Origin of the sequence: Cellulosimicrobium sp. E-16, from assembly GCF_049913115.1 — a bacterium.
Taxonomy (GTDB): domain Bacteria; phylum Actinomycetota; class Actinomycetes; order Actinomycetales; family Cellulomonadaceae; genus Cellulosimicrobium.
Genome location: NZ_CP183974.1, coordinates 2,967,550 through 3,023,517 on the forward strand (window position 1 = coordinate 2,967,550; position 55,968 = coordinate 3,023,517).

General features: G+C 73.8%; 55 protein-coding genes and 1 tRNA gene (2 of these 56 cut by a window edge). 26 read left to right on the top strand and 30 right to left on the bottom strand.

Features of this window, described 5'->3' with window-relative positions; all coding sequences use genetic code 11:
• Positions 1–194, top strand: partial view of a helicase HerA-like domain-containing protein gene (locus ACN9MS_RS13155; RefSeq protein WP_426308994.1) — the final stretch only. 1,738 nt of this gene lie to the left of the window's left edge; the window shows 194 of its 1,932 coding nt (coding positions 1,739–1,932); its start codon lies off the left edge, out of view; its stop codon occupies positions 192–194.
• A 145-nt stretch (positions 195–339) separates the two neighbouring features.
• On the top strand, positions 340–1,254 hold the full coding sequence (locus ACN9MS_RS13160) for a hypothetical protein (RefSeq protein ID WP_426308995.1): 915 nt from the start codon (positions 340–342) through the stop codon (positions 1,252–1,254).
• A 63-nt stretch (positions 1,255–1,317) separates the two neighbouring features.
• Here ACN9MS_RS13160 and leuS read toward each other — a convergent pair whose 3' ends face one another.
• Entirely contained in the window at positions 1,318–4,317 is a 3,000-nt protein-coding gene (gene leuS, locus ACN9MS_RS13165; protein WP_426308996.1) for a leucine--tRNA ligase, read from the bottom strand.
• Positions 4,318–4,385: 68 nt separating this feature from the next.
• On the opposite strand from leuS, the gene ACN9MS_RS13170 reads away from it, so the two are divergent.
• Positions 4,386–4,829 (top strand): YbjQ family protein, encoded by a 444-nt coding sequence (locus ACN9MS_RS13170; RefSeq protein WP_047233741.1) that lies wholly within the window; start codon positions 4,386–4,388, stop codon positions 4,827–4,829.
• A gap of 49 nt (positions 4,830–4,878) precedes the next feature.
• On the opposite strand, the gene ACN9MS_RS13175 is transcribed toward ACN9MS_RS13170, so the two are convergent.
• The 6 genes from ACN9MS_RS13175 to ACN9MS_RS13200 form a co-directional block, all read right to left on the bottom strand.
• Entirely contained in the window at positions 4,879–5,535 is a 657-nt protein-coding gene (locus ACN9MS_RS13175; RefSeq protein WP_378232901.1) for a vitamin K epoxide reductase family protein, read from the bottom strand.
• A gap of 134 nt (positions 5,536–5,669) precedes the next feature.
• Positions 5,670–6,965, bottom strand: a complete 1,296-nt coding sequence (locus ACN9MS_RS13180; protein ID WP_426308997.1) for an MFS transporter — start codon at positions 6,963–6,965, stop codon at positions 5,670–5,672.
• A gap of 126 nt (positions 6,966–7,091) precedes the next feature.
• Positions 7,092–7,826 (bottom strand): metal-dependent transcriptional regulator, encoded by a 735-nt coding sequence (locus ACN9MS_RS13185; protein ID WP_426308998.1) that lies wholly within the window; start codon positions 7,824–7,826, stop codon positions 7,092–7,094.
• A 35-nt stretch (positions 7,827–7,861) separates the two neighbouring features.
• Positions 7,862–8,566 carry a YceI family protein gene (locus ACN9MS_RS13190; protein ID WP_426308999.1) on the bottom strand — a complete coding sequence of 235 codons (705 nt, stop codon included), beginning with the start codon at positions 8,564–8,566 and terminating at the stop codon, positions 7,862–7,864.
• A 54-nt stretch (positions 8,567–8,620) separates the two neighbouring features.
• On the bottom strand, positions 8,621–10,480 hold the full coding sequence (locus ACN9MS_RS13195) for a metallophosphoesterase family protein (RefSeq protein WP_426309000.1): 1,860 nt from the start codon (positions 10,478–10,480) through the stop codon (positions 8,621–8,623).
• A 97-nt stretch (positions 10,481–10,577) separates the two neighbouring features.
• Positions 10,578–12,146, bottom strand: coding sequence for an MFS transporter (locus tag ACN9MS_RS13200; RefSeq protein WP_426309001.1), 1,569 nt, complete (start codon positions 12,144–12,146; stop codon positions 10,578–10,580).
• A 220-nt stretch (positions 12,147–12,366) separates the two neighbouring features.
• Between ACN9MS_RS13200 and ACN9MS_RS13205 the strand changes: the two genes are divergently transcribed.
• On the top strand, positions 12,367–12,993 hold the full coding sequence (locus ACN9MS_RS13205; protein ID WP_426309002.1) for a TetR/AcrR family transcriptional regulator: 627 nt from the start codon (positions 12,367–12,369) through the stop codon (positions 12,991–12,993).
• A gap of 80 nt (positions 12,994–13,073) precedes the next feature.
• On the opposite strand, the gene ACN9MS_RS13210 is transcribed toward ACN9MS_RS13205, so the two are convergent.
• From ACN9MS_RS13210 to ACN9MS_RS13220, 3 genes are all read right to left on the bottom strand, one after another.
• Complete coding sequence (locus tag ACN9MS_RS13210) at positions 13,074–14,807, bottom strand: hypothetical protein (RefSeq protein ID WP_426309003.1); 1,734 nt, start codon at positions 14,805–14,807, stop codon at positions 13,074–13,076.
• A gap of 135 nt (positions 14,808–14,942) precedes the next feature.
• The gene (locus ACN9MS_RS13215) at positions 14,943–15,395 is read right to left on the bottom strand and encodes a VOC family protein (protein WP_378232892.1); all 453 of its coding nucleotides are present in this window, start codon (positions 15,393–15,395) and stop codon (positions 14,943–14,945) included.
• Positions 15,396–15,520: 125 nt separating this feature from the next.
• Positions 15,521–16,534 (bottom strand): Ku protein, encoded by a 1,014-nt coding sequence (locus ACN9MS_RS13220; protein WP_426309004.1) that lies wholly within the window; start codon positions 16,532–16,534, stop codon positions 15,521–15,523.
• Positions 16,535–16,658: 124 nt separating this feature from the next.
• Between ACN9MS_RS13220 and ACN9MS_RS13225 the strand changes: the two genes are divergently transcribed.
• Positions 16,659–16,961, top strand: coding sequence for a DUF1905 domain-containing protein (locus ACN9MS_RS13225; RefSeq protein WP_277514962.1), 303 nt, complete (start codon positions 16,659–16,661; stop codon positions 16,959–16,961).
• A gap of 6 nt (positions 16,962–16,967) precedes the next feature.
• On the opposite strand, the gene ACN9MS_RS13230 is transcribed toward ACN9MS_RS13225, so the two are convergent.
• Positions 16,968–17,636, bottom strand: a complete 669-nt coding sequence (locus tag ACN9MS_RS13230; RefSeq protein WP_426309005.1) for a response regulator — start codon at positions 17,634–17,636, stop codon at positions 16,968–16,970.
• Positions 17,633–18,835: a sensor histidine kinase gene (locus tag ACN9MS_RS13235; protein WP_426309006.1), complete on the bottom strand. Its 1,203-nt coding sequence runs from the start codon at positions 18,833–18,835 to the stop codon at positions 17,633–17,635. The genes ACN9MS_RS13230 and ACN9MS_RS13235 overlap by 4 nt, the downstream gene beginning before the upstream one ends.
• A gap of 171 nt (positions 18,836–19,006) precedes the next feature.
• On the opposite strand from ACN9MS_RS13235, the gene ACN9MS_RS13240 reads away from it, so the two are divergent.
• Both ACN9MS_RS13240 and ACN9MS_RS13245 read left to right on the top strand, forming a co-directional pair.
• On the top strand, positions 19,007–19,978 hold the full coding sequence (locus tag ACN9MS_RS13240) for an ABC transporter ATP-binding protein (RefSeq protein WP_426309007.1): 972 nt from the start codon (positions 19,007–19,009) through the stop codon (positions 19,976–19,978).
• The gene (locus ACN9MS_RS13245; protein ID WP_426309008.1) at positions 19,975–20,781 is read left to right on the top strand and encodes an ABC transporter permease; all 807 of its coding nucleotides are present in this window, start codon (positions 19,975–19,977) and stop codon (positions 20,779–20,781) included. The genes ACN9MS_RS13240 and ACN9MS_RS13245 overlap by 4 nt, the downstream gene beginning before the upstream one ends.
• 48 nt (positions 20,782–20,829) lie before the next feature.
• On the opposite strand, the gene ACN9MS_RS13250 is transcribed toward ACN9MS_RS13245, so the two are convergent.
• On the bottom strand, positions 20,830–21,528 hold the full coding sequence (locus tag ACN9MS_RS13250; protein ID WP_378232986.1) for a GTP pyrophosphokinase: 699 nt from the start codon (positions 21,526–21,528) through the stop codon (positions 20,830–20,832).
• A 256-nt stretch (positions 21,529–21,784) separates the two neighbouring features.
• Between ACN9MS_RS13250 and ACN9MS_RS13255 the strand changes: the two genes are divergently transcribed.
• The 7 genes from ACN9MS_RS13255 to ACN9MS_RS13285 all read left to right on the top strand — a co-directional run bounded on the left by ACN9MS_RS13255 (position 21,785) and on the right by ACN9MS_RS13285 (position 30,245).
• Positions 21,785–24,427 (top strand): ATP-dependent DNA ligase, encoded by a 2,643-nt coding sequence (locus ACN9MS_RS13255; RefSeq protein ID WP_426309009.1) that lies wholly within the window; start codon positions 21,785–21,787, stop codon positions 24,425–24,427.
• Between the two features lie 83 nt (positions 24,428–24,510).
• Entirely contained in the window at positions 24,511–25,020 is a 510-nt protein-coding gene (locus ACN9MS_RS13260; RefSeq protein WP_426309010.1) for a nitroreductase/quinone reductase family protein, read from the top strand.
• 100 nt (positions 25,021–25,120) lie between these two features.
• Entirely contained in the window at positions 25,121–25,876 is a 756-nt protein-coding gene (locus ACN9MS_RS13265) for a class I SAM-dependent methyltransferase (protein WP_426309011.1), read from the top strand.
• Between the two features lie 284 nt (positions 25,877–26,160).
• Positions 26,161–27,414 (top strand): hypothetical protein, encoded by a 1,254-nt coding sequence (locus ACN9MS_RS13270; RefSeq protein ID WP_426309012.1) that lies wholly within the window; start codon positions 26,161–26,163, stop codon positions 27,412–27,414.
• Positions 27,411–28,658, top strand: coding sequence for an amidohydrolase (locus ACN9MS_RS13275; RefSeq protein WP_426309013.1), 1,248 nt, complete (start codon positions 27,411–27,413; stop codon positions 28,656–28,658). Before ACN9MS_RS13270 ends, ACN9MS_RS13275 begins: the two co-directional genes overlap by 4 nt.
• A 130-nt stretch (positions 28,659–28,788) precedes the next feature.
• On the top strand, positions 28,789–29,196 hold the full coding sequence (locus ACN9MS_RS13280; RefSeq protein WP_378232879.1) for a VOC family protein: 408 nt from the start codon (positions 28,789–28,791) through the stop codon (positions 29,194–29,196).
• A gap of 113 nt (positions 29,197–29,309) precedes the next feature.
• On the top strand, positions 29,310–30,245 hold the full coding sequence (locus tag ACN9MS_RS13285; protein ID WP_426309014.1) for an NADP-dependent oxidoreductase: 936 nt from the start codon (positions 29,310–29,312) through the stop codon (positions 30,243–30,245).
• Between the two features lie 80 nt (positions 30,246–30,325).
• Here the strand turns inward: ACN9MS_RS13285 and ACN9MS_RS13290 are convergent, their stop codons facing one another.
• Entirely contained in the window at positions 30,326–30,706 is a 381-nt protein-coding gene (locus ACN9MS_RS13290) for a cupin domain-containing protein (RefSeq protein WP_426309015.1), read from the bottom strand.
• Positions 30,707–30,830: 124 nt separating this feature from the next.
• Here ACN9MS_RS13290 and ACN9MS_RS13295 point away from each other — a divergent pair, with 124 nt between their 5' ends.
• Positions 30,831–32,009, top strand: a complete 1,179-nt coding sequence (locus ACN9MS_RS13295; protein WP_426309016.1) for a M24 family metallopeptidase — start codon at positions 30,831–30,833, stop codon at positions 32,007–32,009.
• Positions 32,010–32,024: 15 nt separating this feature from the next.
• Here the strand turns inward: ACN9MS_RS13295 and ACN9MS_RS13300 are convergent, their stop codons facing one another.
• Positions 32,025–33,452: an MFS transporter gene (locus tag ACN9MS_RS13300; protein WP_426309017.1), complete on the bottom strand. Its 1,428-nt coding sequence runs from the start codon at positions 33,450–33,452 to the stop codon at positions 32,025–32,027.
• 94 nt (positions 33,453–33,546) lie between these two features.
• Here ACN9MS_RS13300 and ACN9MS_RS13305 point away from each other — a divergent pair, with 94 nt between their 5' ends.
• The 4 genes from ACN9MS_RS13305 (at position 33,547) to mqo (ending at position 37,280) form a co-directional block, all read left to right on the top strand.
• Entirely contained in the window at positions 33,547–34,119 is a 573-nt protein-coding gene (locus ACN9MS_RS13305) for a TetR/AcrR family transcriptional regulator (RefSeq protein WP_426309018.1), read from the top strand.
• Entirely contained in the window at positions 34,116–34,805 is a 690-nt protein-coding gene (locus tag ACN9MS_RS13310; RefSeq protein ID WP_426309019.1) for a pyridoxine/pyridoxamine 5'-phosphate oxidase, read from the top strand. Before ACN9MS_RS13305 ends, ACN9MS_RS13310 begins: the two co-directional genes overlap by 4 nt.
• Positions 34,802–35,629 (top strand): maleylpyruvate isomerase family mycothiol-dependent enzyme, encoded by an 828-nt coding sequence (locus ACN9MS_RS13315; RefSeq protein ID WP_426309020.1) that lies wholly within the window; start codon positions 34,802–34,804, stop codon positions 35,627–35,629. Before ACN9MS_RS13310 ends, ACN9MS_RS13315 begins: the two co-directional genes overlap by 4 nt.
• A gap of 130 nt (positions 35,630–35,759) precedes the next feature.
• Positions 35,760–37,280, top strand: coding sequence for a malate dehydrogenase (quinone) (mqo, locus tag ACN9MS_RS13320; RefSeq protein ID WP_426309021.1), 1,521 nt, complete (start codon positions 35,760–35,762; stop codon positions 37,278–37,280).
• 80 nt (positions 37,281–37,360) lie between these two features.
• Here the strand turns inward: mqo and ACN9MS_RS13325 are convergent, their stop codons facing one another.
• Positions 37,361–37,759, bottom strand: a complete 399-nt coding sequence (locus ACN9MS_RS13325; RefSeq protein WP_426309022.1) for a hypothetical protein — start codon at positions 37,757–37,759, stop codon at positions 37,361–37,363.
• Between the two features lie 90 nt (positions 37,760–37,849).
• Between ACN9MS_RS13325 and ACN9MS_RS13330 the strand changes: the two genes are divergently transcribed.
• The gene (locus ACN9MS_RS13330) at positions 37,850–38,803 is read left to right on the top strand and encodes a helix-turn-helix domain-containing protein (protein WP_426309023.1); all 954 of its coding nucleotides are present in this window, start codon (positions 37,850–37,852) and stop codon (positions 38,801–38,803) included.
• A gap of 154 nt (positions 38,804–38,957) precedes the next feature.
• On the top strand, positions 38,958–40,067 hold the full coding sequence (locus tag ACN9MS_RS13335) for a fatty acid desaturase family protein (protein ID WP_426309024.1): 1,110 nt from the start codon (positions 38,958–38,960) through the stop codon (positions 40,065–40,067).
• 42 nt (positions 40,068–40,109) lie between these two features.
• Here ACN9MS_RS13335 and ACN9MS_RS13340 read toward each other — a convergent pair whose 3' ends face one another.
• On the bottom strand, positions 40,110–40,943 hold the full coding sequence (locus tag ACN9MS_RS13340; RefSeq protein ID WP_426309025.1) for a siderophore-interacting protein: 834 nt from the start codon (positions 40,941–40,943) through the stop codon (positions 40,110–40,112).
• A 170-nt stretch (positions 40,944–41,113) separates the two neighbouring features.
• Between ACN9MS_RS13340 and ACN9MS_RS13345 the strand changes: the two genes are divergently transcribed.
• Complete coding sequence (locus tag ACN9MS_RS13345) at positions 41,114–41,332, top strand: SCO4848 family membrane protein (protein ID WP_426309026.1); 219 nt, start codon at positions 41,114–41,116, stop codon at positions 41,330–41,332.
• On the opposite strand, the gene ACN9MS_RS13350 is transcribed toward ACN9MS_RS13345, so the two are convergent.
• The 4 genes from ACN9MS_RS13350 to ACN9MS_RS13365 form a co-directional block, all read right to left on the bottom strand.
• Complete coding sequence (locus ACN9MS_RS13350) at positions 41,319–42,239, bottom strand: RNA polymerase sigma-70 factor (RefSeq protein WP_426309027.1); 921 nt, start codon at positions 42,237–42,239, stop codon at positions 41,319–41,321. The genes ACN9MS_RS13345 and ACN9MS_RS13350 overlap by 14 nt on opposite strands.
• Positions 42,236–42,829 carry a carboxymuconolactone decarboxylase family protein gene (locus ACN9MS_RS13355; RefSeq protein WP_426309028.1) on the bottom strand — a complete coding sequence of 198 codons (594 nt, stop codon included), beginning with the start codon at positions 42,827–42,829 and terminating at the stop codon, positions 42,236–42,238. The genes ACN9MS_RS13350 and ACN9MS_RS13355 overlap by 4 nt, the downstream gene beginning before the upstream one ends.
• 186 nt (positions 42,830–43,015) lie before the next feature.
• Positions 43,016–44,302 carry an MFS transporter gene (locus tag ACN9MS_RS13360; RefSeq protein WP_426309029.1) on the bottom strand — a complete coding sequence of 429 codons (1,287 nt, stop codon included), beginning with the start codon at positions 44,300–44,302 and terminating at the stop codon, positions 43,016–43,018.
• The gene (locus tag ACN9MS_RS13365) at positions 44,299–45,252 is read right to left on the bottom strand and encodes a LysR family transcriptional regulator (RefSeq protein WP_426309030.1); all 954 of its coding nucleotides are present in this window, start codon (positions 45,250–45,252) and stop codon (positions 44,299–44,301) included. The genes ACN9MS_RS13360 and ACN9MS_RS13365 overlap by 4 nt, the downstream gene beginning before the upstream one ends.
• Before the next feature lie 155 nt (positions 45,253–45,407).
• Between ACN9MS_RS13365 and ACN9MS_RS13370 the strand changes: the two genes are divergently transcribed.
• From ACN9MS_RS13370 to ACN9MS_RS13380, 3 genes are all read left to right on the top strand, one after another.
• A complete protein-coding gene (locus ACN9MS_RS13370; RefSeq protein WP_426309031.1) occupies positions 45,408–46,268 on the top strand; it encodes an aldo/keto reductase in 861 nt (286 codons plus the stop codon).
• 43 nt (positions 46,269–46,311) lie between these two features.
• On the top strand, positions 46,312–47,244 hold the full coding sequence (locus tag ACN9MS_RS13375) for an aldo/keto reductase (RefSeq protein ID WP_426309032.1): 933 nt from the start codon (positions 46,312–46,314) through the stop codon (positions 47,242–47,244).
• An 80-nt stretch (positions 47,245–47,324) separates the two neighbouring features.
• Positions 47,325–47,771, top strand: a complete 447-nt coding sequence (locus ACN9MS_RS13380; RefSeq protein WP_426309033.1) for a hypothetical protein — start codon at positions 47,325–47,327, stop codon at positions 47,769–47,771.
• A 95-nt stretch (positions 47,772–47,866) separates the two neighbouring features.
• Here the strand turns inward: ACN9MS_RS13380 and ACN9MS_RS13385 are convergent, their stop codons facing one another.
• A complete protein-coding gene (locus ACN9MS_RS13385; protein WP_426309034.1) occupies positions 47,867–48,712 on the bottom strand; it encodes an aldo/keto reductase in 846 nt (281 codons plus the stop codon).
• Positions 48,713–48,883: 171 nt separating this feature from the next.
• Here ACN9MS_RS13385 and ACN9MS_RS13390 point away from each other — a divergent pair, with 171 nt between their 5' ends.
• Positions 48,884–49,864, top strand: a complete 981-nt coding sequence (locus ACN9MS_RS13390; RefSeq protein ID WP_426309035.1) for an SH3 domain-containing protein — start codon at positions 48,884–48,886, stop codon at positions 49,862–49,864.
• Positions 49,865–49,873: 9 nt separating this feature from the next.
• On the opposite strand, the gene ACN9MS_RS13395 is transcribed toward ACN9MS_RS13390, so the two are convergent.
• The 8 genes from ACN9MS_RS13395 to ACN9MS_RS13430 form a co-directional block, all read right to left on the bottom strand.
• Positions 49,874–50,743 (bottom strand): hypothetical protein, encoded by an 870-nt coding sequence (locus ACN9MS_RS13395; protein ID WP_426309036.1) that lies wholly within the window; start codon positions 50,741–50,743, stop codon positions 49,874–49,876.
• A gap of 656 nt (positions 50,744–51,399) precedes the next feature.
• A tRNA-Ala gene (locus ACN9MS_RS13400) sits at positions 51,400–51,472 on the bottom strand.
• Positions 51,473–51,551: 79 nt separating this feature from the next.
• Positions 51,552–52,232 (bottom strand): histidine phosphatase family protein, encoded by a 681-nt coding sequence (locus tag ACN9MS_RS13405; RefSeq protein WP_426309037.1) that lies wholly within the window; start codon positions 52,230–52,232, stop codon positions 51,552–51,554.
• Positions 52,229–52,675 carry a ribosome silencing factor gene (gene rsfS, locus ACN9MS_RS13410; RefSeq protein WP_426309038.1) on the bottom strand — a complete coding sequence of 149 codons (447 nt, stop codon included), beginning with the start codon at positions 52,673–52,675 and terminating at the stop codon, positions 52,229–52,231. The genes ACN9MS_RS13405 and rsfS overlap by 4 nt, the downstream gene beginning before the upstream one ends.
• Positions 52,676–52,700: 25 nt before the next feature.
• Entirely contained in the window at positions 52,701–53,810 is a 1,110-nt protein-coding gene (locus ACN9MS_RS13415; protein ID WP_426309039.1) for a hypothetical protein, read from the bottom strand.
• Positions 53,803–54,408 (bottom strand): nicotinate-nucleotide adenylyltransferase, encoded by a 606-nt coding sequence (gene nadD, locus ACN9MS_RS13420; RefSeq protein WP_047233692.1) that lies wholly within the window; start codon positions 54,406–54,408, stop codon positions 53,803–53,805. Before nadD ends, ACN9MS_RS13415 begins: the two co-directional genes overlap by 8 nt.
• A 43-nt stretch (positions 54,409–54,451) precedes the next feature.
• On the bottom strand, positions 54,452–54,607 hold the full coding sequence (locus ACN9MS_RS13425; RefSeq protein WP_021483496.1) for a hypothetical protein: 156 nt from the start codon (positions 54,605–54,607) through the stop codon (positions 54,452–54,454).
• 191 nt (positions 54,608–54,798) lie between these two features.
• On the bottom strand, positions 54,799–55,968 hold the 3' portion of the coding sequence (locus ACN9MS_RS13430) for a glutamate-5-semialdehyde dehydrogenase (protein WP_426309040.1). The gene runs 177 nt beyond the window's last position; the window shows 1,170 of its 1,347 coding nt (coding positions 178–1,347); the start codon falls outside the window, past its right edge; the stop codon is at positions 54,799–54,801.

Below are 55,968 nucleotides of genomic sequence, written 5' to 3' on the forward strand. Positions count from 1 at the left end.
AGCGCGCGGCCAAGAAGGAGCAGGCCGAGCTCGAGAAGATGCGCGCGAAGCTCGAGCGCGACGCGGCGAAGAGCCGCTCGGGGTCGGGCGGGTCGTCGCGGTCGTCGAGCCCGCTCGACTCGTTCCTCCGCTCGGCCGGCACCCAGCTCGGCCGCGAGCTCACCCGCACCATCTTCGGCACCCGCCGCCGCTGACCCTGACCTTGACCCGCTGAGTGCATGAAATAGTCGCGTCCGGGGCCTGGTGAGCGCGACTATTTGATGCACTCACGGTGTGGTTGTCCACAGCCGCGGGGGCCGGGGTTTCGCTGGGTCGCAGCGGGCGGCATCCTCGGTCGGCATGGTGACCAGGCAGAGCCCGACCGGCCCCTTCCGTACGCGCACGGCGCAGACCTTCGGGATGACGCCCGCGTCGCTGCGCAGCCCCTCGCTCGAGGCACCGTTCGCCGGGGTGCGGGTCCCGCGCGGGAGCCTCGTGTCCGTCCTCGACGTGTGCAGGGCTGCGGCCAGGGTCCTGCCCGACGGCGCGGCGTTCAGCCACGTCACGGCGCTCCGGCTGCTCGGGATCGAGGTGCCCTGGCGGCTCTCCGACGACCACCGGATCCACGTCGTGGCGCCGCGCCGCGACCAGAGGCTGCAGCGGACGAACGTCGTCGCGCACTTCTGCGGCCAGCGTGCACTGGAGACGACCACCGCTCACGGGCTCCCGGTGACCTCCCCAGGCCAGGCCTGGCTGCACCTCTCCCACACGCTCCCGCCGGACGACGTCGTCGTGCTCGCAGACTCCATGACCCGGCGAAAGGACCCTGCCACGACCGTGCGAGAACTACGCCGGCTCATGGACGTGACGTACAAGATGCGCGGCATCGTGCGGTGCAGGGAGGCGATCGACCTCGTCCGGCCGGGGACCGACTCGAGCATGGAGACCCGGACGCGGCTTCTCCTCGTCCAGGCGGGACTGCCATGCCCGCAGGTGAACGTCCCGGCGCACGACGGCGCCGGTCGGTTCCTCGCCCTGCCCGACCTCTCCTACCCCGAGCTGCGCATCGCGATCGAGTACGACGGCGACGTCCACCGGACCGACCCCGCGACGTGGCGGCGTGACGTGGAGCGGCGGCAGAGCCTCGAGGACGCCGGCTGGATCATCGTCACGGCGACGGCCGACGACGTTCTCCGTCACCCGGAGCGCCTGGTGCGCCGCGTGCGCGCGGCGAGGGGACGCCGTCTGGCACCGGGCCGACGCGTGAGTGCATGAAATAGTCGCGCCCGAAAGCCTCGGACGCGACTATTTCATGCACTCAGCGGGTCGGGGTGGGCGTCAGACGACGATGTTGACCAGCTTCGGGGCGCGGACGATGACCTTGCGGACCTCGGCGCCGTCGATCGCGCGCACGACGTTCGGCTCCGACAGCGCGGCGGCCGTCAGGTCCTCCTCGGAGATCGACGGCGGCACCTCCAGGCGGGCGCGGACCTTGCCCTTGACCTGGACGACGCACGTCACGGTGTCCTCGACGAGGTAGCGCTCGTCGGCCGTCGGGAAGGGCTCGTGCGCGAGCGAGCGCTCGTGGCCCAGGCGCTGCCACAGCTCCTCCGCGATGTGCGGGGCGACCGGGGCGGTCATGAGCACGAGCGGCTCGACGGCCTCGCGCGGCACGCGGTCGAGCGACGTCAGGTGGTTGTTGAGCGTGATGAGCTTCGCGATCGCCGTGTTGGGGCGCATGTGCTCCATCTCGACCTGCACGTCGGCGATGGCGCGATGCACGGCACGCAGGGTCGCGGCGTCGGCGGGCTCGTCGACGACCGTCAGCTCGCCCGTCTCCTCGGAGACGACGTTGCGCCACAGCCGCTGGAGGAACCGCTGCGACCCGACGACGGCGCGCGTCTCCCACGGGCGCGACAGGTCCAGCGGGCCCATCGACATCTCGTAGACGCGGAACGTGTCGGCGCCGTACTCGGCGTACATCTCGTCGGGCGTCACGACGTTCTTGAGCGACTTGCCCATCTTGCCGTACTCGCGCTGCACGACCTCGCCGTTCCAGCGGTACACGACCTCGCCCGAGCCGTCGGAGGCGGGCTCCTCCGAGACCTCGGCGGCCGGCACGTACTGGCCGCGCGCGTCGGTGAACGCGTACGCCTGGACGTAGCCCTGGTTGAAGAGCTTGTGGAACGGCTCGACGCTCGTCACGTGGCCCAGGTCGTAGAGGACCTTGTGCCAGAAGCGCGCGTACAGCAGGTGCAGGACGGCGTGCTCGACGCCGCCGACGTACAGGTCCACTCCCCCGGCGCGGCCCGCGCTCGGGTTGTGCTCCGGGCCCATCCAGTAGCGCTCGAGCCCCTCGTCGACCACGACGTCTTCCGCGCCGCCGTCCCACCGCGGGTCGAGGTAGCGCAGGTAGTACCAGCACGACCCCGCCCAGTTGGGCATGGTGTTGGTGTCTCGGCGGTACTGCTTCGGGCCGTCACCGAGGTCGAGCGTGACGTTGACCCACTCGTCGTTGCGGCCGAGCGGCGCCTCGGGCGACGAGTTGGCGTCGTCGGCGTCGAACGTGCGCGGCGCGTAGTCGGGCACGTCGGGCAGGTCGACGGGCAGCAGGGCGTCGGGGATCGCGACGGGCTGGTCGTTCTCGTCCCACACGATCGGGAACGGCTCGCCCCAGTACCGCTGGCGGCTGAACAGCCAGTCGCGCAGGCGGTAGGTCGTGGTGCCCTCGCCGAGGCCCTTGCCGACGAGCCACTCGGTGATGCGCCGCTTGGCCTCCGCCACGTCGAGGCCGTCGAGCGACACCTCGTCGTTCGACGAGCCGACGGCGACCCCGTCGCCCGTGTACGGGCCCGTGAAGTCCTCCGGCAGCCCGCCCGCGGGCTCGACCGTGCGCACGACCGGCAGCCCGAACGCCTCGGCGAACGCGAAGTCGCGCTCGTCGCCACCCGGGACGGCCATGATCGCGCCGGTGCCGTAGCCCATGAGGACGTAGTCGGCGGTGAACACGGGGATCGTCTGGCCGTTCACGGGGTTCACCGCGAGGTGCCCGGTGAACACGCCCGTCTTCTTGCCGGCGTCGGCCTGGCGCTCGACCGCCGTCTTCGCGGCGGCCTCGCGGCGGTAGGCGGCGACCGCCTCGACCGGCGAGCGGTGCCCACCCGTCCACGCGCTCGAGGTGCCGTCGGGCCAGTGCGCCGGGACCTCGTCGAGCAGCGGGTGCTCGGGCGAGACGACCATGAACGTCGCGCCGAACAGCGTGTCGGGTCGCGTCGTGAAGACCTCGATCTCGCCGCCGGACTCCGCTGCGGCGTCGTTCGCGCCGTCGGGCGTGCCGAGCACGGCGAACCGCACGAGCGCGCCCTCGCTGCGACCGATCCAGTTGCGCTGCATCGCCGTGACCTTCTCGGGCCAGTCGATGAGGTCGAGGTCGTCGGCGAGGCGGTCGGCGTACGCGGTGATGCGCATCTTCCACTGGCGCAGGCTGCGCTGGAACACCGGGAAGTTGCCGCGCTCGGAGCGGCCGTCGGCCGTGACCTCCTCGTTCGCGAGGACCGTGCCCAGGCCGGGCGCCCAGTTCACCGGCGACTCGTCCACGTACGCGAGGCGCTGGGAGTCGACGACGGCGCGGCGCTGCTCCGGCGTGAGCGTCGCCCAGTCCGCGCCTTCGTCGACACCGTCGACGTCGCCCGGCACCGGCCGCGCACCGGAGGCGAGCTCGGCCTCGAGCTCGGCGATGCGGCGCGCACGGCCGCGGCCGCCGTCGGGGCGCAGCGCGTCGGCGTCGTACCAGGAGTCGAAGATCTGGAGGAAGATCCACTGCGTCCAGCGCACGTAGTCGGGGTCGATCGTCGCGAACGTGCGACGGGAGTCGTGCGCCAGGCCGAGGCGGCGCAGCTGGCGCCGCATGTTCGTGATGTTCGCCTCGGTCGTCACGCGCGGGTGCTGGCCCGTCTGCACGGCGTACTGCTCGGCCGGCAGGCCGAACGCGTCGTACCCGAGCGCGTGCAGCACGTTCTCGCCACGCATGCGCCGGAAGCGCCCGACGACGTCCGTCGCGATGTACCCGAGGGGGTGCCCCACGTGCAGGCCCGCGCCCGACGGGTACGGGAACATGTCCATGATGAAGTACGGGCTCGCGCCCTCGGGGCCGTTGCCGTCGCCGTCCGTGAGCTCCCCCGTGGGGTTCGCGGCGAAGAAGGTGCCGCGCTGCTCCCAGAGCTCCTGCCACTTGAGCTCGATCTGCTCCGCGAGCGCCGGCGTGTAGCGGTGGGCGGGGCCGCCCGCGGCGGGGGCGTCCGGGGCGTGCGGGATCGAGGTCGTGTCAGGCGTGGTCACCCGGCCGAGTTTACCGGCCGGCGGGAGGCCCGACGGCGGCCCGTCCACCCCGTGCGAGGATGTGCGCCGTGATCATCGTGACGACCAACGAGGTGCCCGGCTACCGCATCGACGCGGTGCTCGGCGAGGTGATGGGCATGACCGTGCGCAGCGCGAACATCGGGGCGAACTTCGTCGCGTCGTTCCGCTCGATCGGCGGCGGCGAGGTGACCGAGTACACGAAGCTCGTCTACGAGTCCCGCCAGGAGGTCATGCACCGCATGGTGCAGGAGGCGCAGCGCCGCGGCGGGAACGCCGTCGTGGGCATGCGCTTCGACACGGGCGAGATCGCGGCCTCGTTCTCCGAGGTCTGCGCGTACGGGACCGCGGTCGTGGTCACGCCGATCCCGGCGGGCCAGCCCGGCGCGACGGCGCAGTCCGCCCACCAGGCGCAGGGCGCCCCCGCACCCCAGCAGCCGGGCGGGCACGGCTACCCGCAGGACGCCGCGCCCGACCAGCCGGCCTGGCGCTGACGCACGACGCGGTGCGCGCCGCCGGACCCTCGCGGGGCCGCGGCGCGCGTCAGAACAGCGTCATGATGATCGGGCCCTTGACCAGCAGGATCCACGCGACGAGCGCGACGTAGCCGATCGCCAGGAACAGGTGCCGGTTGCCCACGAGGGTGCGACGCACGCCGTCGCCCGCCGGCAGGTACCCCTCCTGGACCGCGTGGACCACCTGGTACCAGAACAGCGGGAGCATGGCGAACCACACGACCATGCAGTAGGGGCACATCGCCGAGATCTCGTACATCGTCGTCCAGATGAGGAAGACGATCAGGCCCATCCCGAGCGTCGTCCCGCCGAGGAGCGAGAGCCAGTACCAGCGCGGGAGCCGCGCCCCCGCGAGCAGCACGACGCCCGTCGTGATGACGACCGGGAACGCCGCGATGCCGAGCAGCGGGTTCGGGAACCCGAGGAGCGAGCCCTGCCAGGAGTCCATCGCGTCACCGCAGTCGAGCAGCGCGTTGAAGCTGCACGACGGCACGTGGTTCGGGTCCGCGAGCTTGAGGAACTTCTCGATCGCCAGCGCCGCCGAGCCGAAGAGGCCGATCACGCCCAGCACGACGAGCAGCCAGCCCATCGTGCGCGTGCTGATCGGGCGGGGACCCGACGACGGCAGCGGCTCGTCGTCGTGGTCGGCGGACACGCTCGCACCGGCGGTGGCGCTCTTGCTCACGGGGACGCTCCTCGTGGGTCACCGGCTCCCGCCGGACGTGACGGCGCGCACGGCGGTGCACGCACGGCACAACCTACCGCGCGTCGCTGGATCCCGGCTGGGAGTCCGCCGAGGTAGAGCCCCGGTCCGCGGCCCTACCTCGGCGGGCTGACCGGCTCCATGGCAGGCGAGCGGGCGTCGTCGGGCAGGGTGGCGACGACGACGCCGGCGGGGCGGCGGGCGACGAGGAGGATGATCGCGAGGCCTGCGACGGTGAGGACGACGCCGGTCCAGGCCGGGGCGAGGTAGCCCCAGCCGGCGGCGATGACGAGACCGCCGAGGAACGCGCCGTTCGCGTTGCCGACGTTGAGCGCGGAGTGGCACAGCGCGGCGCCGAGCGAGGGCGCGGCGGGCGACAGGTCCATGAGGCGCGTCTGGAGCGAGAGCCCGAGGACCTGGGAGGTGACGCCGAGCAGGAAGAGCGAGAGGACCGCGGGGACGGGGTGGTGGCCCGTGAGGGCGAACAGCGCGAGCGTCACGCCGGTGGAGACGAACCCGAGGTAGACGGTGCGCATGACGGAGCGGTCGGCGAGCCGGCCGCCGAGGACTGTACCGACGGTCATGCCGACACCGAAGATCGCGAGGACGAGCGGCACGGCGGCGGACGACAGGCCCGTGACGCGCGTGATGGTCGGCTCGACGTAGGAGTACACGGCGAACATGCCGCCGAACCCGACCGCGGCGCCGACGAACCCGAGCCACAGGGGCCCGTTGCGCAGCGCGCCGAGCTCGCGGCGCACGCTCGAGTCCTCGTTCCCCGCGCCGGCCGGGACGAGCCGCCACAGGGCGGCGAGCGTGACGAGGCCGAGCGCGCCGACCACGACGAACGCGGCGCGCCAGCCGAGCTGCTGCCCGGCGAAGGTCGAGAGCGGGACGCCGACGACGTTCGCGATGGTCAGCCCGGCCATCATGGTCGCGACGGCGCGTCCGCGGCGCCCGGGGCCCGCGACGGCGGCGCCGACCGCGGCCCCGACGCCGAAGAACGCGCCGTGCGGCAGGCCCGCGAGGAACCGCCCGGCGACGAGCGTCTCGATGCTCCCGGCGGTCGCGGAGAACAGGTTCCCGAGCGTGTAGAACGCCATGAGGGCGAGGAGCAGCGTCTTGCGCGGCAGGCGTGCGGCCACGACCGTGAGCAGCGGCGCCCCGACGACGACGCCGACGGCGTAGGCCGTGATGGCGTGACCCGCGGTGGGGATCGAGACGTCCAGGTCGGTCGCGATGTCGGACAGCAGGCCCATCGTCGCGAACTCGGTCGTGCCGATCGTGAAGCCGCCCATGGCGAGCGCGAGGAGCGCGGGGCCGGCTCCGCGCAGGCGCCCGGCGCTCGCGGAGGGCGTCCCCGTGGGGGGTGCGTCCGCGGCGGGAGCGGGCGTGGCGGTGCTGTCGGTCATGGTGTCCTCGGGCGTCGGGCGTCGTGGGCAGGGCAGCGGTAGAGACCTCGGACCGAAACAGCGGTCGAATCGATTCGAGGGGTGTCGACGACGTCGGCGACGAGAGAACAGGGGCAGGCGGCCAGTCTAGGCGGAGACGGGCTCCGCGCGCACGACCCACACGTGGTCCGCGGCGCGCAGGCCGAGCTGCGCGGGCGGCGTCGGGCGCGCGGCATCGGGGCCGGAGCCCGGCCCGGCAGCGGCGGGCGGCGACCAGACGACGGAGAGGATGCCGGCGTACTCGCGGCGCTCGCGCACCTCGACGCCCGTGTCCAGGCCGACGCCGATCTCCGCGAGGTAGCGCAGGACGTCCGGGTCGGCGTCGGAGATCCGCGCCACGGTCCCCCGGTCTCCCACCACGAGGTCCGCGAGCGGCACCGCGGGCGGACGCACGACGCTCCCGTCCGCGCCGGGGATCGGGTCGCCGTGCGGGTCGCGCGTCGGGTGCCCGAGGCGTGCGTCGATCCGCTCCATGAGCAGGTCGGAGACGGCGTGCTCGAGCACCTCGGCCTCGTCGTGCACCTCGTCCCAGCCGTAGCCGAGCTCGGACACGAGGTAGGTCTCGAGGAGCCGGTGGCGTCGCACCATGGCGAGCGCGAGGCTGCGCCCGCGTTCGGTGAGCGTGATCGCCCCGTAGGGCGCGTGCTCGAGGAGACCCTGGGCGCTGAGACGGCGCACGGTCTCCGAGACCGTGGAGGCGCCGACGCCGATGCGCTCGGCGAGGAGCTTGGTCGTCACCCTCTCGTCCGACCACTCCTGGGCGGCCCAGACGACCTTCAGGTAGTCCTGGGCGACGGGCGTCAGGTCGGTCGGGTGGTCCACCCGTCCACCCTAGGTCACGGGCTCGTGCGCGGTCCTCAGGGTGTCGCGGGTCGGACGAGCTGGAGCCGCACCTCGACCGTGCCCTCGTCGCGCACCTGGACCGGCGCGACGGGCGGCACCGCGATGCCGAAGTCGGAGAAGCGGACGCCGATCGCGCCGGTCGCGAGGACGCCGTCGCCGGACCGCTGCGCCTCGAGCGCAACCGTCACGGCCTCGGTCTCGTCGCGGATCGTCAGCGCACCCGACGCCTCGAGGCGCACCGGCGCCGTCGTGGACGAGAGCTCGCTCACGTCGAGCGGCGAGGTGAGCGAGAAGAGCGTGGTCGGGTAGAGGTCGGTCTCGAGCGCCTGCTGGAGCTGGCGGTCCGCGACGGAGGACCCGGTCCGGAGCGTCGTCGTCTCGACCGTCACGGTCGCGGCTTCCAGCGACCCCGACCGCACGCGGAACGTCCCGGTGACGTCCGGGGTGACGCCCAGGAGCACGGCCTCGTCTGCCGGGACGTCCAGGACGTCGGCGCGGAAGCCCGCCTCGGACCCGGGGCCGACGACCCACTCGCCGTCGACGTCGAACGGGCCGGGTACGGCGGGCGCGGCCGACGCCGTCGACTCCCCCGGCGACTGCAGGCCCAACGGCGGCGGCGTACGGCCCTCGCGCACCTCCGAGTACACGAAGGGTGCGAGAAGCACCACGACGAGCGCGAGGACCACCGACACGACGATCCAGCGCGTGGACCTGCTCATACGGCACATCCTGCCGTGTCCGGCGACGCGCGGCCAGGACCGACGCGCGCCGTCTCAGCCCTCGGTGGCGGGCACGTCGTCGGTGGGCTCGTCGGCGGGGACGTCCCCGCCCTCGATGCCCTCCTCGCCGCCTTCGTCACCGGCCGGCTCCTCGACGACCAGCACGCCCGACGGCGTGGGCCAGGCGATGCGCGGCCAGACCTTCGCCGACTCGTCGGTCCCGATCTGCACGAGCTGCCAGTCGACGATGCGGCGCCGCTCGGGATCGAAGCGCAGCACCGTCATCTCGGCCGTGCCCTTGAGCGGGCCGATGCGGAGCTGGTCCTTGACCGCCCCCGCGGTGCTGCCGCTCACGTAGCGGACGCCGCCGCCCATCCGCTCCGGGCCGGACCGGGTGTGCATGTGGCCGGAGATCTGGTTCGGCACGCAGCCGGAGTCGAGCGCCTCGTTCCCCATGCGCGGCGTGTGGATGAGGAGGAGGTCGATCCCGTCGCCGTCCTCCTGCTCGGCGCACGCGACCTCGGTGAGCCGGGTCGCATACTCCTCAGGGGTCTCCTCGCGCGGCGGCTGGCTGCCCAGGCCGAGACGCGTCTCGAGCGGGTCGCGGTCGCCGAGGATGCGGATCCCCTCGACCTCGACGACCTTCCCGTCCAGCACCGTCTGTCCGTTGGCGCGTTCCTGTGCCGAGGTCTCGACGCTGTCGTGGTTGCCGTCGGAGACGACCATGGTCGCGCCCTTCGGCACCGCGGACGCGAACGAGTCGACGCAGAACGACTCGACCGCCGTGCCGTTCATCGTCGTGTCCCCGGCGTTGAGCACGATCGACGCCCCGGAGCGCTCGGCCGCGGTCCGGATGAGCGGCGTCATGCCCGTGTTGCAGTGCAGGTCGCTCACGACCAGGAGCGTGACGAGGTCCTCCTCGGCCGCGGGCTCCGGAGCGGGCTCCTCCGTCGCCTCGGCGTCGGCCGACCCCTCCGCGCCGGAGACGTCCCCGCCCGCGTCCTCGTCACCGGTGCCCGACGGCGGGGCGTCGGTCGCACCGTCCTCGTCCCCCGTCGTGGTGGTCGCGTCGGGCGACGTCGCGTCGTCGGGCGAGGGCTCGTCGTCGGACGTCGTGGTGGCCGCGGCCAGCGGCGCGGTCAGGCGCTGGATGCGCTCACGGCGGTCCCACGCGGCGACGAGGTTGGCGTCCGCGCGTGCGTAGAAGTCCTCGTTCTCGCGGTAGAGGTCGATGAGCATGGCGCCGTAGGTGTCGACGACGCCCGCGAGGCGGCCGGTGATGCGGGCGCCCTCGAGCGGGGTCCCGTCGAACACGGCGGACGCGCGCTGCGAGGGCCCGGTCGTCGTGCCGGGGTCGCTCGCGACGAGCGACGCACCGACGAGGGACACGAGAACGACCCCCGCCGTGATCTCGTACGTCCGCGGCGCGACGCGCTCGGTGAGCTCGCGGCGGCGCGGCGGGCCGAGCAGGAGGTAGAGCCCGGCGCCGACGGCCCCGACGACGAGGATCGCGAACCCGGTCCGGCGCAGCGCGTCGACGACGAGTGCCCGCGCGACCGAGCCGATCGTCTCCTGCGGGCCGCCGAAGAAGCGCAGGTAGTCCTCGAGGTCCTGTGACAGTCCCTCGAGAGTGTCCGCCTGCCCGACCGCGGTGAGGTCCGCCGGGATCTCCTCCACCGTGACGTCGGCGCCGAGGCCGAGCGGCAGCGGGGAGTCGATCTGGATCGTCCCGAGCGGGCCGAGGTCGACGGTGACGAGGCCGTTCGTCGTGACCTCGTAGAGCGCCTCGTGGGGTCCGAGGCTGCGCTCGGCGGTCGCGGTCGTCACCCCCCACACGACGCACGGCACGAGCGCGAGCAGGACGGCGAGGGTCCAGCGGACCCAGCGGGGCGGGGTGCGGTGCGGACGGCTCATCACCGCCCAGCCTCCCGGATCGCGGCTCCTGCCGCCAACCGCGAGCGCCGCGTGCCCCGCCGCGAGGGTGCGGCGGGGCGCGCGGGACGGCGCGTCGTCAGGACTTCGCGTTCCGCAGCGTGACGAGCGCCACGCCCGCGGCGACGAGCATGAGCACGACGCCGATGAGCGACGTCGTGCCCACGCCGCTGCCGAACGCGGCGTGCGCGGAGTCGAGCAGCGACTGCGCCTGCCCGGCGGGCAGGGTCGAGGCCACCTGCGTCGCGCCGCCGAGCGTCTCGGCGGCCGCGACGGCGTCGGCCGCGGGCACGCCCGCGGGGACGACGACGTTCGCGTGGTACGACGCCGTGAGGATGCTTCCGAGGACGGCGGTGCCGAGCACGGCGCCCACCTCGTACGCGGTCTCGGAGATCGCGGACGCCGCGCCGGCCTTGGCGGCGGGGACGGACGACACGATGAGGTCGTTCGACACGGTCTCCGCCGCGCCGACGCCGAGCGACAGGACGACGAACGCCACGACCAGCAGCAGGAGGGTGCTCTCCCCCGCGCCCGCCGCGACGATCGCGTACCCCGTCGCGGAGAAGAGCAGCGCGACGGCGACGACGTGCGCCGGGCGCACGCGCCGCACGACGCGCACGACGCCGAGGCCGGCCACGATCATGACGAGCAGTCCGGGCAGGAGCGCGACGCCCGCCTGCATGGGGGTGAGCCCGAGCACGAGCTGCACGTCCTGGGACACGAAGAACAGGAACCCGACGAGCGAGAACACCGACAGCAGGTTGACGAGCACCGCGCCGCTGAAGGCCCCGTGGGTGAACAGGCGCACGTCGATCATCGGGTCGGGCCGGCGGAGCTGGCGGCGCACGAAGAGCGCCCCGGCGGCCAGCCCGACGACGACGCTCCCGACGGCGAGCGTGCTCACCCCGGACTTGGCGAGCATCTTGATGCCGTACACGACGGGGGTCATGGTCGCCATGACGAGCACGATCGACAGGACGTCGATGCGCCCCGGGGCGGGGTCGCGCGACTCGGGCACGAAGAACGGCGCGAGCGCGAGGAGCAGCACGAGCACCGGGACAGCGAGGAGGAACACCGAGCCCCACCAGAAGTGCTCGAGCAGGAACCCGCCGACGATCGGTCCGAGGGCCGACCCGGCGGCGAACCCGGCCGCCCAGATCGCGATGGCCAGACGGCGCTCCTCGCGGTCGACGAACACGTTGCGCAGGATCGAGAGCGTCGACGGCATGAGCATCGCGCCGAAGAAGCCGAGCGCCGCGCGGGACGCGACGAGCGCGCCGGCCGACGGCGCGTACGCGGCGACGACCGACACGGCCGCGAAACCGACGGCGCCGACGAGGAGCAGCCGGCGGCGTCCGACGCGGTCGGCGAACGAGCCCATCGGCACGAGCAGGCCGGCGAGCACGAGCGGGTAGATGTCGATGATCCACAGCAGCTGCGTCCCGCTGGGGCGCAGCGACTCGGAGATCTGCGGCAGCGCGAAGCTCAGCACGGTGTTGTCGATCGACACGAGCAACACCGGGAGCATGAGCACGGCGAGCGCGAACCAGCGGCTGGCGGCGCCGCGCGCGGGTCCGCGCGTCGCGGGCGCGTGCTGGGCGGGTGCGGTCCGGCCGGCCGTCGAGGTCGTCGTCACGGGGGTCGTCACGGCGAGAGGTCCTTCCACGTTCTGCGGGCGGTCGGGGCGGCGCGGTGGCGCCGAACTTCCAAACCGTCCAGACGGTACAGTAACGATCTCGAGCCTCGCCGTCATCCCGAGCACGGTGTGACGATGCGCACCGCCGCCTCTCCCCCTGCCGACCGGGGCCCCGGGCGCCACCCCCGGTCGGACGGCCAGCGCACCATGCCCTCCCACTACCCTCGGAACCATGCCGCCGCCCCCCGCCGCCCGCGCCAAGGTCCTGCGCGCGTTCGCGTCCCTGCTCGTCGAGCAGGGCGAGCGCGCCGCCACGCTCGAGGCCGTCGCCGAGCGTGCCGGAGTCTCCAAGGGTGGGCTGCTCTACCACTTCGGGTCCAAGGACGCGCTCGCCGACGGCCTCACCGCGCACCTGCGCGAGCTCACCGCCGCCGACGTCGAGAGGATGCGCGCTGCGCCCGCGGGTGCCGTCGACTACCTCATCCGCACCTCGACGCTCGTCGACACCGAGTTCGAGCTCGTCTACCTCGCCGTCTCGCGCCTGGCGCAGGGGTCGTACCCACGCGCGCGCGCGGCGCTCGACGGCGCGCACGACGCGTGGACCCGCGCCGTCCTCGACGAGGTCGGCGACCCCGTCGTCGCGAACGCGATCGTCCTGCTCAGCGACGGGCTCTACGCGCACGCCGCGCTGAGCAGCGACGTGCTCGGGCGCGTCACCGGCGGTGGCGAGGTGGACGACGGCGCCGACACCGCCGGCGAGGACCTCGCCTTCCGGGGGCCGCGCCCGGGTGACGACGTCGACGACCTCCTCCGGCTCATCGGCGAGCTTGTCGCGCTGCGCCGCGCGTCGACGCTCTGAGCAGTCCCCTCACGCGGGAGGGCCCGGTGGCACGTCCGTCGACGCGCCACCGGGCCCTCGTGCTCGGGCGTCGCCCGCGCCTACCCGCCGAGCCAGAACGGGACGGAACGCTCGCGCGTCACCGACTCGCCGTCGACGTCGGCCGTGAAGGAGACGTCCACCTCGCCCTCCACCGGCTCGGTCGTCCGCACCGCGAACGCCTGGTACGCGCTCGCTCCCGCCGCGACGCGCGGGAAGTGCTTGCGGCCGAACGGCGTCTCGACGCTCACGTCGGCGGTGCTGTCCCCTTCGTTGAGCACGCGCACCGCGAGGTACGGCTTGCCCGCGATCCAGCGCTGGCTCACGTCGACGGAGAAGTGCGGCCCGGGGTCGTCGGCGCAGGGGTCGGCCGTCGGTGCGTCCTCCCAGACGACCACGTGGTACTGCGAGTACGACATGCCGTCGACCCAGACCGAGGCCCCGAGCCTCAGATCGATGTCGTCGAGCTTCCACGTCGGGTCGTTCGTCGGCGAGACGGTCCCGTCGTCGTTCGTGATGAAGCCCGGCCAAGGCTCCCGAGTCGTCCACGGGTGCCCGAACCCGGCATCGCCGTAGACGACCTCGTACGGACCTCCTGGACCCTCCCACTCGATGTAGAAGGTCGAGTTGTCGTCGGTGGCGCCCGCCGGAGCTGCCACCGAGATGTCGACGTGCGGCACACCGTCCTGGCAGACCGGCTCGACCGTGACGTTCTCCAGGTCGCAGCGGGGCTTGACGACGGCATACCAGCCGAGACGGAGCTGGCCGGCACCGTGCGTCTGCCACTGGTCGAACCAGAAGGGAAGCTCGTAGCCCGGGGACGCCGTGGCGACGATGCCGGCGTCCGTGCGCGTGTACGTGATCGCTTCGGTGTCCTCGGGCAGCACGACGTCGTCCGGCGTGGCCGAGCAGTCCGTCACCACCTCGGGCGACACGGGCTCGACCGTGGTCGGCGGCACCCAGCAGGGCTCGGACGACCCGGTCTCGACGCGGTCGAGCGCGTCGTCGGTGGCGTCGATCTCGACGGTCCATGACGTCGCCGACGTCCCGTCGATCGCCCACTCGCCCCAGAAGTACCCGCTCTCGTCGATCACGCCCTCGCCGACGACGCCGTCCCCCGCGCGCACCGTGACCGCCGTGCCCGCCGGGTACCCCTCGACCGAGACCGTCAACGTCTCGCAGTAGGCGTTGACGTAGACGCGCAGGCTCGGGTCGAACGCGCAGGGCTCGGTGGTCCCCGACCACGTCCGGTCGAGCGTGTCGTCGGGAGCGTCGAGAACGACGGACCACTCGTGCGACGACCGCCAGTCGAGCGACCACAGGTTCCAGTAGGAGCCGTCGAACACCTCATCGGCGAGGACGGTCCCGTCGACCGTCGTCACGACGTGCGAGCCGACGGGGTACTCGGTGACGCTCGCCGAGATCTCCCCGCAGGTGGCGTCCGTCCACGCGGAGGTGTTCGGGTTGGTCTCGCAGGGGGTGGTGGTTCCCTTGTCGGAGAAGTCCCCGTCCGCGCCGTCCGGGGCGTCGACGTCGACGCTCCAGTCGTGCGGTGTCGAGAAGTCGACGTCACGCCAGAAGACGTACGACGTGTCGAACGTCGTGCTCTCGACCGTCTCGCCGTCGAGGGTCACGACGACGGAGGTCCCCTCCGGGTAGTCCTCGAGGCTGACGTAGAGAGAGTTGCAGGACGGCTGCACGTACTGGGTAGCGGCGGCTGCGGGGGTCGCGGTGGCGACGCCCAGCCCGCCGAGGGCCAGCACCGTCCCCACGGTGCCGGCAAGGAGCTTCTTCACTCGGTGTCGTGGTCCTTCACGAGAGGACGGCGCGGGCCGTCGGCGGAGATGACGAGCGCATTCAACCAGACCTGGGCACGGTCTGGACATCTCCGGCGTACCACCTGTGGATCTCCGGTCGGAAGGCCGGAGGGGTCAGCCGTCGAACGCCGCCCGCAGCGGAGCCAGGTCGAGCTTCGCCTGCGTCATCATCACGTCGACGACGCGCTGGACGCGGGCGGGGTCCGGGTCCTGGAGCATCGCGAGGAACTCGACGGGGACCACCTGCCACGACAGCCCGAACCGGTCCTTGAGCCAGCCGCACTGCGACTCCTGGCCGCCGTCGGTGAGCGCGGCCCAGTACTCGTCGACCTCGTCCTGCGACTCGCACTCGACGACGAACGACACCGCCTCGGTGAACGGGAACTGCGGCCCGCCGTTGATGGCCGCGAACCGGTGCCCGGCGAGCTCGAAGTCGGCCGAGACCGCCGTGCCGTCGGGCTGGCGGAACACGTCGCCGACCTTCGCGTCGGGGAAGACGCTCGAGTAGAAGGTGATGGCCTCCTCGAGGTTGCCGTCGAACCACAGGCTCGGCACGATCGCGCGCATCGTCGTCTCCGTTCGTCACAGGTCTCGCGGGCGGCCGGGCGACCGTCCTCACCGTTCCGACGGGCGCCGGGCGCCGAACTCATCGCCCACCTCCCGGTCGCGACCGGCAGCAGCGTCCGGGCTCCCTACGCGGACGCCTTCTTCCGCGTCGTCCTCGCCGTCGTCTTCGCCGTCGTCTTCTCCTTCGAGGACGAGGAGCGGCTCGAGGTCTTCTTGGCGGCGGGCTTCGAGCCCTCGTCCTTGGTCCCCGCGCTCTTGCCCGAGGAGCTCTTGCCCGACGACGAGGCGGCCTTGCGGCTCGAGCCGCCCTTCGCCGTCGACCCGCCGGACGACCCCGACCCGCTCGCGCGGCTGCTCTTCGACGACGCGACGGACTTGCGCAGGGCCTCCATGAGGTCGATGACCTCGGCGCCCTCGCTCTCCTCCGGCTGCTCGCCGAAGGTCTCGGCGGTGTCGAGCGCGTCGCCCTGCTCGAGCTTCGCCTCGATGAGCTGGCGGAGCTGCGCCTGGTAGTCGTCCTCGTACTCCTCGGGCGTGAAGTCGGCCTCGAAGCTCGCGACGAGCTGCGCCGACATGGCGAGCTCCTTGTCGGTCACCTTCGCCTCGTCGTCGAGCGACGGGAACGCGGCCTCGCGGACCTCGTCGGCCCAGAGCAGCGTCTGGAGCACGAGCACGTCGTCGCGCACGCGCATCGCGGCGAGCCGCGTGCGCTGGCGCAGCGCGAACTTCACGATCGCCGTCCGGTCGGTCTCCTCGAGCGTGCGCCGCATGAGCACGTACGCCTTGTTGGACTTCGAGTCGGGCTCCAGGTAGTAGCTGCGGTCGAGCAGCAGCGGGTCGATCTGCTCGCTCGGGACGAACTCGACGACCTCGATCTCGCGGCTGCGCTCGGCGGGGAGCGCGGCGAAGTCCTCGCTCGTGAGCACGACCGTGCGCTCGCCGTCGTCGTACGCCTTGTCGATGTGCTCGTAGGGGACGACCTCGCCGTCGATCTCGCACACGCGCCGGTAGCGGATGCGTCCGCCGTCCTTGTCGTGCACCTGGTGCAGCGGCACGTCGTGGTCCTCCGTCGCGGAGTAGACCTTGACGGGGACGTTGACGAGGCCGAACGTGATGGCGCCCTTCCAGATGGCCCTCATCCGTCCATGGTGGCGCGCCGCGCGCCCGCCCGCGAGGGGTGGCGGCGCTGGTTCGCGTGCGGGTGACGCCCGCGGGCGGCCCGACGACGCCGCGCGTGTGGGTGGCCCGCGGCACCATGGTCAGGTGGCGGGGACGAGGTTCGAGTTCGAGGCAGAGCTGTGGCGGTGGGAGGCGCGCACCGACAGCTGGGTGTTCGCCGCGCTGCCGGAGGACGTGAGCGACGAGATCGCGGAGCTGCCGCTCCCGCCCGCGGGGTTCGGCTCCGTCAAGGTCGAGGTGACGCTCGGGGCGCAGCGCTGGTCGACGTCGGTGTTCCCCGACGCGCAGCGCAAGACGTTCGTCGTCCCCATCAAGGCCGCGGTGCGGCACGCCGAGGGCGTCGACGTCGGCGACCGGGTGACGATCGGCGTCGAGACCCTGCTCTGACGCGCGTCAGCCGAGCAGGCCCACGTGCAGCGCGCGCAGGACCGCGCGCGTGCGGTCGCGCGTGCCCAGCTTGAGCAGCACGGTCGACACGTGGTTCTTCACGGTCCCCTCGGCGAGGAAGAGCGCGTGCGCGATCTCGCGGTTGGAGAACCCCGCCGCGACGAGGCGGAGCACCTCGAGCTCGCGGTCGGTCAGCTCCTGCACCGGGCCGGCGCCGTCGTCCAGGTCGTCGGCGGGGACGCTCCCGGCCCGCACCGCGCGCAGGAGGCGGTCGGTGATCGACGGCTGCACGAGCGTGCCGCCGGAGGCGAGCGTGCGGACCGCCCCGGTGAGCTGTTCGAGCGTCACGTCCTTGAGCAGGTACCCCCGGGCTCCCGCCCGCAGGGCGCGGAGCACGAGCGCGTCGTCGTCGAACGTCGTGAGCACGAGCACGGGGACGTCGTACCCGCTCTCGCTCATCGCCTCGAGCGCCCAGATCCCGTCGTGGCGCGGCATGCGCAGGTCGAGCAGCACGACGTCGGGCCCGTGCTCGCGCACGGCCGCGAGCGCCGCCATCCCGTCCTCGGCCTCGGCGACGACCTCGACGTCGGGCGCGAGCTCGAGGAGGCTGCGGATCCCCTGCCGCACCAGGGTCTGGTCGTCGACGAGCAGGACGCGCACCGCGGCGTCGCTCATGCGCCCGGGACCGTCGGGCGCACCAGAGCGGTGCCGCGCGAGCTCGCCAGCACGTCTCCCCCGGCGCGGCGGTGCTCGGCGCGGGCGGCCAGGTGCTCGGGCACGAGCTCGACCTCGACGCGGAACCCGCTCCGCCCGTCGAGGCGAACGGTCCCGCCCGCGGCGCGGACCCGTTCCTCAATCCCGCGCAGCCCGTTGCCCGGCTCCACGCGGGCGGCGCCCCACCCGTCGTCCTGCGCGACGAGCCGCACACGCCCCTCCTCGGCGGTGACGGTCACGTCGAGCACGGTGGCCTCGGCGTGCCGGATCGCGTTGGTCAGCGCCTCTTGGACCACGCGCACGAGCACCACCGTCTGCTCCTCGTCGACCGTGACGTCGTCGTCGACGGCGACGCGCACGCGCGGCACGGTCACCCGCTCGACGAGCGAGCCGAGGGACTCCTCCAGGCTCGGCGCGTGCCGCCGGAGCTCCCCGACGGTGGCGCGCACGTCGCCGAGGAGCTCGCGCGCGACGTCCTTGGCCCGCACCACGTGCTCGCGGGCCCGCTCGCCGTCCTGGTGGCTCGCCGTCTCGAGCTCGAGCGCGAGCACGGTGAGCTGGTGGCCGAGCACGTCGTGCAGCTCGCGCGCGATCCGCAGCCGCTCCTCGGAGCGCGTCGACTCGTCCCGCAGCACGGCCGCCGCGCGCAGCTCGACGTGCGCGACGGCGAGCTGCTCGCGCATGCGCCGCTCGCGGTGGAGGGCGAGCGTCGAGCCGACGCTCGCGACCTGGAGCAGCAGGTAGATCATCGCGGTGAGCAGGGCGTCGGTGACCGAGCCCCGCAGGCCGGACGCGACCCCCACGACCACGACGTTGACGGCGACGACGACCGTCACGACGGGCACCGGGACGACGTACACGCTCAGTGCCGCGACGACGACGAGCAGGATCGGGAGCCAGCCCGCGCCGGGGGCCGTGAGCACGAGCGTCGCGACGAGGACGACCTGCGCACCGAGCAGGGCGTAGGCCCGGGGCGTCGCGAACCCCGACCGGAGGACGATCCCGACGGTGACCAGGACGAACGCCGCGAACACCGCGAGCCAGGCCACGACGGGGACCGTCAGGGCATCGGGGGCGGCGATCGGGACGAGCGCCCCGATGCCGAGGATGACGACGAGCATCGCGATGCCCGCCCACACCTCCGGGTCGGTCCGTCGCATCCCTCCACCCTACGGACCCGCCGCCCGGACGCGACGTGCCGGAAGTCATGGGCGGGGTCGGTGACGACCGGCACGCGCGGACCGGTCCCCGGGTCCCTAGCGTCGAGGGAGCACCTGGGCGGGACCGCCCCGACCGGTCGCGGGCACGCCGCGCACGAGCAGGAGGACGCCATGGACGCCGTCGACGCACGGAACCTCACCAAGCGCTACCGCCGCAAGGGCGGGTCGACGACGGCGGTGGACGACGTCAGCCTCGTCGCCGTCGAGGGCGAGGTCCTGGGCATCCTCGGCCCCAACGGTGCGGGCAAGACGACCACGGTCGAGATGGTCGCGGGCGTGCGCCGCCCCGACCACGGGTCCGTCCGGGTGCTCGGCCTCGACCCGTTCACGGACCGCACCGCGGTGCGCCAGGTGCTGGGGGTGCAGCTCCAGTCGGGCTTCCTGCACGGCGCGCTGACGGTGCGCGAGCTCGCGCACCTCTACCGCACGTTCTACGGCGCGGGCCGCGACCCCGACGAGCTCGTCGCGACGCTCGGGCTCGAGGAGCAGCGCGACGTGCGCTACGAGCGGCTCTCAGGAGGTCAGCAGCAGCGCGTCGCGATCGTCCTCGCGCTCGTCGGGGACCCGCGCGTCGTGATCCTCGACGAGCTCACCACCGGGCTCGACCCGCAGGCGCGCCGCCAGGTGTGGGGCGTCGTCGAGGACCTGCGCGACGGCGGAGCGACCGTGCTCCTCGTCTCGCACCTCATGGAGGAGGTCGAGCGGCTGTGCGACCGCGTGACGCTCCTCGAGAGCGGCCGCGTCGTCGCGCACGACACCCCGGCCGGGCTCGTCGCGGGCGCCGGGCTCGACCAGCGCGTGCGCTTCCGCGTCACGGAGCCGCTCCCCGGGGCGCTCCTGGACCGCGTCCCCGGCGTGGAGGAGGTGACGGTCCGCGGCGAGCAGGTCGTGGTGACCGGGCGCGGCGACCTGCTCCAGGAGGTGAGCACCGCGCTCGTGCGGGCCGGCGTCGTGGCGACGGAGACCCGGCTGGAGCGCGCGACGCTCGACGACGCGTTCCTCGCCCTGACCGGACGCCCGCTCACCGACGACCCGTCGCGCGGTCTCCGCGCGACGACCGCCCCGACCGAGGAGGCCGCATGACCACCACCGTCCCCGCCGTGACGACGCCGTCCGGGCGGCGCGCCCCGACCCGGCCCTGTCCGCGCGCGTGGGTCGCGCTGATCGGCGCCGAGGCGCGCATGGTCGCGCGCGACACCGCCGGGCTCGTCATGCCGTTCGGCATGCCCGTGCTGATCCTCGTCATGTATGGCGTCAGCGACGCCACGACGATGGTCCTCCCGGGCTCGGGGGGCAGGACGGCGTTCGACGTCTTCGTGATCCCGGTCGTGCTCGCGATCGTCGTCGGCATCATCGGCGTCATCAACATGCCGAGCTTCCTGGCCTACTACCGGCGGTCCGGCGTCCTCAAGCGCCTGTCCGTCACGCCCGCGTCGCCCGCGATGGTGCTCGTCGCGCAGGTCGTGGTGAGCCTCGCCCAGACCGCCGGGGGTGTCGCGCTCGCCCTCGTCGTCGCGACGGCCGCGTTCGACGCGCGGCTCCCGGCGTCCCCCGGGGTCGCGCTCGGCGTGCTCGCCCTGGCGTCGGCGGCGATGTACGCGGTGGGGATGCTCGTGGCCGCCGTCGCGCCGACCCCGAACGCCGCGCTCGCGCTCGGCCTCGTCGCGTTCTTCGCCTTCGGGGCGACGGGCGGCATGTTCGGCGACGTGACCAACCTCCCCGAGCCGATCGCGCGACTCGGGGAGCTGCTGCCCTTCGGCGCCGCGGTGCAGGCGCTGGGCGACGCGTGGGCGGGCCAGCCCGTCGAGGTCTCCCACCTCGTGGCGCTCGGCGGCGCGGTCGTCGTCGGCACCGTCGGCGCGGCGCGCTGGTTCCGCTGGACCTGACCCGGCCCCGCGGCCGGCCGTCGCCGCTCGTCCCAGGGGTGAGCGGCGTCAGCCGTCGCGGCGACGTTCGTGGAAGGCCTCGTCGGCGACCTGCACCGTGCGCATGAAGTTCTCGACCATCTCGCGCGGCGACACGAGCGCGTCCGCGGTCTCGACGGGCTCGGCCTCCCCGTCCAGCTCGCGGACCTCGTCGTGGATGCGCTCCATCGTCGTGTCGAGGGTCGCCGCGACGTCGGCCGCGAGCTTGAGCGCGTCCGTGAGGTGCTGGGGCACGTCGCGCTGGTACTTGTAGTAGATCTTGTGCTCGAGGCTCGCCCAGAAGTCCATCGCGATCGTGCGGAGCTGGATCTCCACGACGACGTCCTCGACCCGGTCCGAGAGGAAGACCGGCACCTTCACGATGAGGTGCAGGCTCTTGTAGCCGTTGCCCTTGGGGTGCGCGATGTAGTCGCGCTCCTCGAGCACGGTGAGGTCGCGCTGGCCGACGAGCATGTCCCGCACGCGGTAGATGTCGGAGACGAAGCTGCACGTCACACGCACGCCCGCGACGTCGAACATGTTCTCCCGCACGCCCTCCGGGGTGAGCGGGATCCCCTTGCGCTGCGCCTTGGCGAAGATCGAGTCGATCGACTTCAGGCGCGAGCCCAGGTGCTCGATCGGGTTGTAGTCGTGGATGTGCCGGAACTCGTCGCGCAGGACGGTGATCTTGGTCATCACCTCGTCGATGCCGAACTTGTACGTCATCATCAGCCGGCGGAACTCGCGCACCCGCGGACGGATCTCCCCGGAGGGCGGGACGTCGTCGGTCGTCAGGTGCGTCACGGTGTTCCTCTCGGTCCTGCCTCGTCACGGCGGTCTTCCCGGGCCGGTCGGGCCGCCTCCTCCAGTGTGCACGGTCGGGGGCGCCGGGAAGTTCCCACGACGGCCCCCGGACAGGGCCGTTGGTCCCTCGTCCGGTCCCGTCCCGCGGGCGGCGGCGCCCCGTGCGCGCCACGATGGGCCCATGGCCACCTCATCGAGCCGGAGCGCGGGCGAGACGGTGAGCGTCGGTGGCCACCGCCTGCGGCTCACGAACCTCGACAAGGTCCTCTACCCCGCCACCGGGACGACCAAGGCGGACGTCCTCGCCTACCTCGCGGCCGTCGCCGACGTCATGCTCCCCCATTGCGCCCACCGGCCCGCGACGCGCAAGCGCTGGCCCGACGGCGTCGAGGGCCAGGTCTTCTTCCAGAAGAACGCGGGCCAGGGCGTACCGTCGTGGGTCCGCACGCGCCGCATCCAGCACAAGAGCAGCGCGAACGACTACGTGCTCGTCGACGACCTGGCGACGCTCACCTGGCTCGGCCAGACGGCGTCGCTCGAGCTGCACGTGCCGCAGTGGCAGTTCGGCCGCACCGGGGTCCACCTCGACCCCGACCGGCTCGTCCTCGACCTCGACCCCGGGCCGGGGGCCGGGCTGCCCGAGTGCGCCGAGGTCGCACGCCTGGCCCGGACGATCCTCCAGGGCATGGGGCTCGACCCCCTGCCCGTGACGAGCGGGTCCAAGGGGATCCACCTGTACGCCGCGCTCGACGGCAAGCAGGACGCCGCGGCCGTGTCCGACGTCGCGCACGAGCTCGCGCGCTACCTCGAGGCCGAGCACCCCGACCTCGTCGTGAGCGACATGAAGAAGTCGCTGCGCGGCGGCAAGGTGCTCGTCGACTGGAGCCAGAACAACGGCAACAAGACGACGATCGCGCCGTACTCGCTGCGCGGGCGCGAGCACCCGACCGTCGCCGCGCCCCGCACGTGGGAGGAGCTCGACGACCCGGACCTGCGCCACCTCGACGCCGACGAGGTCGTCGAGCGCGTGCGGACGATCGGCGACCCGCTGGCCGCGCTCACGCTGGGCCACCTCTCCGCGCTCGAGCCCACGCCCGAGCGCATGGCGACGTTCGAGCGCAAGGGCGCTGCGACGTCGGGCAGCGACGGCGCGGACGATCCCGGGGCGGGCGACGACGAGCGGCCCGACCGCCTGCACCGCTACCGCTCCATGCGCGACGCGCAGCGCACGCCCGAGCCCGTCCCCGACGAGGCGCCGCCCACGAGCGAGGGCGACAGCTTCGTCATCCAGGAGCACCACGCCCGACGCCTGCACTGGGACTTCCGCCTCGAGCACGACGGCGTCCTCGTGAGCTGGGCGCTGCCCCGCGGCGAGCCGACCGACCCGAAGAAGAACCACCTCGCCGTCCAGACCGAGGACCACCCGCTCGCGTACGGGGCGTTCGAGGGCACGATCCCGAAGGGCGAGTACGGCGCGGGCGAGGTGACCATCTGGGACGCCGGCACGTACGAGCTGGAGAAGTGGCGCGACGGCAAGGAGGTCATCGTCACCCTCCACGGCGAGCAGCACGGCACGCGCCGCCTCGCGCTCATCCACACCGGTGGCCGCGACGGTCGCGACGAGGACAACTGGCTCATCCACCTCATGGCGCCGCGTGATGAGACGAAGAAGGCGGGTGGGGCGCTCGCGCCGGGTCGTGGCGGGTCTGGCGGGAGCGCCGAGGAACGAGGCGCGGATGGTAGACCCGGCGCGAGCGCCCCACCCGCCACCCAACCCGACCACGATCACGCCGAGCGAACGCCGGCCCGGACGGACTGGCGCCCCATGCTCGCGTCGCCCGCGTCGGCGGGCGACCTGCACGACGGCGACGCATGGGCGTTCGAGATGAAGTGGGACGGGTTCCGGGCGCTCGCGCACGTGTCCCAGGGCCGGGTGCGGCTCGTGAGCCGCTCGGGCAAGGACATGTCGGTGACGTACCCGGAGCTGCAGGCGCTCGCCGAGCAGGTCCCGGCCGGGGCGCTGCCGGTCGTGCTGGACGGCGAGATCGTCGCGCTCGACGCGCGGGGGCGGCCGAGCTTCCGGCGCCTCCAGCAGCGGGCGAACATCGCGAAGCCGGGGGACGTCGCGGCGGCGCGGCGCAAGGTCACCGTCGACCTCATGGTGTTCGACGTCCTGGAGACCGCGGGCCGGTCGCTCGCCAAGCGCCCGTACGACGAGCGGCGCGAGGTGCTCGAGGACGTGCTGGGCGACGCGCGCGCCCCGGTCCACGTGCCGCCCGCGTTCGACGGCGACCTCGACGCGGCGATGGAGACGTCGAATCGGCTCGGGCTGGAGGGCGTCGTCGCCAAGCGGCGCGACGGCACCTACTCGTCCGGCCGCCGCTCGGCGCTGTGGCTCAAGCTCAAGCACGCGCAGTCGCAGGAGGTCGTCGTCGTCGGGTGGCGCCCGGGGCACGGCGACCGGACGCACCTCGTCGGGTCGCTCCTGCTCGCGGTGCCCGACGGCGACCGGTTGGTCTACGTGGGCCGCGTCGGGTCGGGTTTCACGGACGCGGAACGACGCGACCTCGTCGCCGAGCTCGGCCGGATCGAGCGCACCACGGCGCCCGCGACGGGCGTCCCCCGCGAGGACGCGCGCGACGCGCGCTGGGTGTCGCCACGGCGGGTCGCCGAGGTCGTCTACGCGGAGTGGACGGGGCCGGGCGAGGGCGAGGGCGGCGACATCCCGTTCGGCAAGCTGCGGCACCCCGTCTGGAAGGGGTGGCGACGGGACAAGTCGCCGGCCGACGTCGTGCGCGAGGAGCCCGCGACGCTCGACCGGTGACGGACCGTTGACGCGCGCCCCGACCCGCGGGACCGTTGCTGCGTCGAGGTTCCTCGGCTCCCCTCCGACGCAGGACGGCGACCATGACCGACACGTCCTCCGCACCTCCGGCCCCCGAGCGTCCGCCCCGGCTCCCGCCGCGCTGGTTCGTCCGCACGGCCTGGGTCGTGCACCGCGCGTACTACCGGGTCACCGGGCACCGTCGCGGGCTGTGGCGCCCGCAGCCCGCGAAGTGGGGCACGCTCCTGCTCCGCACGGTCGGACGGCGCACCGGCCGCGAACACGACGTGATCGTCGGGTACTTCGAGGACGGCCCGAACCTCGTCACGCTCGCGATGAACGGCTGGGCCGCGCCCGAGCCGGCGTGGTGGCTCAACCTCCAGGCGCACCCCGACACGACCGTCGAGCTGCACGGCGAGACGCGGGCCGTCCACGGTCGCGCCGCCGAAGGGGCGGAGCGCGCCCGGCTCTGGGAGCGGTGGCGCACGTTCGACCACGCGCTGGACGGGTTCGCCGCGCGCCGCCCGACCGAGACGGCGGTCGTCGTGCTGGAGCCGCGGGCCGCCGAGGCGTCGGCTGACGACGGCGCGTAGTTCGGGGGCGCACGACCGACGCACCCTCCCGTCCTCGACGGTCACCTGACCACTGTCAGCCGTCCCGCTCGCGCCGCCACCGCGGTCCTATGGTCGAGCCATGGCAGACCCGATGCACTTCGACACGCTCGCAGACTCGTACGGGTCCGCGCGTCCGCCGTATCCGGCCGAGCTCTGGGATCGGGTGCGTCGGACAGGATTGGCCGCGCCGGGCCGACGAGCGGTCGACCTCGGCGCGGGCACCGGGGAAGCGACCGGGCCGCTGCTCGCGCAGGGAGTCGACGTGGTCGCCGTCGAACCGGGCACGCGGCTGGCCGCCGTGCTCGCGGCCCGGCACCCGACGGCTGAGGTGCTCGTCGGCCGCGCCGAGGAGGCCGAGCTCGGCCGAGCCGCGTTCGACCTGGCGGTCGCGGCGACCTCGCTCCACTGGATGGACCTCGACGTACTCCTGCCCCGGCTCCACCGGGCTCTGGTGCCAGAGGGGCGGTTCCTCGTCTGGCGGCACGTCTTCGGCGATCCCACGGCGGTGCCCACCGCGTTCCGTGACCGCGTCGCGCAGATCGTCGCGCGGCGGAGCCGGCCGCCTCGCGCCGGGGACCCGGAGGACCTCGGCGCGACCACAGCGCTGCTGACCGCCTCTGGGCTGTTCAGCGTCGAGGACGTCGGCGAGTACCGCTGGAGCGTCACGCTGGACGCAGAGCAGGCGCACCGACTCTTCAGCACGTTCAGCGACTGGACGCGGGGCGAGGTCGACGAGGTCGCGGCCGCCGTGGCGGACCTCGGGGGGCGCGTGGTCGAGCACTACACGTCCTGGTTGATCGTCTGCGCACCGGTCCCCGGGGCCGGTCCCGCGTAGCGCACACCCAGCGCTCCGCGCCCCGAGAGATCGACGTCGCTGGCACGAACCAACCGTGCGCTGCGGCTGGTCGTGGGACGCCGCCCGCCGGGACCAGATCACGGCAGCCCACCCGGTCCGGCCCCCGACGACGACGTCAAGGGTGCGCCATCTTCTGTGGGCGCGAGCTCGTGAATCCCGGGGCCTCGGACAGAGGCTCTCGACCAACACCGTGGGCCCGCACCGGGGCGCGGGGCCACTTCGGGGTCGAGAGGACGATCCGGGTCCTGGTATACCATTTTGGGATGGCTCCCCTCTCCTCTCCCGGTGGCGCCGCGCCCCTGAGCCGCCGCACGCGCCGCACCCGGCACGTCGTCGCGGCATGGGCGACGGGCGCCGTGGTCGCGTTGCTCGCCGCCTGCTCACCCGGCGCCGCGGGCGACGCCGCCCCGTCCGCTCCAGCTCCGGACGTCGCGCCGTCTTCAGCCACGGAACCCGAACCGGCCCCGACCACCGTGCCGGCGGCCCCCGAGGAGCCGGCCGAGGCGCCTCCGCGCTACCTGCTCGCGACGGAGGCCGAGTCCGACGGGCTCGCCGTCGTCGACCCGACGATCCGCGAGGGCAGCGCCGTCGTCGACCGCGTCGAGGTCGGCGCCGCGCCGTGGGGCGTCGCCGTGCACGCCCCGACGAGGCGCGCGTACGTCTCGACGGCGCAGGGGGTCGCCGTGGTCGACCTCGCGACGCGCGAGCGCGTCGACCTGATCCCCTACCGAGACGCGCCCGACCGGGTCGGGTTCGGCGAGTACCGCCGCGGCGGCATGGGCATCGCCGTGTCGCCCGACGGGACGCGCGCCTACGTGGCGGTGCACCGCGGCGACTCGTCGACGCTCGAGACGATCGACGTCGCGTCGCGCGAGGTGCTCGCGAGCACGCCCGTGGGCCTGCGGCCGTTCGACGTGCTCGTCGCGGCCGACGGCAGCGAGGTCTACACCGTCGACCACGACGAGTTCTCCGTGCACGTCGTCGACACCACCACGTTCGAGGCGCGGCGCATCGAGGTCGCCCCCTTCGGCACCGAGGGCGGGCTCGCCTCGTTCGAGAAGCCCCACTACGCCGTGCTCGACGACGACGGCGCACTCCTCCTCCCCTACCAGGGCCGCGTCCTGGTCCGCCTGGACCCGGCCACCGGCACGACGTCGAGCGTGCCCTCCGCGGCCGACAGCCACCAGCACGGCGTCGCGCGCGCTCCCGACGGTCGCGTCGTCGTCGTGGGCAACGGCCCGTTCGGCAACGCCGCGGGCGGGCCGAACGTGGCGGTGCTCGACCCCGCGACCGGGGCGGAGCAGGTCGCGCCGCTCACGCGCCGGCACGAGACCGTCACCACGTGGACCGACCCCGTGACCGGGGCCCTCAGCGCGGTGCTCGCCGGCGGCTACACGCAGGCCGAGGCGTGGGACGGCGCGACCGTCGTCGACCTCGGCACCCTCGCCACGTACGAGATCCAGATCCCCGGACGGCCCCAGGTGGTCGTCCCGCTCCCGGAAGGACCCGCCGCATGACCAGCCCGAGCACCCCCGAGACCGTCACCGTCCTGCGCGACGTCCGCCCCTGGGGCGGCGAACGGGTCGACCTGCACGTCGCCGACGGGCGCATCGCCGCAGTGACGCCGCACGACCCCACCGTCGCGGCGCCGTCGGGCACGCCGTCCGGCTCGCCGACAGGTGACACGAACGGCGTCGTCGACGGACGCGGCCTGCTCGCGCTGCCCGGCCTCGTCAACGCCCACGCGCACGTCGACAAGAGCTGGTGGGGCAAGCCGTGGGTCAGCTACGGCGGCGAGGCGACGACGCAGGGCCGCATCGCGCACGAGCGCGCGCACCGCGACGAGCTCGGCATCCCCGGCGTCGACGTCACCCTCGCCGTGCTGCGCGAGTTCGTCCGCCACGGCACGACGGCGATCCGCACCCACGTGGACGTCGACCTCGGCCTGGGCCTGCGCGGCATCGAGGTCGTGCGCGAGGCGCTCGCCGCGCTGGGCGGCGCCGTGCACGCCGAGATCGTCGCGTTCCCGCAGGACGGCGTGCTGCGCCGGTCCGGGGTGCTGGACCTGCTCGACGCGGCCGCCGCCGCGGGGGCCGAGCACATCGGTGGGCTCGACCCCGCGTCGATCGACCGCGACCCGGTCGGCCAGCTCGACGGGCTCTTCGCGATCGCCGAGCGCCGCGGCGTCGGGATCGACGTGCACCTGCACGACGGCGGCGACCTCGGCGCGTTCCAGGTCGAGCTCATGATCGACCGCACGCTGCGCGCGGGGCTCCAGGGCAAGGTCAACGTCGCGCACGGCTTCGCGGTCGGCGACGTCTCGGCGTCGCGCCAGGCGGACCTCGTCGCCGCGATGGGCGAGGCGGGCATCACCATGACGACCGTCGCGCCGATCGGCGCCGCTCCCCTGCCGGTGCACGCGCTGCGCGCGGCGGGCGTCGCCGTCGGGCTCGGCACGGACGGGATCCGCGACCTGTGGTCGCCATACGGGACCGGGGACATCCTGGCCCTCACGACGCAGCTCGCGCGCCTGTCACGGTTCCGGTACGACGAGGAGCTCGTCACCGCAGCGCGCATCGCGTCGTCGGACGCCGCGCGCTTCGTCGGCCGCGACGTGCACGACCTCGTCGTCGGCGCACCCGCGGACGTCGTGCTCGTCGACGCCGAGAACGTGTCCGACGCCGTCGTGCGCGCCCCGCGCCGCGCGCTCGTCGTCGCCGGCGGCCGGGTCGTCGCGCGCGACGGCGACGTGCTCGTCTGAGGCACCCGCGACGCTCCGTCGCCCGGCCGCGACTCGCGCGCGGCCGGGCGATGAGTTCATGAGGCACCGGTCGTCTACCCCGACGACACCACGTACCGGGCGAACCGCCCACGACGCCGGAGGCACTCTCATGAGCACGCAGATCTTCGTCAACCTGCCCGTCAAGGACCTCGACGCCTCCAAGGCGTTCTACACGGCGCTCGGGTACACCGTGAACGAGCAGTTCACGGACGAGAACGCGTCCTCGATCGTCATCAGCGACACGATCTACGTCATGCTCCTCACCGAGGAGTTCGCGAAGCAGTTCACGAACAAGGCGATCGCCGACGCCACCGCGACGACGGAGGTCGTCAACGCGCTCAGCGTCGGCACGCGCGAGGAGGTCGACCGCCTCGCCGACGCGGCGTTCGCGGCCGGCGCGTCCCCGGTCAAGGACCCGCAGGAGGAGGGCGGCTTCATGTACTCGCGGAGCTTCGCCGACCTCGACGGCCACCAGTGGGAGGTCCTCTTCATGGACCCGACGGCGTTCGAGGGCTGACCGCCCCGAGAGACGACGCGACGGGCACGCGCCGCCGCAGCGCACCGGTGTGACCCGCGCCTCTCCCCCGGCAGAGCGGGAATCGAGCGGGCGCGCGTGCCGTTGCCGCCGTCATGCGAGCCATCACCTACTCCCGCTACGGCGGACCCGACGTCCTCGAGACGACCGACCTCCCGACCCCCAAGGTCGGGCCCGACTCCGTGCTCGTGCGCGTGCGCGCCGCGAGCGTCAACCCGGTGGACTGGAAGGTCCGCGAGGGCTACCTCGACCAGATCATGGACGCGGTCTTCCCCGTCGTCCCCGGCTGGGACGTCGCGGGCGTCGTCGAGCGCGTCGGCCTGGACACCCCCGAGCTCCAGGTCGGCGACGAGGTGTACGGGTACGTGCGCAAGGACGTCGTCGGCGGCGAGGTGTCGGGCGGGACGTTCGCGGAGCTCGTCGCGGCGCCGGTCCGCACGCTCGCGCGCAAGCCCGCGGCATGGTCGTTCGAGGAGGCGGCCGCGGTCCCGCTCGCCGGCCTCACGGCCTACCAGACGATCCGGCGCGCCGGGGTCACCGAGGGGCAGACGGTGCTCGTGCACGCCGCGGCCGGGGGTGTCGGGTCGTTCGCCGTCCAGATCGCGCGGGCGCTCGGCGCGCGCGTGATCGGCACGGCGTCGGAGCGCAACCACGACTTCCTCCGCTCGCTCGGCGCCGAGCCGGTGACCTACGGCGACGGGCTCGCGGACCGGGTCCGGGCGCTCGCGCCGGAGGGCGTCGACGCCGTCCTCGACTACGTGGGCGGCGACGCGCTCGACTCGGTGCCCCAGGTGCTGCGCGACGGCGGCACGGTCGCCTCGATCACGGACGCCCGCGCACGCGACGAGCTCGGCGGGCACTACGTGTGGGTGCGCCCCGACACGGCGGACCTCACGGAGCTCGCGCGGCTCGGCGACGAGGGTCTGCTCCGCCCCGAGGTCGCGGAGGTGTTCGACCTCGCCGACGCCGCCGACGCCCACCGCGCGAGCCAGTCGGGCCACGTGCGCGGGAAGGTCGTCGTCAGGGTCTGAGCCCCGCGAGATCGACCCGAGCGTCCCGAGGTCGGCCCACCGAGGGTCGATCTCGGACGCTCGGGTCGATCTCGCCGTCGTCAGGCGTCCGGCAGCTCGCGCAGCGGCGACGTCAGGTCGCCGCCCGCGTCCCCCGTGTTCACCGTCCCCCGGCGCTCGACGAGCACCGCGGACGTCTCGACGGCGGCCCGCGGTCGGTGCTCGACGCCGCGCGGCACGACGAACAGGTCGTGCGGCCCCAGCACGACCGCCCGCTCGACGCCGTCCTCGCGCAGGTCGATCGTCAGCTCTCCCGCGAGCACGAGGAACAGCTCGTCGGTCTCGGGGTGGTCGTGCCAGACGAACTCGCCCAGCACCTTGACCACCTTGACGTCCTCGTCGTTGAGACTCGCGATCCGGTGCGGCTGCCAGTGCCCGTCGAACGCGTCGAGGGCGGTGAAAAGGTTGCGCACGTCGGTCATGTGCCCACCCTGCCACTCCCCTGCGCGGCGCGAGATCGACCCACACGTCCGAGATCGACCCTCGGAGGGCCGACGTCGGGCCGTTCGGGTCGATCTCGCGGGCGAGCGGTGCCAGGCTGGCACCATGAGCAGCACCGACGCCGCACGTCCGGGGGCCGCGTTCGGCCCCGAGGTCTACGCCGCCCGCCGCGAGCGCGCCGCCGCGCACGCCCGCGAGGCCGGCCTGGCGGGGCTCCTCGTCTCGCCCGGGCCCGACCTCGCCTACTTCACCGGCTACGCGCCGCCGGACACCGAGCGCCTCACGCTGCTCTCGATCCCCGCGGACGGGGCGGCAGCAGGGTGTGGCGCGTCCGTCGTCGTGCCGCTGCTCGAGCGGGGCGACCTGGTCGCCGCCCCGGGCGCGGACGGGCTCGACGTCGTGACCTGGCGCGACGGCGACGACGAGCACGCCGCCGCGGCGCGGCTCCTCGAGGGGACCGGCACCTACGCCGTCTCGGACTCCACGTGGGCGCTGCACGTGCTCGGGCTCCAGCGGGCGCTCCCGGACGCGCGGTTCACCGCGTTCACCGACGCCGTCCCGACCCTGCGCGCCGTCAAGGACGCGCAGGAGGTCGAGCGCCTCGCCGCGGCGGGCGCCGCCGCCGACGCGGCCTTCGCCCAGATCCGCGAGGTCGCGTTCGCCGGCCGGCGGGAGCGGGACGTCGCTGCCAACCTGGACCGGTTCCTGCGCGAGCACGGGCACGAGCAGGTCGACTTCACGCTCGTGTGCGCCGGGCCGAACGGGGCCGACCCGCACCACGACGCGGGCGACCGCGTCATCGAGCCGGGCGACCTCGTCGTGCTCGACTTCGGCGGGCTGCGTGACGGGTACGGCTCCGACACGACGCGTACGGTCCTCGTCGAGGGCGGCACCGACGACGCGCTCGCCGCACAGCAGCGCGAGGTCTACGACGTCGTGCGCCGCGCCCAGCAGGCCGGGGTCGACGCCGTCCGCCCGGGCGCGACGTGCCAGGACGTCGACCGCGCCGCACGCGCCGTCATCGCCGACGCGGGCTACGGCGAGTACTTCGTGCACCGCACCGGGCACGGCATCGGCACGACGACCCACGAGCCGCCGTACATGGTCGAGGGCGAGGACCGCCCGATCGAGCCCGGCATGTGCTTCTCCGTCGAGCCGGGCATCTACCTGCCGGGTCGCTTCGGCGTGCGGATCGAGGACATCGTCGTGGCGTTCCCGCCCGACGTGCCCGACGGCGGGCGCCGCCTCAACACCTCGACGCACGACCTCCAGACGGTGCGATAGCCGGAACGGTCGCGCTCAGCGGCCCTCGGAACCGGCGTCCGCGGTCGCGCGCACCTTCTCGTTGCGGATGCCGACCCAGCTCAGCACGCCGCCCAGGACGAGCAGCGCGGCGGTGACGACGAGCGAGCGGTGGAAGCCGTCGAGGTCGAGCACACCGCCGACGATCACGCCCGCGAACGCGATGACGACGAGCCCCGCCACGCGCGACACGGCGTTGTTCACCGCCGAGCCGATGCCGGCGTCTGACGCGGGGATCGAGCCGAGGATCGCGGACGTCAGCGGCGCCACCGTCATCGCGAGGCCGAGGCCGAAGAGCAGGAGGCCCGGGAGGACCTGGGTGACGTAGACGGCGTCGTCGGTCGTGGTGAGGAGCAGCAGGTAGCCCGCGCCCCCGACGATCGGCCCGACCGTCATGAACAGGCGCGGGCCGTACCGGCCCGCGAGCGCCCCGAACCGCGTGGACAGCGCGAGGAGCACGAGCGTCACGGGGAGCTGCGCGAGCCCCGCAGCGGTCGCGCTGTACCCGCCGACCTGCTGGAGGAACAGCGTGACGACGAACCCGCCGAAGTACAGCGCGCCGTAGATGGCGGCGGTCGCGAGGTTGCCCCACGCGAAGTTGCGGACGCGGAAGAGCCGTGGCGGGAGCATGGGGTCGGGGGCGCGCCGCTCCCACCACACGAACACGACGAGGCACGCGACGCCGACGACGCACGGCCCCCACACGACCGGGCTCGCCCACCCGAACCGCCCCTGCTCGATGAGCGCGAACACCGTCCCGGCGAGCCCGACGGCGGCGAGCGTCGCCCCGGCGACGTCGATGCGGCGGGTCGTCCCGGCACCGGGCTCCTCCGCGGCGGACCGGGGCACCCCGCGCAGCAGCCAGAGCGTCACCGCGACGGGCAGCACGTTGATCCAGAACACCCAGCGCCACGAGATGGTGTCGATGAGGATGCCCCCGAGCAGCGGCCCGACGAGCGACGCAGTGCTGGTCCACGCGGTCCAGGAGCCGATCGCGCGGGACTGTCGTTCGCCGTCGAACGTCGAGATGATCATGGCGAGCGAGCTGGGCACGAGCAGCGCGCCCGCGACGCCCTGGAGCCCGCGCGCCACGACGAGGAACAGCCCGTCCGGGGCGAGCGCGCACGCGACCGACGTCACCGCGAAGCCGACGAGGCCGATCGCCATGATGCGGCGCCGACCGTGCACGTCGGACAGCGAGCCCGCCAGGAGGATGAGGGCGCCGAGCGTGATCATGTAGGCGTCGACGACCCACTGCTGCAGCGCGAGGCCCGTGACGGGCCCGGTCGTCAGCTCCGCGGAGATCGCGGGCAGCGCGACGTTGACCACCGAGCCGTCCAGGAACGACACGAACGACGCGAGGACCGCGACCACCAGCACACGCTGCTGCACCGTCACCGACCCACCGTACGACTCCACTCTCATGCCGTCCCGACCGAGCGGGGCGGCGAGGTGTGACGCGAGGTGGTCCGCAGAGCGACGACTGGACGCCATACCTAGAGGTAGGTATGGTCGCGGCATGACGACCGACGCTCGCGAGCGGCTCGTCGCGGCCGCGCAGGACCTGTTCTGGGCCCAGGGCGTCGGTGCGACCAGCCCGCGCCAGGTCCTCGCCGCGAGCGGCGTCGGCCAGGGCAGCCTTTACCACCACTTCCCCACCAAGCACGACCTCGCCGCGGCCGCCGTGCACGCCACGACGGCGGCCGGCCTCGACGCCGCGCACCGCGACCTCGACGCGGGCGGGTCCGCCGTCGAGCGCCTGGTCCGCTACCTCGAGCGGCCGCGCCCCGCGCTCGCCGGGTGCAAGGTCGGACGCCTCGTGAGCGACCAGGCCGTCATGGACGACGCCGAGCTCGCCGCGGAGGTCCGCGCCTACTTCCACGGCCTCGTCGACCTGGCCGCCGCCGTCCTCACGGAGGACGGGCTGCCCGTCGGCGCGGCCCGCGACCGCGCGCTCGCCGCCGTCGCGATCGTGCAGGGCGGGTACGTCCTCGCGCGCGCCCTCGACGACCCCGGCGCGATGACCGCCGCCGCGCGGGGCTTCGTCGCGCTCCTCGACCCTCGCCCCGCCGACCTGCTGGAGGACGCATGACCGACGCCTCCGAACGCCCGTCGCTGCGCGAGCGACTGCGCGCGCTCCCCGTGTTCGGCACCGACCTGCCCGGCCTCGACGTCGACGCGGCACCGGACGAGCCGGTCGCGCTCTTCGTCGGCTGGCTCGAGGAAGCGATCGACGCCGGCCTGCCCGCGCCGCACGCCGCGACCCTCTCGACCGCCGACGCGAGCGGCCGGGTCGACGCCCGGACGCTGATCCTCAAGGACGTCGACGGCGACGGCTGGGTCTTCGCGACGCGCGCCGACTCGCCCAAGGGCGTCGCGCTCGCGCAGAACCCGAACGCCGCGCTGACGTTCTTCTGGCGCGAGCACGGCCGCCAGGTCCGGATGCGCGGACCGGTCGTCCCGCTCGGACCCGAGGCGTCCGCCGCCGACTTCCTCGCCCGCTCCGACTTCTCCCGTGCCACCGCGCTCGCAGGTCCGCAGAGCGCCCCGCTCGCGTCACGGGACGCCTACCGGACCGCGTGGGAGGGGGCGCTCGCGCGGGTCCGCGCCGAGCCCCGGCTCGTGCTCGACGCCTGGGCGTCGTACGCGCTCGAGCCGACGAGCATCGAGTTCTGGGCGTCCTCGCCCGACGGCCAGACCCGCCTGCGCTACACCGCGTCGCCCGACGCCGACACCGCGACACCTCATCCCTGGACGAAGGAGCTCCTGTGGCCGTGACCGACCCCACCGCACCCGCCGCGCCGGACGTCGAGCAGGTGCGTCGCGACGCGCGCGCCGCGCTCGACGCCGTCGCCGCCGCGACGCGTGCCCTCGACGAGGCCGCACTCGCCGGGCCGTCGGCCCTCCCGGGCTGGTCGCGCAGCCACGTGCTCGCGCACGTGACCGCGATCGGCGAGGCGATGGCCCGCCAGGCGGAGCGCGCCGCCCACGGCGAGCTCGTCGAGGTGTACGACGGCGGAGCGGCCGGCCGCGAGGCCGGCATCCAGGCGGGCGCCCGCCGCTCGGTCGCGGAGCACGTCGGCGCGCTCGAATCTCTGGGCGAGCGCCTCGACGCCGCATGGCCGGGCCCGGGGTCGTCCGCGTGGGACGCGCCCGTGACCTACCGCAACGGGACCGTCGTCGACGCGCTCGTCGCGTGGTGGCGCGAGGTCCGGATCCACGCGGTCGACCTCGACGCCGGCGTCGGCCTCGGCACCTGGCCGCGCGCGCTCGGACTCCACCTGCTCGACTTCCTCGGGGTCCGCCTCGCCGACGACGTCGTGGTCGACCTCGCCGGTGAGCCCGCCCCGCTCAGGGTGGGCCCGGGCGGCCTCCGCCTCGCTGCCGAACCCGGGGTCTCTCCCCGCACGGAGACGCCCGAGGGGAACAACCCCGGGTTCGACGCGCGAGACGGTGTCGTCGTCCGAGGCCGCCTCACCGACGTCGCCGCCTGGCTCGCGGGCCGCACCCCCGACGCCGAGCCCGACGCCTTCCGAACCGACGAACCCACACCCCTCCCCGAGATCGGCCCCTGGCCCTCGCCCTACTCCCCGCCGAGGTAGGACGCTCCTGCCGCGAGGGGGTGAGACGTCCGGCCTGCGCCGCTCGGGACGTTCGTCCCGGGAAAGTGTGACGCACGCCCGTGACGCACCGCACAGTTAGTGCACTCTTTCACAAGCGTAGAATCGGAGCGTGTCGAGTCGAGCGAGCAACCCCGCAAGCAGCGCAGACCAGATCGACGTAGCCCTCATCGGCGGTGGCATCATGAGTGCCACGCTGGGAGCTCTCCTCAAGGTCCTGGAGCCCTCCTGGACCGTGCGCATCTACGAGCGTCTGGACGCCGTGGCGCAGGAGTCGTCGAACCCGTGGAACAACGCCGGGACGGGTCATGCGGCCCTGTGCGAGCTGAACTACACGCCGGAGAAGGCGGACGGCTCGATCGACATCACCAAGGCGGTGAAGATCAACGAGCAGTTCGAGGTGTCGCGCGAGTTCTGGCACCACCTGCTCACGACGGGCGCCCTCCCGCAGCCGGCGAGCTTCATCTCCCGCACGCCGCACATGACGTTCGTGCGCGGCGCGGAGAACGTCGACTACCTGCGCCGCCGGTTCGAGACGCTGCGGCAGCACCCGCTGTTCAGCGAGCTCGAGTTCAGCGACGACCCCGCCGTGATCGCCGAGTGGGCACCGCTCCTCGTCGCGGAGCGCGACGGTGACGAGCCGGTCGCGGCGACGCGTGCCACGAGCGGCACGGACGTCGACTTCGGCGCCCTCACGCAGCAGCTCGTCGACCACCTCGTCGCACAGGGCACGCAGCTCTACCTCGAGCACGAGGTGAAGAACCTCAAGAAGACGAAGGACGGCCGCTGGCGCCTGACGGTCAAGGACCGCTCGTGGAACGCCCCGAAGCGCCGCTCGACCGTCGAGGCCCGGTTCGTGTTCGTCGGCGCGGGCGGCGGCGCTCTGCCGCTGCTCCAGGCCGCGGGCATCCCCGAGGCCAAGGGCTACGGCGGGTTCCCGATCAGCGGCGAGTTCCTGCGCACCGACAGCCCCGAGCTCGTCGCGCAGCACCAGGCCAAGGTCTACGGCAAGGCCGACGTCGGCTCGCCGCCCATGTCCGTCCCGCACCTGGACACCCGCGTCGTCGAGGGCAAGACGTACCTGATGTTCGGCCCGTACGCCGGGTTCAGCCCCAAGTACCTCAAGAAGGGCAAGTACCTCGGGCTGTTCACGTCGCTGCGCCTGCACAACCTCGGCTCGATGGTCGGCGCGGGCCTGAAGAACCTCGACCTCACCCAGTACCTGGTCGGCCAGCTCCTCGCGAGCCCGGAGACCAAGTTCACGGCGCTCCAGGGCTTCATGCCGACGGCGCACCCGAAGGACTGGGAGACCATCACCGCGGGCCAGCGCGTCCAGGTGATCAAGAAGGACAAGGACGGCAAGGGCGTCCTCGAGTTCGGCACCGAGGTCATCGCCGCGGGCGACGGCTCCATCGCGGGTCTGCTCGGCGCCTCCCCGGGCGCGTCGACCGCGGTCCCCGCGATGATCGACCTGCTCGAGCGCTGCTTCCCCGCCCGCTTCACCAAGTGGCGCCCCGAGCTCGCGACGATGATCCCGAGCCTCGGCCAGGCGCCGTGGGAGGCCGAGGAGCTCGAGGGCCTCGACCAGCTCACGGGTGGCGCGGACGTCGACGCGGTCGGCTCGCGCGCCTGACCACCGTCTGACGCCCCTCTCCCGACGACGGCCCGGACCTCCACGAGGTCCGGGCCGTCGTCCGTCTCTGCCCGGGCCGGTCAGCGCGGGAGCCGCACCTGGCGGCCCGTGCGCGACGGCGCCGGCTCGGCGTGCGTCGCGGGAGCCGGCGGGAGCCCGCGGACGCCGTCCCGCACCGCGGGGTTCGGGACGACGCGCCGCAGCACGAGCTCGGCCGCGACCTCGTGCGGGTCGACGTGCTCGCCCTGCACGTCCGGGCGCGAGGCCGCTGCCTGCAGGTCGGCGTCGAGGCGCTGCGCGTCGCGGTCCCAGCGCTCGCCGTGGACCGACCGGTCGCCCCAGGCGCCGCCGCCCGGCCACGCGCCGTCGGACCCCGCGGGGAACCACGGCCGCGCGGGGTCCTCGCGCCGCACCGCGAGCGCCGCGACGGTCGGGCCGACGACGAGGAGAAGAACCACCACACCCCAGAAGATGTCCATGCCTCCACCCTGTCGTCGCACGTGCGGCGCGACGAGTGGCAGGACCGACACCTCTCGACAAGATCCCGCCACGGGCGTAGCGTGCCGTGCATGGTGCGCTCCGTCGCGGCCGTCGTGTGCGACGGCCTGGCCCCGTTCGAGTTCGGCGTCGTGTGCGAGGTGTTCGGCCTCGACCGGAGCGAGGACGGCGTCCCAAGGTTCGACTTCCGCGTGTGCGGACCGGTCGCCGGGCGACCCGTGCGCACGTCGGTCGGCGCGCAGGTGGTCCCCGACCACGGGCTCGACGCGACGGACGACGTCGACCTCCTGATCGTCCCGGCGATCCGCATCGGCTCGCACTACCCGCCCGAGGTGCTGGACGCGGTCCGGCGCGCGTCGGAACGCGGCGCGCTGCTGCTCAGCGTGTGCTCGGGAGTCTTCCTCCTCGCGGCGGCCGGCGTGATCGAGGGGCGTCGGGTCACGACCCACTGGATGCACGCCGACGAGCTGCGCCGCCAGTACCCGAGCCTCGACATCGACCCGGACGTGCTGTTCGTCGACGACGGCAACCTCGTCACGAGCGCCGGGACCGCCGCGGGGATCGACGCGTGCCTGCACCTCGTGCGCCGCGAGCTGGGGGCCAAGGTCGCGAACACGATCGCGCGACGCATGGTCGTGCCCCCACAGCGTGAGGGCGGGCAGCGCCAGTTCATCGAGCGCCCGGTCCCGGAGTGCGAGGAGGACTCGTTCGCCGAGCTGCTGGAGTGGATGACCGAGCACCTCGACGAGCCGCTCACGGTGCGCGACCTCGCGCGGCGCGCCCACACGTCGGAGCGCACGTTCGCGCGCTCGTTCGTCGCCCAGACGGGCACGACGCCGCTCGCGTGGCTCACGTCGCAGCGCGTGGGGCACGCGCAGTCCCTGCTCGAGGAGTCGACGCTCGACCTCGAGGAGGTCGCGCGGCGCTGCGGTTTCGGGTCCGCGGCGCTCCTGCGTCACCACTTCCGCCGCGCGGTCGGCATCACGCCCACGGAGTACCGCCAGACGTTCCGCTTCGCCGCCTGAGGCACCGCGCAGTCGGTACGGCTCCCCCACGGCTTCTTCACGTGCTGAGATCGCGCGTACAACCTACGGTCCCGTAGGGTGGGGCGATCTGCACCACGAGCATCCGCTCAACCTGGCGGCTGGGAAGTCGACACCGACCTCGACGAGGATGTCCATGACCTCAGCCACCGTACGCCCGGGCTTCCGGGCCACCCGCCCCCGCACCGACGAGCCCGGCGCCGTGACCAGCACCTACAGCGCACTGTCGCGCACCGTGCGCGACGCCGGTCTGCTCCACCGCACGCACGGCTACTACCTGTGGACCCTCGCGGTGCTGACCCTCGCGCTCGGCGGCGCCGTCGCGGGGTTCGTGCTCCTCGGCGACTCCTGGTTCCAGCTCCTGATCGCCGGCGCGCTCGGCCTGATCTTCACGCAGTTCGCGTTCGTCGCGCACGAGGCGTCGCACCGGCAGGTCTTCACGTCGGGCCCGGCGAACGACCGCCTGGGCCGCGTGCTCGCCAACGGCGTCGTGGGGATCAGCCACTCGTGGTGGATGAACAAGCACACCCGTCACCACGCCAACCCCAACCAGCGGGGCAAGGACCCGGACATCGCGCCGGACGTCGTGGTCTTCCTCGACGAGGACGCGGCCGCCGCGAAGGGGTTCCGCGCCGTGATCAACCGGTACCAGGGCTGGCTCTTCTTCCCGCTGCTCACGCTCGAGGGCCTCAACCTGCACGTCCAGGCGTACCGCTCGCTCCTCGCGGGCGGCCGGGCGCGCGGCAACCTCCGCACCCGCGTCCTCGAGCTCGTGATCCTCACGCTGCGCCTGTCGCTCTACGTCGGCGCCATCTTCTGGTTCCTGCCGCTCGGCATGGCGTTCGCCTTCCTCGGCGTCCAGCTCGCCGTCTTCGGCGTCTACATGGGGGCGTCGTTCGCGCCGAACCACAAGGGCATGGCGATCATCCCCGAGAACACGAAGATCGACTTCCTCTCGAAGCAGGTCCTCACGTCGCGCAACATCCGCGGCGGCTGGTGGATGAACATCCTCATGGGCGGGCTCAACTTCCAGATCGAGCACCACCTGTTCCCGAGCATGCCGCGGCCCCACCTCGCGCGGGCGCGCGAGATCGTGCGCGAGCACTGCGCGAACCTCGGCCTGCCCTACACGGAGACGAGCCTCGTGCAGTCGTACGCCATCGTCGTGCGCTACCTCAACCGCGTCGGGCTCTCCGCGCGCGACCCGTTCGACTGCCCGATGTTCCGCCAGCTCCGCAAGGTCTGACGGCGCCGGGCGCCGAGCGCCGTACCGCGCGACGATGCGCGGTCAGGCGGACGCCGCGTGCCCGTGCCGCCAGTACCCGACGAAGTCGACGTGCGTCTTGGGCACGCCACGGTCGTTCACGAGGTGGCGACGCACGCCCGTCGCGAGCGTCGACTCCCCCACCGCGTACGCGTAGACCGGACCGGACGGCAGCTCGGCCGACCGGACCGCCTCGAGCGCGAGCCGCCCGGGCAGCAGGTCGCGGGGGTCCACCCCGGCGGGTGGCTCGGCGCCGTCCCGCACGACCCAGCGCAGCTCGACCCCGGCCGGGACGCGGAAGTCCTGGGCGTCCGCCGCCTCCGGGATCTCGACGACCGCGAGGCCGCGCGCGTCGTCGGGCAGGGACTCGCAGATGCCCGCGACGGCGGGCAGCCCGGTCTCGTCGGCGACGACCAGCGTCCAGTCGTGCGGGAGCCGCGGGTTGTAGCCGACCCCCTGGTCGAGCAGGCCGACCCGGTCCCCCGGCTGCGCGGACAGCGCGAACGACGACGCGGGTCCGGCGTCGCCGTGCACCACGAAGTCGACGTCGATCTCCCGCAGGTCCGGCCGCGCCGCGCGCACCGTGTAGTTGCGCACCCAGGGCCGGCGCGCCTTGGGCGTCGCGAGGTACTGGACGTACCACATGCCCGACGTGCGCGTCGGCAGTCGGAGGGAGTCCTGGTCGTCGCGGGCCAGGAAGAGCCGGAACCACTGGTCGAAGCCCATCGGCGTGAAGAGGTCCATGTCGTCGCCACCGAGCGTGACCCGCACGACGTTGGGGCTCACCCGCTTGCTCCCGACGACGTTCAGCGTGACGACGTGGGCGTCGGCGGGCTTGACCGTCTTGAAGGTGGCCACCGGTGGCTCCTCGGGATGCGGCCCGGCGCGCCGGGCGGACGACGGCCCCGCGAGCGCGGAACCGAGGCAAGGCTAGCCTCACCTGGCGCCGGCGTCGATGTGGTCGATCCCACAGCCGGTGCGCACCTCCTCCGTCCGGGGACGCCGCGGCCCGGTGTCATGCTCGGGGCGTGGAACTCCCCGTCGCCTGGTCCGTCGTCCTGCTCGTCGCGGCCGCGTGGAACATGCTCATCTGGCCGCGCTTCCTCCAGCGCATCGCCAAGGACCCTCGCGCGCGCGACGCCGACGGGCACGCCACGCGCTTCCTCACGGTGCACGTCGTGCTCATCGCCGTCTCGCTCGTGCTGGCGCTCGCGGTCGGCGTGCTGGGCGTCCTCACGCTCGTCTGAGCCCGGCCAGCCGCTCCGGGTTCCGGAAGAGCAGGACGCGCACGACGCGCTCGCCGTCGTACTCGACGGTCGCCGCCATGGCGGGCTCCCCGCCGACGGTCCACACCCCGCCCAGCGCGCCGTTGACGAGCGCGGGCTCGAAGGCCATCGCGGTCGTCTCGGGCTTCGCCGAGAGGCCCACGAGCATCCGCGCCACCTTGTCCGCTCCCGCGACGGGCCGCAGGGCCGCGCGCGCCTTGCCGCCGCCGTCGCTCACCACGACGACGTCCGGCGCGAGGATCTCGACGAGCGCGCCCGTGTCCCCCGTGGCGCACGCGGTCATGAACCGCTCGACCGCGGCGCGCTGCGCGTCGTCGGGCGGGGTGAACCGCGGTCGCCGCGCGCGCACGTGCTCGCGCGCGCGGTGCGCGGTCTGGCGCACGGCATCGGGAGCGCGGTCGAGACCCTCGGCGATCTCGTCGTAGGGGACGTCGAACACCTCGCGCAGCACGAACACGGCGCGCTCGAGCGGGCTCAGCGTCTCCAGCACGACGAGCAGCGCCATCGACACGTCCTCCGCGCGCTCGACCTGCAGCGCCGCGTCGGGCGTCGTCAGGAGCGGGTCCGGGAGCCACGACCCCACGTACGTCTCGCGGCGCCTCCGCAGCGCGCGCAACCGGTCGAGCGCGAGCCGGGTCGTGACGCGCACGAGGTAGGCGCGCGGGTCCAGGACGCCGGACCGGTCCGCCGACGACCAGCGCAGCCACGCCTCCTGGACCACGTCCTCGGCGTCCGCGGCGGATCCCGTCATCTCGTACGCGACCGTGAAGAGCAGGCGACGGTGCGTCGTGAACGGCTCGAGAGCCGCGCCGGGACCGCGTGGCCCCGCGGTGCCGTCGGGCGGTGGGGACCCGGCGCTCTCGCTCACCCCGCCAGCCTGCCAGCCGTGCCCGCCGCGCGCAGCCCGCCGGCGAGCGGGACCTCGCACCGGTCGCTGAAGCCCTGGCTGGACAGGCCGAGGGCGGCGTTGATCCGGCTGCGCAGGTTCTCCAGCGCGACCAGCGCCGTGAGCTCGACGAACGCGGGCTCGCCCAGGTCGTCGACCAGCGCCGCCGCGAGCTCGTCCGTCACCGTCGGCGGCGTCGCGGTGGCCGCCTCGGCGTACTCCAGCACACGCCGCTCGACGGCGGTGTACGCGTGGCTCTCGCGCCACGCGGGCACGTCGTGGAGCTTGCGGGGGTCGACGTCGCCGTGCTCCGACTCCCAGTAGCCGAAGTCGACGCACCACGAGCAGCCGATCTGCACCGCGGTCGCCATGACCGCGAGCGCCGAGAGCGTCGGGTCGAGCGTCCGCCAGCGCGCGACGCCGGCTTCGAGGACGCAGTACGTCGTCGCGACGCGCGGGTTGTGCCCGACGGCGGCGAGCGGCTCGAGCACGGCGCCGTACCGGCGCCGCGAGAGCGTGGCGAGGGTGCGGTTCAGCAGGGTCCGGGGCGGGTCGAGCGAGATGCGGGCCACGAGGGTCTCCTTCCGTCAGCCGGCGCGGTGCGCGCCGGTCGTGCGCGGGGTCGACCATCCAGACGCCCGCCGCGGCCTGCGCGTGACATGCCCGTGCGTGACCTGCGTCACGGCGACGGCGGCTTCTCGTCGCCTCGCCGGCAGCCTCCCGTAGCGCAGGCGCTGGGCCTCGCCGTCGTCGCCACGCTAGGGCGCGTCGGACGGGACGCGCACGGCCTTTCGCCCGGCGTGCGGCCGCACGAGGTTCGCGAGCGGCGAGTAGCGGGGTACCCAGCGCGCGAGGGCCGCCGCGGACCCCGCGCCGAGCACCGACGTCGCCCAGACCCCCGCCGCGAGCGACCCCAGCGCGGCCCCCGCCGAGAGCACGAGGGGCCCGAGCGCATCGCCCGTGTCCTGGAAGAGCCGCCACACGCTGAGGAAGGTCGGGCGCACCTCTGCGGGTGCGACGTCGGCCCCCAGCGTCATGACGATGCCCGACCCCATCCCGTTGCCGACCCCGAGCAGCGCCGCGACGACCGTCACCGCGGCCACCGTGTGGGCGAAGGGCAGCAGCGCGAGCCCCACGGCCATGGTGAGCATCGACGGCACGGCGACCCACAGGCGCCCGAACCGGTCCATGACCTTGCCCGCCGGGTAGAACAACAGCATGTCGAGCGCGCCGGAGACGCCGAAGATCAGCGACGTCACCTCCGCGTCCAGCCCGAGGTGCTCGCCCCAGAGCGGGATGACGGTCTGGCGCGCGCCGCGCACGGCGCTCACGAGGAGGATCGCGACGCCGAGCGTCGCGAAGAGGCGCCGGTGCTCGCGCGCCACGCGGGCGATGGTCACTCGCGGTCCCGTCGCGGTGCCGCGACCGCGCGGGCGCACGCGGCCCGGCTCGTCCTGCGCCGTCGGCTCCGGGCGCACGACGGCGAGCACCGCCACCGCGGCCAGCGCCGCCACGGCGCCGAGCCAGTAGGCGCCGCGCACGTCCGTCGCCGCGATGACGGCCGCTCCCGCGAACGGGCCGAGGAACAGCCCGATGCGGTGCACGCCGGCGAGCGTGGACAGGACGCGCGCCCGCCGCAGGGGCGGCGTGATCTCCGTGAGATAGGCCTGGCGGGCGAGGTTGAAGACGGCGGTCGACGCGCCCAGGGCGAGGACGCCGGCCGCCAGTCCCCCGAGGTTCGGGCTGAGCGCGATCGTCGCGAACGCGACCACGGCGACACCGCCCGCGAGCAGCATGGCCGCCCGGTCGCCGATCCGCTGGGCGAGCGCCCCGGCCGGGAGGTCGAACAGGATCTTGCCGATCGGGACGAGCGCGGCGACGAGGCCCGCGACCGTGAGGCTCGCCCCGCGCCCGGTCGCGGTGACCGCGACGACGGGCAGCATCGCCCCGATGCCGATCTCGAGGACGAGCGTCGGGACGAACGCGCCGAGGACGACGCTGCGCAGGGGGAAGAGCGGCGCGTCGGTGCCCGCGGGGGCGGTCACCGCACCTCCGCCACGGCCTCGACGCCCGGCCGCTCGCCGTCGGGTCGCGCGACCTCGACGCCCCGGCACGCGGGTGCGTCGGCGAGGAGCTCGAGGAGCTGGGGCGCCGCGGAGGCCCCGCTGTCCCAGCGACCCGTCACGACGGAGACGACCCAGCTCGGCGCACCGGCCTCGGGCAGCGCGAGCGTGACGAGACGCGCCGCCTGGGGCTTCGCCGCGACGTGGCGCGGGACGAGCGCGATCCCGAGACCCCGGTCGACGAGCTCGAGCAGCGTGTGCACGTCGTTGACCGAGCACCGCACGCGGCGGTGCACTCCGTGCGCGGCGCACGTGGCGTCGTTGACGGGACGCGCGCCCCACGACGGGTCGAAGTCGACGAACTCCTGGCCGGAGAGGTCGGCCCAGTCGACCCGGCCCCGCGTGGCGAGCGGGTGCTCGGGCGCGCACACGAGCACGAGCGGCTCGCTGCCCAGCACGGTCTGCGACAGCGACCCCAGGTGCTCCGTGGTCGCGACGAACGCGACGTCGAGGTCGCCCTCGCGGACGCGCGCGAGAAGGTCGTGGGAACCGGCCTGCGCGAAGTGGATCTCCACCTGCGGGTAGCGGCGGTGGAAGCGTTCGAGCAGCGTGGTGACGTCGAGGACGCCGAGGCACTGCTCCGAGCCGACGCGCAGCGAGCCGGACAGCGCGCGCGTCGCGCGGACCACCGCGTCGCGACCGGCGGCCGCCTGCGCGAGCATGGAGCGTGCGTGCGGCAGCAGCGCCAGCCCTGCCTCGGTGGGCTCGACGCGGCGCGTCGTGCGCGTGAACAGGCTCGCGCCGAGCTCCTCCTCGAGGCTGCGGACCGCGGCGGACAGCCCCGACTGGGAGACGCCGACGAGCTGCGCCGCGCGGGTGAACTGGCGCTCGTCCGCGAGCGCGACGAGGTACTCCATCTGCCGCAGATCCATTGATGACTCGCTCTTCTGTATGTGACAACCGTTACTCGTTGGACTTCTAGGTTAGCGGTTCCTACGCTCGGGACGTCCGGCCGTGACGACCCGCACATCGTCGCCCCTGCCGGACGACGACCCCTTTCTATCCTCCGACCCGCGAGGGAGACCCCATGCAGCAGCGCACTCTCGGATCCCGGACAGTCTCCGCGATCGGTCTCGGCGGCATGCCGATGTCGATCGAGGGCCGACCTGACGATGCCCGGTCGGTCGCGACGATCCACGCCGCGCTCGACGCCGGCGTCACGCTGATCGACACGGCCGACGCCTACCACCTGCACGCCGACGAGGTCGGACACAACGAGGAGCTCATCGCCCGCGCGCTGCGCTCGTACGGCGGCGACGCGGCCGACGTCCTCGTCGCGACCAAGGGCGGACACCTGCGCCCCGGCGACGGCACCTGGACCCGCAACGGCGACCCGACCTACCTCAAGCAGGCCGCGAAGGAGTCGGCGCGCCGACTCGGCGTCGACGCGATCGGTCTCTACCAGTTCCACCGCCCCGACCCCGAGGTCCCCTACGCCGACTCGGTCGGCGCGCTCGTCGAGCTGCTCGACGAGGGCGTGATCCAGCAGGCCGGGATCTCGAACGCGGACGTCGGCCAGATCGACCTCGCGCAAGAGATCCTGGGCGGTCGGCTCGCGTCCGTGCAGAACCAGTTCTCGCCGCGCTTCCGGTCGAGCCAGGGCGAGCTCGAGCACTGCGCGGCGCTCGGCGTCGCCTTCCTGCCGTGGAGCCCGCTCGGCGGGATCGCGAACGCCGCCGAGCTCGGCGCGCGCCACGCCGTCTTCCAGGACGTCGCCGACGCCCACGCCGTGAGCGTCTACCAGGTCACGCTCGCGTGGGAGCTCGCGCTCGCACCCGTCGTGATCTCCATCCCCGGCGCGTCGCGGCCGGAGTCGATCCGGGACTCCGCCGCCGCCGCCGACCTCGTCCTGACCCCGGAGGAGGTCACGCGGCTCTCCGCCGCGTGACGACCTGCCGGAACCCGCCCACCCCCGCGAAGGAGCTCCACCGATGAAGACCTTCACCCTGCCCGGCACGGACCTCGTCGTCCCGGACGTCGTGCTCGGCCTCATGCGTATCCAGGACAAGACCGACGACGAGGTACGCACCCTCGTGCGCACCGCCCGCGACGCCGGCATCACGTTCCTCGACCACGCCGACGTCTACGGCACGGACCTGCACGGCTGCGAGCGCCGGTTCGCCGAGGCTCTCGACCTCTCCCCCGCCGAGCGCGCGGAGTGGGTCATCCAGTCCAAGGCCGGGATCGTGCCCGACGGCCCGTACTTCGACTTCTCCTCCGAGCACCTCGTCGCGTCCGTCGAGGGCTCGCTCGACGCGCTGCGCACGGACTACCTCGACATCTTCCTGCTGCACCGGCCCGACGCCCTCGTCGAGCCCGAGGAGGTCGCGCGCGCGTTCTCCGACCTGCACGCCGCGGGCAAGGTGCGCGCGTTCGGGGTCTCGAACCACACGCCGGGTCAGATCGAGCTGCTGCGCCGGTACGTCGAGCAGCCGATCGTCGTGAACCAGCTCCAGCTCTCGATCACGCACGCGCCGATCGTCGCGCAGGGGGTCGCGTCGAACATGCAGGGCCTGGACCAGTCGATCAGCCGCGACAGCGGGATCCTCGACTACTGCCGCCTGCACGACATCACGGTCCAGGCGTGGTCGCCGTTCCAGGCGGGGTTCTTCACCGGCGTCTTCCTCGGCTCGGAGGAGTACCCCGAGCTCAACGCCGTGATCGACCGGCTCGCCGCCCGGTACGACGTCCCGCCCATCGCGATCGCGACCGCCTGGATCACGCGGCACCCGGCGCGCATGCAGGTCGTGCTCGGCACGACGAGCCCCGAGCGGGTGGCGGGCGCGGCCCTCGGCTCGGAGGTTCCGCTCACGCGCGCGGAGTGGTACGAGCTGTTCCGCGCCGCGGGCTACACCGTCCCCTGACGCGCACGCCCGGACGGCTGGTGTCGGAGGTCACGCACCGGCCGTCCGGGCCGCCCTGCGGGGCGGTCTAGGCTCGTCCCGTGGCGACCTTCTCGGCAGTGACCCGGCAGCACATCCTCCAGGCGATCGCGGACTGGGACGACCGGGGCCGGGACGCGTTCCTCGGGGTCTACGGGTTCACCGCGGCCCCCGGCACCCCCCTCCTCCACGACGACCGCGCGTACGACGCCCAGGCGATCCTCGGCGTCGCGCACCGGTACGCGACCGGCCGCGTGGCGACCGCCGAGGAGTTCCGCAACAGCCCCGTGAGCGTCGCGGACCTGCTGCGCAAGCGCGGGTTCGACGTGCCGGGCGCGGCGCCCGCGGCGCCGGCACCCGCTCGTCGGACCGCGGCGAAGGCCACGACCGCCCCCCGCTCCCCCCGCAAGACGACGCCGCGCGCCTCCGAGCCCGAGAAGCCGCCGGCCGTGTGCCCCACCTGCTTCACGGTGCTGCCCGCGACGGGCATCTGCGACGACTGCGGCTGACCGGGTCTCCCCCAGCGCACGACGAGGGGCGCCGTCCGGACGGACGGCGCCCCTCGTCGTGCTGCGAGTGCCCGCGGAGGCCGCGGGTTGGCGGGTCAGTTGACCTCGGACGGGTGCGCGCTCACGCGGCCCGAGCCGTCGCCGGTGTCGAGGGCGTCGATCGCCGCGACCTCGTCGGCCGTGAGCTCGAAGCCGAAGAGGTCGAAGTTCTCCGCCATGCGCTCCTTGCGCGACGACTTGGGGAAGACGATGAAGCCGCGCTGGAGGTGCCAGCGCAGGACCGCCTGGGCCGGGGTCACGCCGTGCGCGGCCGCGGCGTCGACGACGGCCTGCCTCTCGAACAGCGGGTACTTGCCCTGGCCGAGCGGGCCCCACGCCTCGATCTTCATGCCGTTCGCGTCGGCCCACGCGAGCACGTCGCGCTGCTGGTAGGCCGGGTGCAGCTCGATCTGGTCGACGGCGGGGACCACGCCCGTGTCCGCGACGATCCGGTCGAGGTGCTCGGGCAGGTGGTTGGAGACGCCGATCGAGCGCGCCAGACCGGCGTCGCGGATCTCGACGAGCCTGGCCCAGGCGTTCGTGTACTGGTCCTGGGCGGGCGCCGGCCAGTGCGTGAGGTACAGGTCGACGAACTCGAGGCCGAGCTTGTCCAGGCTCTCGCGGATCGCGTCGTGCGGCTGCTCGCCGGACTGACGGTCGTTCCAGAGCTTGGTCGTGACGAAGAGCTCGTCGCGCGGGACGCCGCTCTTCGCGATCGCGGCGCCGACGCCCTCCTCGTTGCGGTAGATCGCGGCCGTGTCGATGTGGCGGTAGCCGACCTCGAGGGCCTCGCTCACGGCCTTCTCGGCCTCGTCCGGTGGGACGAGGAAGACGCCGAAGCCGAGCTGGGGGATGGTGTGACCGGAGTTGAGCGTCACGGTCGGGACAGAGGGAGCGGTCATGCCCTCCAGCCTAGGAACCGGCCGTCCAGGCGTCCAACGACTGCCGGGCATGCGACTCAGCGCTCGCGCTCATGAGTCCCTGACCTGCTGCTCGAGATCCGGGCTGGACTTTGTAGATCACGGTTTGGTTACATGGGCGCGGTCCTGACCACGAACGAACCGGAGCGCACCATGTCCCGAGGCCGCCACAGCGCCGCACCCGCAGCGCCCGCGCGCTCCCTCCGGCTCCCGGCCCTGCCGTCGTTCCCGACGCTCCCGGCACGGGCACTCAAGCTCCCGGCGCTCGCCCTCGTCGGCCTGCTCGGCGCAGGCGTCGTCGGCGCGGGCCCACAGCCCGCCGAGGGGAACCCCGACCTCGCACCGCTGAGCGTCGAGCCGGCGTCCGGGACGCCGGTCGACCGCGGCACGGGCGCCGCCAGCCGCTCCGCCGAGCGCGTCGCTCCCCCCGCGGAGACGCAGGAGTCACCCGTCGTCGAGACCGCGGCGAAGATCACCGTGGTCCCCGCCGCCGAGGTCGCCCCGCCGGCCCCGGTCGTCCCCGTCGCCACCGGCCAGCTCTGGACCACCGACGCCGTCAACGTCCGCACCGGGCCGTCGGCCGATGCCGGGCGCGTCGCGACCGCCGCGTTCGCCACCGCCGTCGACGTCACCGGCGCGACCGAGGGCGAGTGGAGCCAGGTCGTCTGGGACGGCGCGGCAGCCTGGATCAAGTCGAGCTTCCTCGCGGACGCTCAGCCCGAGGCGCCGGCGGCGCCCGCCGCGAGCAGCAGCGGGTCGAGCGCGAGCGGGATCTCCGACGCCGCGTGCGGGGTGAGCTCGGGGATCGAGTCGTCGCTCCAGTCCAACGCCCGCTCGGTCTACCGCGCGGTGTGCGCGATCTTCCCGCAGGTGACCTCCTACGGCGGGATCCGCCCGGGCGACAGCGGCGACCACGGCACCGGCCGCGCCCTGGACATCATGATCACGGGCGAGACGGGCTGGGAGATCGCCCGCTACCTCCAGGCCAACGCCGGGGCGCTGGGGATCACCTACCTCATCTACCAGCAGCAGATCTGGATGGCCGGAGACCCCGCGAGCGCATGGTCCGGCATGGAGGACCGCGGCGGCGCGACCGCGAACCACTTCGACCACGTGCACGTCAGCACGTCGTAGGACCGCGCGTCACGGCACGACGTTGGAGAACAGCCTCCTGCCGAGACCCTCCACGTCCGACCCGTCCCGGGTCAGGCCCACGTAGCCGCTGCGCTCGACGACGAAGACGTCGGACGGGACCGCGGCCGTCAGCCGCGACACCCACGAGCGCTCGTGGCGGAGCACGACCACCTGGACGCCGTCGGCGAGCAGCCGCAGCACGACGTCGACGAGCCCGGGGTGCGCGGGCAGCCGAAGGGGACCGTCCTCGTCGTCGTACCGGACGTCCTCAGGAGCCGACCCGCCCGAGAGCATGAGCGACCTCAGGTACGGCAGCCGCGTGAGGAACGCGCCGTCGGCGCCGTCGAGGCTCAGCGACAGCCGCTCGACGGCGGTGCCCTGCAACGCGGTGAGATCGGCTCCACGGGTCGTGCCGACCAGATGTACCTCGGTGAGCGCGGGCAGCTGTGACAGCGCCTCGACGCCCGTGAGATCTCCGCCCGTGACGTTCACGTGCAGCCGCCGGAGCTCGGTGCACTCCGCCAGGGGCGCGAGGTCGGCAGGCCCCGTGAGGATCATGCCGAGGCCCGTGAGCTCCTGCACCGCTCCGATCCCCTCGAGGCTCGAGCACGCGCCGAGCTGGAGCACCGCGCCCGCGGGCCGGAACATCGTCGCGGCGAACTCTCGCCGGTCGAACCTCCCCCACGCACGGTGCAGCTCCGCGAGCTCGACGTCGGGATAGCCGTCGCGCGCGTACCCGGCGAGCACGCCGAGCGCCGCCGGGGTGCCGATGCTCCCGAGCGCCCGGAGCGCGGCCCGCCGCTCGGCCGCGCGCTGCCACGGGCGTGCGGCGAACCACCGCGGGTCCGCACCCGGGTGCGCGACGAGCCATGACGCCACCTGCGCCACCTTCCCGGGGAGCGTCGGCCCGTCGTCCCCGGCGGGCGCAGGCGGCGAGTCGGGAGCCTCGGCCGACGCGGGAGCAGCCGGAGGGGCCGCTACGGTCCGCAGTGCCGCCGCGTGCTTCGCGACCGGCTCTGCGGATCGTCGCGAGCTTCGGAGCGCCCCGCTCGGCCGTCTGGGCCGGGAGCCGGTCGAGGACGGTCACGTCGGCCCGGGCCGCGAGCGCGAGGAGCGCCCAGAGCGCCCCCGCGAGGCTCGACGCGTCGAGACCGGCGACCGCCCCGAGACCCGGGTCCTCGAACACCCGCAGCGCCGCCCGTTCCAGCGCCGGGTCGCCCGGGAGGCGCGAGGCGCCCTTGATCGCGCTCGGCTGGTTCGAGTACCGGTCGAACCGGGTCAGCACCTGCTCGGCGCGCTCCGCGCCCAGTGCGCCCGAGAGCACGGCTCGACGTCTGTCGAGCCCGGCATCAGAGCCTCGCTTCCTGTCGGGTCCACCCGGCCGCCGGACAGCTGGACGGGCGGGGCCGACCCTACCGAGGCAGGGCTCGCGACCGCGAGGCGCACCGAGCAGGAGAGCGTGAGGGCCACGACCCGACACAGCGCAGTAACGACGAAAGCGGGGCGCCGATGAACGACGCCCCGCTTTGATCCGGTGGAGCTGAGGGGACTCGAACCCCTGACCCCCTGCATGCCATGCAGGTGCGCTACCAGCTGCGCCACAGCCCCGTGGATCTGCGAAGATCCTGGTCAAACACTGGATGAACACTCCCCCGGCCGGTTTCCCGTCCTGCGGAGCGTCGCTAGTCTACGCAGAAACCGGCTCCAGATTCCAATCCGGTCCCGCGTTCCACTCGTCGAGCGGGAACCCGGCGCCGACGTTGTGCGCCACGAGACGCCACGCGGGCGTCGCCGCAGGAGCAGAGCGGTGCAGGTGGGACCAGTGGACGTTGTGCAGCCCGGAGATCCCGCGCCAGCCCTCGGGATCCAGCCCGAGCAGCGCGGTGACGGCGAGCGTGATCGCCGCGCCGTGGGACACGACGACGAGCGTGTCGTCCTTCTCGAGGGACTCGACGTGCTCGGTGACGGCCTCCACGAGGCGCGCGGCGACGGCGGCCTTGGTCTCTGCGCCCGCGCGCGTGGGCTCCTCGCCCCGGCGCCACGCCGCGTACTCCTCGGGCCAGCGGTCCGCGATCTCCGGGCCCGTGAGCCCCTCCCACTCCCCGAAGCCGCGCTCGCGCAGCCGAGGGTCGAGCTGGACCTCCGCGCCGATCGCACCGGTGTACGCACGCGCGGTGTCGGCGGCGCGCACGAGGTCGGACGCGACGACGCGCGTCGCGCGGTGCGCGCTCGCGAGCGCCTTCGCGCCGTGCTCGGCCTGCCACTGCCCGACGCCGTCGAGCGGGATGTCGACCTGGCCCTGGAGGCGCATCGCGGCGTTGTACGCCGTCCGGCCGTGACGCAGGAGGACGAGCGTGCCGGCGGTCACGCCAGGGGCTCCCCCGAGAGGCGGATGGCGCCGTCGCCGCGGGTGGTGTCGTCGGCGTCGCCGGCCGTGCCGTCGCCGCCGCGCGCGTCCTCAGGGAGCTCGACGACGGGGCAGTCCTTCCACAGGCGCTCGAGCGCGTAGTAGACGCGGTCCTCCGAGTGCTGCACGTGCACGACGACGTCGCCGAAGTCGATGAGGACCCAGCGGGCCTCCTGCTTGCCCTCGCGACGGATCGGCTTGGACCCCGCCTTGTACATCGCCTCCTCGACCGCGTCGACGATCGCCGAGACCTGGCGCTCGCTCGACCCGGACGCGATGAGGAACACGTCCGTGAGGACGAGCTGCTCGCTCACGTCGAGCGCGATGATCTCCTCGGCCTTGCGGTCGGACGCCGCCCGCGCCGCGATGACGGCGAGCTCTACGGCTCGTTCGGTGGCAGTCACGTGTCTCCGTTCGTGGTGCGGCCGCTCAGCGGCCGGTGTCGAGGGTGCCGGGATCGTCCCACGTCGACACGGCGGTCGCCGAGTCGCTCGTGTCCTCGGTGGCGAGACCGGGGTCGTCGCGCGAGACGAGCGTCCACACGAGCAGGCCGAGGACGAACGCCACGGCGACGAGGATGAGGTAGTGCAGCCACGTGTACGAGGGGCCGCGCGGCTCGTCGTCGAAGTCGTCGTCCGCCTCGTCGTCGAGCTCCTCGGCGCGGGCGCGGACCCGCGGGAAGAGGTCGTCGGACGGGCCGCTCGCGGCGGCGGCGGGTGCCGCAGCCGACTCGCGCACGCCGCCGAAGGGCGAGGCGGGCTCGCGGCCCCCGCTCGCCGGCTCGGGCGCCGACCCGGACGTGATCGCCGCCCACGGGAGCGCGGCTCCCGGGGCCTCGGCGGGCGCGGCCGCTGCGGGCGGAGCGGTGGGTCGCGCGGCAGCGGGCGTGCGCTCGGGCGCGGGCGCCGCGGTCGCACCCCACGGCGACGGGGCGGGTGCGGGAGCAGGCGTGGCGGGGGGCGCGGCAGGTGCGGCTGCCGGAGCCGAGAAGGCCGACAGCCGCTGCGGCTGGGCGGGCGGCGCCTCGGGCGCTCCGACCCGGCCCACGGGCGCGGAGCCGAACCCGCCCACGGGGGCGGACGGGGTCGGGGGCCGGACGGGGCCGGTGGCGCCGGGCACGGCTGGCCGCGGCGTGCCCGCCGGAGGGCGGGAGCTCGTGCGCGTCGGCACGACGGGGGTCGGCGCCGGCGGGCGGATCGCGACGCGCTCCGCGGTCTCCTGCACCGGGGTGAGCCGGCCCGTCTCGTCGAGGCCGCGCATGCCGCCCGAGGCGGCCGGCGGGCGGACGACGGACGGCTGCGACGGGTAGTCCGTCGGGCCGGTCGTCTCGCGCAGGGTGCGGCGCGACGGCGGCGGTGTCGCCGGAGCGGCGGGCCGTGCCGGGGCAGGCTGCTGCCACCCACCGGCGCCGGGCGCCGGGGCGGGTGGAGGCGTGCCGGGCTGGGCGGACCGCTCGGCCGCGGCCGCCTGCTCGCGCTCGCGCATCTCGCGCCGCGTGAGGGGGCGGACGGGCTGCATGTTGCTGCCGTTGTCACTCATCGTGCTGACCTCGATACAAACCGTGCTTGGCGATGTACTGGACCACGCCGTCCGGAACCAGGTACCACACCGGCTGGCCCGCCTCCGCACGCCGACGGCAGTCCGTCGACGAGATGGCGAGGGCCGGGACCTCGAGCATGGTGACCACGCCCGGCGGCAGACCCTCGACGCTCAGGCTGTGGCCCGGGCGGGAGACAGCCACGAAGTGTGCCATCTTCCACAGCTCGTCGGCATCCTTCCAGGTCAGGATCTGCTCGATCGCGTCCGCACCTGTGATGAAGAACAGCTCCGCGTCCGGTCGCGCGGCCCGCAGGTCGCGCAGCGTGTCGACCGTGAAGGTCAGTCCCGGCCGGTCGACGTCGACCCGGCTCACCGTGAACCGCGGGTTCGAGGCGGTCGCGATGACCGTCATGAGGTACCGGTGCTCGGCCGGGCTGACGCTCTGGTGCTGCTTGAACGACGGCTTGCCCGTGGGGACGAACACGACCTCGTCGAGGTCGAACCGCGCCGCGGCCTCGCTCGCCGCGACGAGGTGGCCGTGGTGGATGGGGTCGAACGTGCCACCCATCACCCCCAGGCGGGGACGGCGCGGGCTCATCGGGGCGTCATCGGTCGCGGGCGCTTCCGTCGTTCGCTACCGGTCAGTGCCGCGTGCCGACGCTGCGGAACGCGTAGGTCACGAGCAGCAGGGCCACGAGCCCGCCGAACCCGAGCAGCCCGTAGGCGAGCGGCGGGATGGGCAGGTGCGACGCGGCCTCGGCGCCTTCCTCGGCGGCCAGCACGACGGCAGAGATCACGACGTCCTCCTCGAAGGTCGTCCCCGGGGCGGACGGTGTCGTGCCGCGGTCCGGGGTGGTGCGGTGGATCGGTACGCCTGCCGGGACCGGCCCGACGGCGGACCGGACGGGCTCCGGTCGCCGACCAGTCTCTCACGACCGCCCGGCGGCATGGTCCGGCAGATATCAGGTACTTGCCGACGAACCGCTCGTCACGGACGAACGTGACCGTCGCCGTGCACGACCCATTTCGTCGTCGTGAGCTCGGCCAGGCCCATGGGGCCGCGCGCGTGGAGCTTCTGCGTCGAGATGCCGATCTCCGCGCCGAGCCCGAACTGGCCGCCGTCGGTGAACCGCGTCGAGGCGTTGACCATGATCGCGGCGGAGTCGAGCTCCGCGACGAACCGCTCCGAGGACGCGAGGTCTCGAGTGACGATCGCCTCGGTATGCCCGGACGTCCACGTGCGCACGTGGTCGATCGCGACGTCGAGGTCGTCGACGACGCGCACCGCGATCTCCGGCGCGAGGTACTCGGTCGCCCAGTCCTCGTCCGTGGCCGCGAGCACCTCAGTGTCCTCGGGCGCGAGGCCGGCCGTGCGGTCGTCGCCGTGCACCACGACGCCCGCCGCGGTGAGCGCGGCGAGCGCGACGGGCAGGAAGTCCGGTGCGGCGTCCGCGTGGACCAGGAGCGTCTCCGCGGCGTTGCACACGCCCACGCGCTGCGTCTTGGCGTTGAGCAGGATCTCGAGCGCCATGGCCCGGTCCGCGCTCGCGTCGACGTACACGTGGACGTTGCCGACGCCGGTCTCGATGACGGGCACGGTCGACTCGCGGACCACGGTGCGGATGAGGTCGGCCCCGCCGCGCGGCACCAGCACGTCGACGAGCCCGCGCGCGTGCATGAGCGCGACGGCGCCCGGCCGCCCGTGGCGGTCGATCGACTGCACGAGGTCGCCGGGCAGCCCCTGCGCCTCGAGCGCGCGGGCGAGCACGCCCACGATCACCTCGTTGGAGCTCGCCGCCGCGGACCCGCCGCGCAGGATCACGGCGTTGCCGCTCTTCAGCGCGAGACCTGCGGCGTCGACCGTCACGTTGGGCCGCGCCTCGTAGATCATGCCGACCACGCCCATGGGCACGCGCAGCTGGCGCAGGCGCAGGCCGTTCGGCAGCGTCGAGCCGCGCACGACCTCACCGACCGGGTCCGGCAGGCCCGCGAGGGCGCGCAGCGCGTCGGCGATCGCGGCGATGCGCGGGCCGTCGAGCGCGAGACGGTCGAGCAGGCCCTCGCTCATCCCGTTCGCGCGCTCGCGCTCGAGGTCGACGGCGTTCGCGGCCACGATCTCGTCCGTCGCCGCGACGAGCGCGTCGGCGAGCGCGAGGAG

Bases quoted from the DNA above. Each gene is read 5' to 3' on its own strand.
- ACN9MS_RS13275 (WP_426309013.1), top strand. From the start codon at position 27,411: ATGACCAGCCCGAGCACCCCCGAGACCGTCACCGTCCTGCGCGACGTC.
- ACN9MS_RS13375 (WP_426309032.1), top strand. From the start codon at position 46,312: ATGAAGACCTTCACCCTGCCCGGCACGGACCTCGTCGTCCCGGACGTC.
- ACN9MS_RS13330 (WP_426309023.1), top strand. From the start codon at position 37,850: ATGGTGCGCTCCGTCGCGGCCGTCGTGTGCGACGGCCTGGCCCCGTTC.
- ACN9MS_RS13415 (WP_426309039.1), bottom strand. From the start codon at position 53,810: ATGAGTGACAACGGCAGCAACATGCAGCCCGTCCGCCCCCTCACGCGG.
- ACN9MS_RS13325 (WP_426309022.1), bottom strand. From the start codon at position 37,759: ATGGACATCTTCTGGGGTGTGGTGGTTCTTCTCCTCGTCGTCGGCCCG.
- ACN9MS_RS13240 (WP_426309007.1), top strand. From the start codon at position 19,007: ATGGACGCCGTCGACGCACGGAACCTCACCAAGCGCTACCGCCGCAAG.
- ACN9MS_RS13160 (WP_426308995.1), top strand. From the start codon at position 340: ATGGTGACCAGGCAGAGCCCGACCGGCCCCTTCCGTACGCGCACGGCG.
- ACN9MS_RS13230 (WP_426309005.1), bottom strand. From the start codon at position 17,636: ATGAGCGACGCCGCGGTGCGCGTCCTGCTCGTCGACGACCAGACCCTG.
- ACN9MS_RS13220 (WP_426309004.1), bottom strand. From the start codon at position 16,534: ATGAGGGCCATCTGGAAGGGCGCCATCACGTTCGGCCTCGTCAACGTC.
- ACN9MS_RS13280 (WP_378232879.1), top strand. From the start codon at position 28,789: ATGAGCACGCAGATCTTCGTCAACCTGCCCGTCAAGGACCTCGACGCC.
- ACN9MS_RS13385 (WP_426309034.1), bottom strand. From the start codon at position 48,712: ATGACCGCTCCCTCTGTCCCGACCGTGACGCTCAACTCCGGTCACACC.
- ACN9MS_RS13215 (WP_378232892.1), bottom strand. From the start codon at position 15,395: ATGCGCGCGATCGTGCCGAGCCTGTGGTTCGACGGCAACCTCGAGGAG.
- ACN9MS_RS13255 (WP_426309009.1), top strand. From the start codon at position 21,785: ATGGCCACCTCATCGAGCCGGAGCGCGGGCGAGACGGTGAGCGTCGGT.
- ACN9MS_RS13300 (WP_426309017.1), bottom strand. From the start codon at position 33,452: ATGAGAGTGGAGTCGTACGGTGGGTCGGTGACGGTGCAGCAGCGTGTG.
- nadD (WP_047233692.1), bottom strand. From the start codon at position 54,408: ATGAGCCCGCGCCGTCCCCGCCTGGGGGTGATGGGTGGCACGTTCGAC.
- ACN9MS_RS13390 (WP_426309035.1), top strand. From the start codon at position 48,884: ATGTCCCGAGGCCGCCACAGCGCCGCACCCGCAGCGCCCGCGCGCTCC.
- ACN9MS_RS13335 (WP_426309024.1), top strand. From the start codon at position 38,958: ATGACCTCAGCCACCGTACGCCCGGGCTTCCGGGCCACCCGCCCCCGC.
- ACN9MS_RS13195 (WP_426309000.1), bottom strand. From the start codon at position 10,480: ATGAGCCGTCCGCACCGCACCCCGCCCCGCTGGGTCCGCTGGACCCTC.
- ACN9MS_RS13245 (WP_426309008.1), top strand. From the start codon at position 19,975: ATGACCACCACCGTCCCCGCCGTGACGACGCCGTCCGGGCGGCGCGCC.
- ACN9MS_RS13235 (WP_426309006.1), bottom strand. From the start codon at position 18,835: ATGCGACGGACCGACCCGGAGGTGTGGGCGGGCATCGCGATGCTCGTC.
- ACN9MS_RS13290 (WP_426309015.1), bottom strand. From the start codon at position 30,706: ATGACCGACGTGCGCAACCTTTTCACCGCCCTCGACGCGTTCGACGGG.
- ACN9MS_RS13180 (WP_426308997.1), bottom strand. From the start codon at position 6,965: ATGACCGACAGCACCGCCACGCCCGCTCCCGCCGCGGACGCACCCCCC.
- ACN9MS_RS13205 (WP_426309002.1), top strand. From the start codon at position 12,367: ATGCCGCCGCCCCCCGCCGCCCGCGCCAAGGTCCTGCGCGCGTTCGCG.
- ACN9MS_RS13310 (WP_426309019.1), top strand. From the start codon at position 34,116: ATGACCGACGCCTCCGAACGCCCGTCGCTGCGCGAGCGACTGCGCGCG.
- ACN9MS_RS13370 (WP_426309031.1), top strand. From the start codon at position 45,408: ATGCAGCAGCGCACTCTCGGATCCCGGACAGTCTCCGCGATCGGTCTC.
- ACN9MS_RS13295 (WP_426309016.1), top strand. From the start codon at position 30,831: ATGAGCAGCACCGACGCCGCACGTCCGGGGGCCGCGTTCGGCCCCGAG.
- ACN9MS_RS13365 (WP_426309030.1), bottom strand. From the start codon at position 45,252: ATGGATCTGCGGCAGATGGAGTACCTCGTCGCGCTCGCGGACGAGCGC.
- ACN9MS_RS13285 (WP_426309014.1), top strand. From the start codon at position 29,310: ATGCGAGCCATCACCTACTCCCGCTACGGCGGACCCGACGTCCTCGAG.
- ACN9MS_RS13190 (WP_426308999.1), bottom strand. From the start codon at position 8,566: ATGAGCAGGTCCACGCGCTGGATCGTCGTGTCGGTGGTCCTCGCGCTC.
- ACN9MS_RS13250 (WP_378232986.1), bottom strand. From the start codon at position 21,528: ATGATGACGTACAAGTTCGGCATCGACGAGGTGATGACCAAGATCACC.
- ACN9MS_RS13265 (WP_426309011.1), top strand. From the start codon at position 25,121: ATGGCAGACCCGATGCACTTCGACACGCTCGCAGACTCGTACGGGTCC.
- ACN9MS_RS13260 (WP_426309010.1), top strand. From the start codon at position 24,511: ATGACCGACACGTCCTCCGCACCTCCGGCCCCCGAGCGTCCGCCCCGG.
- ACN9MS_RS13270 (WP_426309012.1), top strand. From the start codon at position 26,161: ATGGCTCCCCTCTCCTCTCCCGGTGGCGCCGCGCCCCTGAGCCGCCGC.
- ACN9MS_RS13305 (WP_426309018.1), top strand. From the start codon at position 33,547: ATGACGACCGACGCTCGCGAGCGGCTCGTCGCGGCCGCGCAGGACCTG.